The organism is Phyllobacterium phragmitis, assembly GCF_002980495.1.
Taxonomy (GTDB): domain Bacteria; phylum Pseudomonadota; class Alphaproteobacteria; order Rhizobiales; family Rhizobiaceae; genus Paramesorhizobium; species Paramesorhizobium phragmitis.
In genome coordinates this window covers 55,754-102,690 of record NZ_PVBR01000019.1, presented here as the reverse complement: position 1 = coordinate 102,690, position 46,937 = coordinate 55,754, and the positions used below count along the sequence as shown (strand labels likewise).

Annotated in this window: 42 protein-coding genes, 1 tRNA gene and 1 pseudogene (1 of these 44 cut by a window edge); 33 read left to right on the top strand and 11 right to left on the bottom strand. The window is 62.9% G+C overall.

Features of this window, described 5'->3' with window-relative positions; all coding sequences use genetic code 11:
* From C5748_RS21185 to C5748_RS29535, 3 genes and pseudogenes are all read left to right on the top strand, one after another.
* Positions 1-536, top strand: a 536-nt coding sequence (locus C5748_RS21185) for a lytic transglycosylase domain-containing protein (RefSeq protein WP_245581900.1), incomplete at its 5' end; no start/stop codon positions are given.
* Between the two features lie 301 nt (positions 537-837).
* Positions 838-1,491: pseudogene (locus tag C5748_RS29540) on the top strand (relaxase/mobilization nuclease domain-containing protein); the annotation flags it as partial.
* Between the two features lie 168 nt (positions 1,492-1,659).
* On the top strand, positions 1,660-2,892 hold the full coding sequence (locus C5748_RS29535) for a DUF3363 domain-containing protein (protein ID WP_280953498.1): 1,233 nt from the start codon (positions 1,660-1,662) through the stop codon (positions 2,890-2,892).
* Between the two features lie 11 nt (positions 2,893-2,903).
* Here C5748_RS29535 and C5748_RS21175 read toward each other — a convergent pair whose 3' ends face one another.
* Positions 2,904-3,503, bottom strand: a complete 600-nt coding sequence (locus C5748_RS21175; RefSeq protein ID WP_105744045.1) for a TetR/AcrR family transcriptional regulator — start codon at positions 3,501-3,503, stop codon at positions 2,904-2,906.
* A 148-nt stretch (positions 3,504-3,651) separates the two neighbouring features.
* On the opposite strand from C5748_RS21175, the gene C5748_RS21170 reads away from it, so the two are divergent.
* The 20 genes from C5748_RS21170 to C5748_RS21075 all read left to right on the top strand — a co-directional run bounded on the left by C5748_RS21170 (position 3,652) and on the right by C5748_RS21075 (position 21,583).
* A complete protein-coding gene (locus C5748_RS21170; protein ID WP_105744043.1) occupies positions 3,652-4,014 on the top strand; it encodes a DoxX family protein in 363 nt (120 codons plus the stop codon).
* 26 nt (positions 4,015-4,040) lie between these two features.
* Positions 4,041-5,462, top strand: coding sequence for an MFS transporter (locus C5748_RS21165; protein WP_105744041.1), 1,422 nt, complete (start codon positions 4,041-4,043; stop codon positions 5,460-5,462).
* 9 nt (positions 5,463-5,471) lie between these two features.
* Positions 5,472-6,464 (top strand): LysR family transcriptional regulator, encoded by a 993-nt coding sequence (locus C5748_RS21160; protein ID WP_105744039.1) that lies wholly within the window; start codon positions 5,472-5,474, stop codon positions 6,462-6,464.
* A 130-nt stretch (positions 6,465-6,594) separates the two neighbouring features.
* Positions 6,595-8,583: a conjugal transfer protein TraG gene (locus tag C5748_RS21155; RefSeq protein WP_105744037.1), complete on the top strand. Its 1,989-nt coding sequence runs from the start codon at positions 6,595-6,597 to the stop codon at positions 8,581-8,583.
* 10 nt (positions 8,584-8,593) lie between these two features.
* On the top strand, positions 8,594-9,073 hold the full coding sequence (locus C5748_RS21150; RefSeq protein ID WP_171009991.1) for a CopG family transcriptional regulator: 480 nt from the start codon (positions 8,594-8,596) through the stop codon (positions 9,071-9,073).
* A gap of 145 nt (positions 9,074-9,218) precedes the next feature.
* Complete coding sequence (gene trbB / locus C5748_RS21145) at positions 9,219-10,199, top strand: P-type conjugative transfer ATPase TrbB (RefSeq protein ID WP_105744033.1); 981 nt, start codon at positions 9,219-9,221, stop codon at positions 10,197-10,199.
* Positions 10,196-10,528, top strand: a complete 333-nt coding sequence (locus tag C5748_RS21140; RefSeq protein ID WP_105744031.1) for a TrbC/VirB2 family type IV secretion system protein — start codon at positions 10,196-10,198, stop codon at positions 10,526-10,528. Before trbB ends, C5748_RS21140 begins: the two co-directional genes overlap by 4 nt.
* Positions 10,528-10,809, top strand: coding sequence for a VirB3 family type IV secretion system protein (locus C5748_RS21135; RefSeq protein ID WP_105744029.1), 282 nt, complete (start codon positions 10,528-10,530; stop codon positions 10,807-10,809). The genes C5748_RS21140 and C5748_RS21135 overlap by 1 nt, the downstream gene beginning before the upstream one ends.
* Before the next feature lie 10 nt (positions 10,810-10,819).
* Positions 10,820-13,270, top strand: coding sequence for a conjugal transfer protein TrbE (trbE, locus tag C5748_RS21130; protein WP_105744027.1), 2,451 nt, complete (start codon positions 10,820-10,822; stop codon positions 13,268-13,270).
* A 2-nt stretch (positions 13,271-13,272) separates the two neighbouring features.
* Positions 13,273-14,052, top strand: a complete 780-nt coding sequence (gene trbJ / locus C5748_RS21125; protein ID WP_105744025.1) for a P-type conjugative transfer protein TrbJ — start codon at positions 13,273-13,275, stop codon at positions 14,050-14,052.
* Between the two features lie 13 nt (positions 14,053-14,065).
* Complete coding sequence (trbK-alt, locus tag C5748_RS21120; RefSeq protein ID WP_105744023.1) at positions 14,066-14,338, top strand: putative entry exclusion protein TrbK-alt; 273 nt, start codon at positions 14,066-14,068, stop codon at positions 14,336-14,338.
* Positions 14,339-14,340: 2 nt separating this feature from the next.
* Entirely contained in the window at positions 14,341-15,699 is a 1,359-nt protein-coding gene (trbL, locus tag C5748_RS21115) for a P-type conjugative transfer protein TrbL (protein WP_105744021.1), read from the top strand.
* The gene (trbF, locus tag C5748_RS21110; RefSeq protein ID WP_105744019.1) at positions 15,696-16,385 is read left to right on the top strand and encodes a conjugal transfer protein TrbF; all 690 of its coding nucleotides are present in this window, start codon (positions 15,696-15,698) and stop codon (positions 16,383-16,385) included. Before trbL ends, trbF begins: the two co-directional genes overlap by 4 nt.
* Positions 16,382-17,383 (top strand): P-type conjugative transfer protein TrbG, encoded by a 1,002-nt coding sequence (gene trbG, locus C5748_RS21105; RefSeq protein ID WP_105744017.1) that lies wholly within the window; start codon positions 16,382-16,384, stop codon positions 17,381-17,383. Before trbF ends, trbG begins: the two co-directional genes overlap by 4 nt.
* Complete coding sequence (locus C5748_RS21100) at positions 17,380-18,507, top strand: TraB/TrbI/VirB10 family type IV secretion system protein (RefSeq protein WP_105744015.1); 1,128 nt, start codon at positions 17,380-17,382, stop codon at positions 18,505-18,507. Before trbG ends, C5748_RS21100 begins: the two co-directional genes overlap by 4 nt.
* A gap of 2 nt (positions 18,508-18,509) precedes the next feature.
* Complete coding sequence (locus C5748_RS21095; RefSeq protein WP_105744013.1) at positions 18,510-18,731, top strand: DUF2274 domain-containing protein; 222 nt, start codon at positions 18,510-18,512, stop codon at positions 18,729-18,731.
* Between the two features lie 134 nt (positions 18,732-18,865).
* Positions 18,866-19,183 (top strand): hypothetical protein, encoded by a 318-nt coding sequence (locus C5748_RS21090; protein WP_105744011.1) that lies wholly within the window; start codon positions 18,866-18,868, stop codon positions 19,181-19,183.
* A complete protein-coding gene (locus tag C5748_RS21085; RefSeq protein WP_105744009.1) occupies positions 19,180-19,533 on the top strand; it encodes a toxin-antitoxin system TumE family protein in 354 nt (117 codons plus the stop codon). The genes C5748_RS21090 and C5748_RS21085 overlap by 4 nt, the downstream gene beginning before the upstream one ends.
* Complete coding sequence (locus C5748_RS21080) at positions 19,530-19,928, top strand: HVO_A0114 family putative DNA-binding protein (protein ID WP_105744007.1); 399 nt, start codon at positions 19,530-19,532, stop codon at positions 19,926-19,928. Before C5748_RS21085 ends, C5748_RS21080 begins: the two co-directional genes overlap by 4 nt.
* Positions 19,925-21,583 (top strand): recombinase family protein, encoded by a 1,659-nt coding sequence (locus C5748_RS21075; protein ID WP_105744004.1) that lies wholly within the window; start codon positions 19,925-19,927, stop codon positions 21,581-21,583. Before C5748_RS21080 ends, C5748_RS21075 begins: the two co-directional genes overlap by 4 nt.
* On the opposite strand, the gene C5748_RS21070 is transcribed toward C5748_RS21075, so the two are convergent.
* Both C5748_RS21070 and C5748_RS21065 read right to left on the bottom strand, forming a co-directional pair.
* Positions 21,554-21,630, bottom strand: a tRNA-Arg gene (locus tag C5748_RS21070). The genes C5748_RS21075 and C5748_RS21070 overlap by 30 nt on opposite strands.
* Positions 21,631-21,781: 151 nt before the next feature.
* Positions 21,782-24,172: a bifunctional diguanylate cyclase/phosphodiesterase gene (locus C5748_RS21065; protein WP_105744002.1), complete on the bottom strand. Its 2,391-nt coding sequence runs from the start codon at positions 24,170-24,172 to the stop codon at positions 21,782-21,784.
* A 351-nt stretch (positions 24,173-24,523) separates the two neighbouring features.
* Here C5748_RS21065 and C5748_RS21060 point away from each other — a divergent pair, with 351 nt between their 5' ends.
* From C5748_RS21060 to groL, 3 genes are all read left to right on the top strand, one after another.
* Entirely contained in the window at positions 24,524-24,748 is a 225-nt protein-coding gene (locus C5748_RS21060; RefSeq protein WP_342588375.1) for a hypothetical protein, read from the top strand.
* A 221-nt stretch (positions 24,749-24,969) separates the two neighbouring features.
* Positions 24,970-25,284 carry a co-chaperone GroES gene (locus C5748_RS21055; protein WP_105744000.1) on the top strand — a complete coding sequence of 105 codons (315 nt, stop codon included), beginning with the start codon at positions 24,970-24,972 and terminating at the stop codon, positions 25,282-25,284.
* Positions 25,285-25,328: 44 nt separating this feature from the next.
* A complete protein-coding gene (gene groL / locus C5748_RS21050) occupies positions 25,329-26,957 on the top strand; it encodes a chaperonin GroEL (RefSeq protein WP_105743998.1) in 1,629 nt (542 codons plus the stop codon).
* 361 nt (positions 26,958-27,318) lie between these two features.
* Here the strand turns inward: groL and C5748_RS21040 are convergent, their stop codons facing one another.
* Both C5748_RS21040 and cckA read right to left on the bottom strand, forming a co-directional pair.
* A complete protein-coding gene (locus tag C5748_RS21040; RefSeq protein ID WP_105743996.1) occupies positions 27,319-28,425 on the bottom strand; it encodes a branched-chain amino acid ABC transporter substrate-binding protein in 1,107 nt (368 codons plus the stop codon).
* Between the two features lie 139 nt (positions 28,426-28,564).
* A complete protein-coding gene (gene cckA / locus C5748_RS21035; RefSeq protein ID WP_105743994.1) occupies positions 28,565-31,174 on the bottom strand; it encodes a cell cycle histidine kinase CckA in 2,610 nt (869 codons plus the stop codon).
* 430 nt (positions 31,175-31,604) lie between these two features.
* On the opposite strand from cckA, the gene C5748_RS21030 reads away from it, so the two are divergent.
* The gene (locus C5748_RS21030; RefSeq protein WP_105743992.1) at positions 31,605-32,882 is read left to right on the top strand and encodes a flagellar biosynthetic protein FliO; all 1,278 of its coding nucleotides are present in this window, start codon (positions 31,605-31,607) and stop codon (positions 32,880-32,882) included.
* A 251-nt stretch (positions 32,883-33,133) separates the two neighbouring features.
* Here the strand turns inward: C5748_RS21030 and dksA are convergent, their stop codons facing one another.
* Positions 33,134-33,550: an RNA polymerase-binding protein DksA gene (gene dksA / locus C5748_RS21025; protein WP_105743990.1), complete on the bottom strand. Its 417-nt coding sequence runs from the start codon at positions 33,548-33,550 to the stop codon at positions 33,134-33,136.
* Between the two features lie 433 nt (positions 33,551-33,983).
* Between dksA and C5748_RS21020 the strand changes: the two genes are divergently transcribed.
* The 4 genes from C5748_RS21020 (at position 33,984) to C5748_RS21005 (ending at position 37,822) form a co-directional block, all read left to right on the top strand.
* Positions 33,984-34,490, top strand: coding sequence for a SixA phosphatase family protein (locus tag C5748_RS21020; RefSeq protein WP_105743988.1), 507 nt, complete (start codon positions 33,984-33,986; stop codon positions 34,488-34,490).
* A gap of 112 nt (positions 34,491-34,602) precedes the next feature.
* Positions 34,603-36,072, top strand: a complete 1,470-nt coding sequence (locus C5748_RS21015) for a YcjX family GTP-binding protein (protein ID WP_105743986.1) — start codon at positions 34,603-34,605, stop codon at positions 36,070-36,072.
* Positions 36,069-37,202 carry a YcjF family protein gene (locus C5748_RS21010; RefSeq protein WP_105743984.1) on the top strand — a complete coding sequence of 378 codons (1,134 nt, stop codon included), beginning with the start codon at positions 36,069-36,071 and terminating at the stop codon, positions 37,200-37,202. The genes C5748_RS21015 and C5748_RS21010 overlap by 4 nt, the downstream gene beginning before the upstream one ends.
* Before the next feature lie 86 nt (positions 37,203-37,288).
* The gene (locus tag C5748_RS21005; protein ID WP_105743982.1) at positions 37,289-37,822 is read left to right on the top strand and encodes a hypothetical protein; all 534 of its coding nucleotides are present in this window, start codon (positions 37,289-37,291) and stop codon (positions 37,820-37,822) included.
* A gap of 61 nt (positions 37,823-37,883) precedes the next feature.
* Here C5748_RS21005 and folK read toward each other — a convergent pair whose 3' ends face one another.
* Together folK and folP are read right to left on the bottom strand one after the other, a co-directional pair.
* Positions 37,884-38,399, bottom strand: coding sequence for a 2-amino-4-hydroxy-6-hydroxymethyldihydropteridine diphosphokinase (gene folK / locus C5748_RS21000; RefSeq protein ID WP_245581899.1), 516 nt, complete (start codon positions 38,397-38,399; stop codon positions 37,884-37,886).
* The gene (gene folP / locus C5748_RS20995) at positions 38,396-39,253 is read right to left on the bottom strand and encodes a dihydropteroate synthase (protein WP_105743981.1); all 858 of its coding nucleotides are present in this window, start codon (positions 39,251-39,253) and stop codon (positions 38,396-38,398) included. Before folP ends, folK begins: the two co-directional genes overlap by 4 nt.
* Positions 39,254-39,477: 224 nt before the next feature.
* Between folP and C5748_RS20990 the strand changes: the two genes are divergently transcribed.
* A complete protein-coding gene (locus C5748_RS20990; protein ID WP_245581904.1) occupies positions 39,478-40,083 on the top strand; it encodes a DUF922 domain-containing Zn-dependent protease in 606 nt (201 codons plus the stop codon).
* A gap of 28 nt (positions 40,084-40,111) precedes the next feature.
* On the opposite strand, the gene C5748_RS20985 is transcribed toward C5748_RS20990, so the two are convergent.
* From C5748_RS20985 to C5748_RS20975, 3 genes are all read right to left on the bottom strand, one after another.
* Positions 40,112-41,137: an NAD(P)/FAD-dependent oxidoreductase gene (locus tag C5748_RS20985; protein ID WP_105743977.1), complete on the bottom strand. Its 1,026-nt coding sequence runs from the start codon at positions 41,135-41,137 to the stop codon at positions 40,112-40,114.
* A 271-nt stretch (positions 41,138-41,408) separates the two neighbouring features.
* Positions 41,409-41,732, bottom strand: coding sequence for a 2Fe-2S iron-sulfur cluster-binding protein (locus C5748_RS20980; RefSeq protein WP_105743975.1), 324 nt, complete (start codon positions 41,730-41,732; stop codon positions 41,409-41,411).
* 188 nt (positions 41,733-41,920) lie between these two features.
* Complete coding sequence (locus C5748_RS20975) at positions 41,921-42,325, bottom strand: Hpt domain-containing protein (RefSeq protein WP_105743973.1); 405 nt, start codon at positions 42,323-42,325, stop codon at positions 41,921-41,923.
* 311 nt (positions 42,326-42,636) lie between these two features.
* Here C5748_RS20975 and C5748_RS20970 point away from each other — a divergent pair, with 311 nt between their 5' ends.
* Positions 42,637-46,937, top strand: partial view of an apolipoprotein A-IV repeat region-like domain-containing protein gene (locus tag C5748_RS20970; protein ID WP_105743971.1) — the 5' portion only. Its footprint extends 244 nt past the window's final position; the window shows 4,301 of its 4,545 coding nt (coding positions 1-4,301); the start codon lies at positions 42,637-42,639; its stop codon lies off the right edge, out of view.

The following is a 46,937-nucleotide window of genomic DNA, read 5'->3' as shown; positions in this document are numbered from 1 at the left end:
TGGGTTTCCTCATCCCTCTGCTTGTCCCATCGCACTGTGCTACGACGGGCGTGGGGCCTTTCACCCCACAGGATCGTCACCAGCTTATGCGGGTTCCCACCCCGCCTCCTGGCGCACACCCGCGCGATAACATCCTCGCAGGCACGGCCTATCTGCGCGAGATGTTCGACCGCTACGGCAATGTCGGCGCGATGCTTGCGGCCTATAACGCCGGCCCCGGCCGCTACGACGAGCACCGCGCGACGGGCCGCCCGCTTCCCGCCGAGACACGCGCCTATGTCGCCGCGCTCGCCCCGATCCTTGGCGGCGCGGCTCCATCGGATGCGCCGTTGCAACCACCGGCACCGCCGCCCGACTGGCGCGAGACACCGCTGTTCGTCATGCTCCCGGCCGACACGCGGGCTGCCGCCGCGCCGCCGTCCGAGGTGCAATCAGGCGACGGCCGCGCTGCCGTTCCGGCGCGCGACCCCGCCCGAGCGGAGCCGCAGGACGGCAGCATTTTCGTGGCGAGCGCCAGCGACGCGGGAACGCCATGAGGGCGGCGTTCCCGCGCTCGGCGGCGCTGGTTTCGGCATCCGGTCGGGCAGGTTTGCGCCCGGCAGGAGGGGCAGAAAAGACAGAAAGGGCGGAGGGCAAGATTAAAGAAGACGGCACCATGTCGGGCCGCTTCTGGAAAATGTTGTTGTCTGCACACTGGTTAGGTGGCCGATTCCGGCACCATGGTTTTGAGGGGCCGCGTGCTACGGTTTCGCGCAAAGCCTTGGCTTTGCTGGGTTTTGAGCGGCACCAGAGGCCCATATCGGCCTGTTTTCGGCGGTTTTGGCCGAAGTCGCGCCCATGAGTGCCGATGACGAAAACCGCTTCCGTCCGAAGCCCGGCCGCATCCGATCCGACACGCCGAAGGCTGGCAAGACCAAGAGCTTTTTCACGCAGGTCAAGAAGATCACCCGGCAGCATCAGGCGGCAGCCTCCCGCGATCCTTCCATGCCGTCAGCCGCCCGCCCGTCATCGCCGGGCCGTTCCCGCGCCGTGGTCGCCAGCGGCAAGGGCGTGAAGCGCGGCCGGGGTGCGAGCTTCGTGCGCGCCCGCAACATCTCCGGCCAATGGCATCATCGCCAGCCCGGCAGCCACCGCGTCATCGTCAAGCAGCGCAGCGTCCGGGCCGCGTGGAAGGGTGGCCGCGCCCGCGCGCATCTGCGCTATGTCCAGCGCGACGGCACGTCACGCGACGGCGAGCGGGGCCGGCTCTATTCGGCGACCGAGGACCGCGCCGATGGCGACGCCTTCCTAGAGCGCGGCAAGGACGACCGCCACCAATTCAGGTTCATCGTCTCGCCCGAGGACGGCGCGGAGCTGTCGGACCTCACGGCCTACACCCGCGATTTCATGAAACAGGTGGAAGCCGACCTCGGCACGAAACTCGATTGGGTTGCCGTCAATCACTACAACACCGGCCATCCCCATGTGCATGTTATCGTCAACGGCCGCGACGATACCGGCCGGGATCTAGTCATCAACGGCGACTACCTTTCGGCCGGCCTGCGCGAGCGCGCCAGCGAGCTTGCCAGTCTCGAACTCGGCCCCATCACCGAGATCGAACAAACCCGCAAACTGTCGGCCGAAATCGACCAGGACCGTTTCACCCGCATCGACCGTGCCATGGCCGAAGAAGCCGACGCCCGTTTCCTCGACCTGCGCCATGAACCGGCAGCGCCGAGGCGGCAGTTCGAGCGGACGCTGCGCCTTCGCCGTCTCGGCAAGCTGGAGAAGATGGGGCTGGCGGCCGAGCACGCGCCCGGCGTTTGGGAATTGAGCAAGGACATGGAGCCGGCCCTGCGCGAGTTGGGCGAACGGGGCGACATTATCCGCACCATGCAGAAGGCGCTCGGCCCGCAGGGTGGCGAACGCGATCCCATGAGTTTCCAAATCCATGAAGGAGCGCTAGAGACGCCTATCGTCGGCCGCGTCGTGGACAAGCACCTGTCCGACGAGTTGGGTGAAGACCTGACAATCGTGGTGGACGGGATCGACGGGCGGACGCACCACATCGCGGGCATCGCGCCCGAAAGGCTGGAGGATGCCCGCATGGGCAGCGTCATCCAGATCGGCCCAGCTGAGGCGACGGCCCGGCCGTCCGACCGCACCATCACGGCCATTGCCGAGGACGGCATCTATCGGCCGAGCCGCCATCTAGAGCAGGCGAAATTCGAGGGCCGCGTTCCCGGCGGCGACTATGAGGGCTATGTCGATGCCTATGTCCGCCGACTGGAGGCGCTGCGCCGGGCCGGGATCGTCGAGCGCATCGACGCAGACCAATGGCGCATCCCCGATGATCTGGTGAGCCGCGCCGCCGCCTATGACGCCGGCCATGACCGGCAGGCCAGCGTTCGCGTGCTTTCTCCCATCAATCTGGACAGGCAGATCGGATCGGACGGCGCGACCTGGCTGGACCGGCGGCTGATCCACAGCGAAACGGCCGATCTTGCCCCGGCCGGCTTTGGCCAGCAGGTCCGCGAGGCCATGGATCAGCGCCGCGAGCACCATATCGAACAGGGCGACGCCACCCGAGCGCGGAATGGCCGCATCTTCTATCGGCGCAGCCTTCTCGGCACCCTGCGCGAGCGAGAGGTTGCCCGTGTCGGCGCGGAGATGGCCGAGAGCAAGGGCCTGCCGTTCCGCACCGCCACGGACGGAGAGAACGTGAGCGGCAAGTTCACCGGCACCGTGCAGCTATCGAGCGGCAAGTTCGCCGTTGTCGAAAAGAGCCACGAGTTTACGCTTGTCCCGTGGCGGCCGGTGATCGACCGCCAGCTCGGCCGCGAGGTCATGGGCATCGTGCAGGGCGGATCGGTGTCTTGGCAATTGGGGCGGCAAAGAGGGATCAGCCTATAGCGCACGACACCTCATTTTGACGGCTGTAAGAACCGCCGGATCATCGCTGCAATGAGATTACGGCTTTCATCAAAGTCAACATCGGTCGCAATCAGCGGCAGCATGGGGGCGGCGTAGAGAATGGATACGAGCACCGCGCTGGTCTGATCAGGATCGAAACCCGCATCAACGTCGCCGCGCGCCTGTCCGGCTTTCAGGGTCTCCGACAGGAGTTGCCGCACGCTGTCAGTGTTATCGATCATGATCTTGCGGATGTTCTCGTTTCTGCCTGCCTCTGCAAGCAGCTCGAACGTGATGCGGCAGTGAGCCAGATCGTCCCACCCATTCATGCTCCACAGTTCGGAGAGTAATACCGTCGCCGTCGGCTCGTCTTCGGCATGGGCGTTGAAGTGCGCATGTAGCGTCGTCAGGTACTCATCGGCGATCTGTTCGACGATGGCATCCTTGCTCGGAAAGTAGTGATAGAGATGCCCCGGACTCATCCCCGCTTCCTTGCAGATCATGGAGATCGACGCGCCTTGCAGCCCTTGGCGTAGGAAGCAGCGATGCGCTGCCGCCAAAATCTCTTGTCGCTTACCTTCGTGTTGCTCGGGAACGACCTTGCGAACCATTGGCGCCTCCATTTCGTAGAATGATCGCTCTAATATAGCTTGACCTTGCTGCGATCATAACTAGAGTGATCGCTCAATCTATGATGAATCTTCCGGCTCGTCCACTGTCCGGGCAGGGCAATGGCCGCCGTCGATCCTGCGAGGCAACATGAACAAATCCCTTCCTACCATATCGACCAGCCTAGCTTGGCTTCTGGCAGCCTTCTTCCTGTTCGGCGCTTACGGCAATACCTTCATCTCCGAGGAAAACGCTGCGGCCTATGTGGCTTGGGGCTACCCCGGCTGGTTCCATTACATCACCGCCATTCTCGAGCTCGCGGCCGGGCTGTTGCTCATCCGCGCTGCCACGCGCCCCTATGGAGCCGGCCTTGGCGCGCTGGTGATGGCCGCCGCTTCCCTGACGACACTGGTAAACGCCGACTACGACCACGCGGTCGCGCCTAGCATCGTGCTGTTGGTTTCGCTTGTCGTGTTGAGCCTGTCCTTGGCTGTGCGGCGCACAGCTAACTGAACTTCACCCGTTTCGGAGTACCGTCGATGAATAGCTCACCAACTCCGGCCAGCCCGGCCGATCCCGCAAACGCGCCTGCGGCGCATCTGGACGGGTGGTCCGATCTCCTGTCCGGCCGTCATCTCGCCATCGTTGTGGTCATGGCGAGCGGCGTCCTGCTCTATGCGATGAACCTCTATTTCACCGCCGCGCTGATGCCCTCCATCGTCGCGGATATTGGCGGGCAGCAATATTATGCGTGGGTGACGACTGCCTTCGTCATCTCGGCAATCGTGGCCTCGCTATTCGTCAGCCGTATCCTCGACTGGAAGGGGCCGGCTCTTGCCTATGTTGCGGCGTTCGTCGTCTTCGCGCTGGGCGCAGCGGCCAATGCTGCAAGTCCGACGATGGAACTGCTGATCGTCGGCCGGGTGGTGCAAGGGCTCGGCGGCGGTCTGCTTGCCGGCCTCGGCTATGCGGTTATCCGCGCCGCACTCCCCGAACGCCATTGGGCACGGGCAACCGGCGTCGTGTCGGCCATGTGGGGTTTGGGGACGCTGTTCGGGCCGGCGCTAGGTGGCGTGTTCGCAGAACTCGGCCTCTGGCGCTGGTCCTACGGTGCGCTAGCGGTGGTGTCGCTGCTGTTCGGAATCATCGCGCAGCGCGCGTTCGGCCGCATGGCCGGCTCGGGACATCGTTCGCCCGTTCCCGTTGCCTCTCTCATTCCGCTTGTCCTTGCCACCATCGCTATCAGCCTCAGCGCCATCGTGCCCATAGGCTGGCCAACGCTGGCAATGGTCGGAATCGGCCTCGTGCTGCTCTGGTTGTTCGTCGTCGTGGAGCGGCGGTCCAAGGAAACCATCCTTCCCCACATCACCTATCGGCGTGGCAACTCCCTGAAATGGGTTTATCTCACGGTTGCAGCCCTGAGCGCGGGCGTGATGGTGGAGAACTTCATTCCGCTGTTCGGCCAGCAACTGGCGGGCCTCTCCCCGCTGATCGCAGGATTTCTCGGCGCGGTCTTATCGTTGGCGTGGGTCATTGCTCAGCTTTTCGTGGTGTCGGTCAAGAGTGAGAGCGGCCGCCGCCGGGCCATCCGCGTCGGCCCACTGCTACTGACGGCTGGGCTGATCGCTTATGGGCTTCTACAAGTCTCCGGTGCCGATATTGCGATGGTGCTGATTTGGGCGGCCGTCCTCGCGCTTGCCGGCGTCGGCATCGGACTGGCGTGGCCGCTGTTAGGTGTTGCAGCGATGAGCAGCACACATGATCCCGCCGAAGGAGGCAAGGCTGCTGCTGCGATCACCATCACACAGCTTATAGCTTTCTCGATCACGTCCGCACTCGCCGGCACGCTGATGGCGGCAGGCGGAGAATCTGCGGTGGATTCCGCACGCTATGTTACGCTCGGCATCGCGCTTCTGACCCTATTGGGCATCTTCGCTGCTGGCGTGGCAACGAGAGAGTAGCGAACCGCTATGCGACGGCGGCGTCTGAAAAATGCGCAACCGGATAGATCGTCTCAAATCCTCGGCGGTCGCATTCCCCTGGCGTCACTGATTCAGACGCTCGCCGTCGCCGAGTATCTGAACTTCCGCCACGCCGCCAGCGCGCTCGGCGTGGCGCAATCCAGCGTCAGCGCCCGCGTGAAGGCGCTGGAGGAAGACCTTGGCGTCCTCCTGTTCGAGCGTCATGCTCGGGGCGTGCGACTGACCGAGGCCGGACGCCACTTCGTCGAGCGGATAGCTGCCGGCGTCGATCAGCTTGACCATGCGGTGAAGACCGCAAGCATGACGGCGGCCGGGAAATGGGGACGCCTGCGCATCGGCATCCATGCCCTGATCCCCGGCAGCTTCCTTGCCGATCTGATCGCGCAATACCGGGAAGACCATCCCGGCATCGAGGTCGAGATGACCGAAGGAACGGCCCGCGATGCGGTCATGCAGCTTCGCGCCGACCGGCTGGACGTGGCGTTTGTCGCCGGCACGCCCGATCTGCCCGACTGCCATACTCGCCCGATCTGGACCGAACCGCTGGTGGCGGTGCTGCCGGAACAACATCGCCTTGCCGGGCAGTCGGCAATCACATGGACCGATCTGGCCGGCGAGACCTTCCTTGTCCGCTATGGCGGCACTGGCCCGCAGGTTCATGACCATATCGTGCTGCGCCATGCCGGACGCTGGCCCGCGCCGTCGATCCTGCGCTTCGACGTGGAGCGTGGAACAATGCTGTCCATGGTAGGACAGGGCTTCGGCATAACCATCGTCGGCGCGGCCACGGCGCTGCTGCCGACGACCGGAATCGTCTTCCTACCTTTTGCGGATGAACCAGAGCCGGTTGCCTTTACCGCTGTCTGGTCGCCGTTCAATCGCAGCGCCGCGCTCCGCAACCTGCTCAACCTTGCAGGCCGGATGAACCGTTGGGGCGATTCGTCCGGCCAGTTGCGCGACGGCGACCACTCGGCCGGATAGCGTGAAGGGAATCCGTCCTATTTGCCGCCGATAGTATCCGGCAGCCCTCCAGCAACCGCTTTCCTGTTGCCTATCCCGATTTTGCCTACTCTCTGATCGGCTCCGTCTCTTTTGCCGACTGGAGCCTGCATTGCGCGGAGGCCGAATCCTTTGGGGTCAGATCGCTGTCGTCTTCACCATCGTTCTGGTGATGACGTGGGCGGCGACGCAATGGGTTGCTTTTCGTCTCGGCTTCCAGCCGCAGCTTGGAGCACCATGGTTCGAGCTGGCGGGCCTGCCGGTCTATTATCCGCCGGCCTTCTTCTGGTGGTGGTTCTCGTTCGACGCCTACGCGCCCGCGATCTTCGTCGAGGGCGGCATCATCGCAGTATCGGGCGGCTTTATCGCCATCGCCGCCGCCATCCTCATGTCGATCATCCGGGCGCGGGAGGCGCGCAACGTCGCCACATACGGCTCCGCGCGATGGGCCGAAGACAAGGAAATCCGCGCTGCCGGATTGCTCGGCCCCGATGGCGTCCTGCTCGGGCGATACGACCGGGACTATCTGCGCCATGGTGGCCCCGAGCATGTCCTATGCTTCGCCCCGACGCGCAGCGGCAAGGGCGTCGGGCTGGTGGTCCCGACGCTGCTGACATGGCCGGCTTCCGCCATCGTCCACGACATCAAAGGCGAGAATTGGACGCTGACAGCGGGCTTTCGCGCGAAGCATGGCCGTGTGCTGCTGTTCGATCCCACGAACGCCAGATCGTCCGCCTACAATCCGCTGCTCGAAGTCCGGCAAGGCGAATGGGAAGTCCGCGACGTGCAGAACATCGCGGATATTCTGGTGGACCCGGAAGGCAGCCTCGACAAACGCAATCATTGGGAAAAGACCAGCCATAGCTTGCTGGTCGGCGCGATCCTGCATGTTCTCTATGCGGAGAAGGACAAGACCTTGGCGGGCGTCGCCAACTTCCTGTCCGATCCGCGCCGCCCGGTCGAGGCAACCTTGCGCGCCATGATGGACACGCCGCATCTCGGCGAGGCTGGCGTTCATCCCGTCATCGCGTCGTCGGCCCGCGAGCTGTTGAACAAATCCGAGAACGAACGGTCGGGCGTGTTGAGCACCGCCATGTCGTTTCTCGGCCTCTACCGCGATCCCGTGGTAGCGCGCGTCACGGCGCGCTGCGACTGGCGCATTGCCGATCTGGTCGGCAGCCGCCAGCCCGTCACGCTCTATCTGGTCGTGCCGCCGTCCGACATAAACCGCACCAAGCCGCTTATCCGCCTGATCCTCAACCAGATCGGCAGGCGGTTGACCGAGGAATTGACCACCTCCGGCACGCGCCATCGGCTGCTGTTGATGCTGGACGAGTTTCCGGCGCTCGGCAGATTAGATTTTTTCGAGTCCGCCTTGGCTTTCATGGCGGGCTACGGCCTCAAAGGCTTTTTGATTGCGCAGAGCCTCAACCAGATCGAGCGCGCCTATGGCCCGAACAACGCGATCCTCGACAACTGTCATGTCCGCGTCAGCTTCGCCACGAACGACGAAAGGACGGCGAAGCGTGTTTCAGACGCATTAGGCACCGCGACCGAGCTACGCGACTCCACCAACTACGCAGGGCACCGCCTCGCGCCGTGGCTCGGGCATTTGATGGTATCGCGGCAGGAGACGGCCCGGCCGCTGCTGACGCCGGGCGAAATCATGCAGCTTCCGCCCACCGATGAAATCGTGATGGTTGCGGGCACGCCGCCGATCCGCGCGACCAAGGCCCGCTATTTCGAGGATGCGCGGTTTCAGGAACGCATCCTGACCCCGCCCGATCTGGTCGCCGCTCCGCTGGCACCCAGCCCATCCGCCGATGATTGGTCCGGCCGCGTGGTCGCGGCGGAAAGCCGTTCCGCGACCGACGCGGCAGACGGGACCGAGGGCGATCCGGCCAATGCCGGCATCCGCCGCGAGCCGGAATTGCCCGAGCATGAGGCAATCGCCGCCCCGCCGCCAGCGCCCGAACAGGAGTTCGAGTTTCTGGACGACGAGCCGGACGTTGACGCGGCCAAGGCCCGCGCCATGCGCCAGCGCATGAGGATGGTCGCGCGGCAGGTCGCCATGAACCCCGATGATGGAATCGAGCTTTGAGGACACGCCCATGACCACACGCACCCGCCTGAATATCTATTTCGACCCCGCGCTCATTCCGCAGATCGAGGCGATGGCGCTGCGCCGTTCGGTGGCTCTGCGCCGCAATGTCTCGAAATCCGCCATCGTGGAGGCGGCGGTCATGTCCTACCTGTCCGGCGATGCCGACGATCAGCTTGAAGCCGCCATGTCGCGCCGCTTGGACAAGCTCGGCCGCCAGATCGACACGCTCGACCTAGATCTCGCCGTCCTCGGCGAGACGGTCGCGCAGTTCATCCATTTCTGGATGACCATCACGCCGCCGCTTACGGGAGCCGCACAATCCGCAGCCCGTGCCAAAGGCGCGGAGCGGTTCGAGGGCTTCATGCAAAATCTCGGCCGGCGTCTGGCGACCGGCGACAGGTTCCTCAAGGAGCTGTCGCGTGACCTCGACTCACTTCCCGACGATCCGTTGCCGGACGAGTCCGAGAGCAACGGCGATCAAGAATGAGTATTCGGACCCATCCTATTTACCGCCGTTCGCCGCCGATCACCGCACAGAGCTAGATACTTGTTGAACCAGCCCAATTCCGGGCTTTCTTAATCGACCCGATCCGGGGATCGCCTGTCGCGCCCCATGAAGAAACGGGGCCGACATGACCACCAACCACCAAAGACCGGAAGCCATTGCGCGCGGCGCGCGCATGTTGCGCACCGCGCTCGGCCCCGCAATCGCCCGGCTGCTCGAAGACCCGGCTGTGGTCGAGGTGATGCTGAACCCGGACGGTCGGTTGTGGATCGACCGCCTGTCCGAAGGGCTGTCCGACACGGGCGAACGCCTGTCCGCCGCCGATGGCGAACGCATCGTGCGGCTGGTCGCGCATCATGTCGGCGCGGAGGTTCATGCCCGCAGCCCGCGCGTCTCGGCCGAGCTGCCCGAGAGCGGGGAGCGGTTTGAAGGTCTATTGCCGCCCGTGGTCGCCGCCCCGACCTTTGCCATCCGTAAGCCCGCCGTCGCGGTGTTCACGCTCGACGACTATGTAGCGGCGGGCATCATGTCCGCCGATCAGGCCGCGACTTTACGCGCGGCAGTTTCCTCCCGCGCAAACATCCTCGTCGCGGGCGGTACCAGCACAGGCAAGACCACGCTGACCAATGCGCTGCTCGCCGAGGTGGCGAAGACGGCGGATCGCGTCGTCATCATCGAGGACACGCGCGAGCTGCAATGCGCCGCGCCCAACCTTGTCGCCATGCGGACGAAAGACGGCGTGGCGACGCTCTCCGATCTGGTGCGATCTTCGCTGCGCCTTCGCCCCGACCGCATCCCTGTCGGCGAAGTGCGTGGATCGGAAGCCCTTGACCTTCTGAAAGCATGGGGCACGGGGCATCCGGGCGGGATCGGAACCATCCATGCCGGCACCGGCATCGGTGCCCTGCGCCGCCTTGAACAGCTCATTCAAGAGGCTGTCGTCACCGTCCCGCGCGCGCTGATCGCCGAGACCATCGACCTTGTTGCCGTCCTTTCCGGGCGCGGTTCCGCGCGCCGGCTGGCCGAACTCGCCCGCGTCGAAGGTCTCGGCCCGGACGGTGACTACCGCATCACCCCCGCAACCATCAGAACAGGAGACCCTTCATGATCCACACCCTTTCGCGCGGCTATCGCTCTGCCGCGACCGCCGCATCCACCCTTGCCATCAGCTTCATGCTCGCCCCGGCCGCCCATGCGTCCGGTTCGTCGATGCCGTGGGAAGCACCGCTCCAAAGCATCCTCCAGTCCATTGAGGGGCCGGTCGCCAAGATCATCGCCGTCATCATCATCATCGTGACGGGCCTGACCCTCGCGTTCGGCGATACCAGCGGCGGCTTCCGTCGCCTGATCCAGATCGTGTTCGGCCTGTCCATCGCCTTTGCCGCGTCCAGCTTCTTCCTGTCGTTCTTCTCGTTCGGCGGCGGGGCGCTCATCTGATGGCGGGCGTCCTTGAACAACTCGACGCGGTGCCGGGATTTTCAATCCCGGTCCACCGGGCGTTGACCGAGCATATCCTGCTCGGCGGCGCACCGCGCTCCATCGCCATCATGAACGGCACGCTCGCCGGGGCCGTGGGCCTCGGCCTGCGCCTCTGGCTGGTCGGCATCGCCGTCTGGGCCATCGGCCATTTCGCGGCCGTATGGGCAGCGAAACGCGATCCTCAGTTCGTCGAAGTCGGGCGGCGGCATCTGCGCATCCCGGCTTTCCTGTCAGTGTGAGGGCGCGGCCATGATGAACCTTGCCGAATATCGCCGCACCGCCACCCGGCTCGCCGACTATCTGCCATGGGCCGCGCTTGTCGGCTCCGGCGTCGTTTTGAACAAGGACGGGAGTTTTCAGAGGACGGCGAAGTTTCGCGGTCCCGATCTGGATTCCGCCGTCGCGGCCGAGCTGGTCGCCGTCGCCGGCCGCATCAACAACGCCGTGCGCCGTCTCGGCTCCGGCTGGAGTATTTTCGTCGAGGCACAGCGCAGCGAGGCGGCGACCTATCCCGACAGCATGTTTCCCGATCCCGCGTCGGCGCTGGTCGATGCCGAGCGCAAGGCCGGTTTCGAGGAAGCGGACGCGCATTTCGTGTCGAGCTGTTTCCTGACCTTCCTCTGGCTGCCCCCGGCCGAGGAAGCCGCGCGCGCCGAAACATGGCTCTACGAGGGCCGCGAGAAAACCGGCGTGGACCCGTGGGAGCTGCTGCGCGCCTTCATCGACCGCACCGACCGCGTGCTGGCCTTGCTCGACGGCTTCATGCCCGAGTGCCGTTGGATGGATGATGGCGCGACGCTGACCTATCTCCATTCCACCATCTCGACCAACCGGCATCGCGTGCGCGTGCCCGAGGTGCCCATGCACCTCGACGCGCTGCTCGCCGACCAGCCGTTGACCGGCGGGCTGGAGCCGCGCCTTGGTGACGCGCATCTGCGCGTGCTGACCATCGTGGGATTCCCGACCGCGACGACGCCGGGCCTGCTCGACGAAATGAACCGGCTGCCGTTTCCATATCGCTGGAGCACGCGGGCGATCCTGCTCGACAAGACCGACGCCACGCGGCTGCTGACCCGCATCCGCCGTCAGTGGTTCGCCAAGCGCAAGAGCATCGCGGCGATTCTGAAAGAGGTCATGACGAACGAGGCGTCCGCGCTTGTGGACACCGACGCCGCCAACAAGGCGCTCGACGCCGACATGGCGTTGCAGGAGCTTGGGGCGGACGTGGCGGGCATGGCCTACGTCACGGCGACCGTCACCGTTTGGGATGCCGACCCGCGCCTTGCCGACGAGAAGCTGCGCCTGGTCGAGAAAATCGTTCAGGGCCGCGACTTCACCGCGATGGCCGAGACCGTCAACGCCGTCGATGCCTGGCTCGGCAGCCTGCCCGGACACGCCTACGCGAATGTCCGTCAGCCGCCCATCAGCACTTTGAATCTCGCCCACATGATCCCGCTATCGGCGGTGTGGGCGGGGCCGGAACGGGACGAGCATTTCGGCGACGCTCCATTGCTATACGCTAGGACCGAAGGCTCTACCCCGTTCCGGCTAAGTCTCCATGTCGGCGACGTTGGCCATACCCTTGTCGTCGGCCCCACGGGCGCGGGCAAGAGCGTGCTGCTCGCCCTCATGGCCTTGCAGTTCCGGCGCTATGCGGGATCGCAGGTTTTCGCCTTCGACTTCGGCGGTTCGATCCGCGCTGCGTCGCTCGCCATGGGCGGTGACTGGCACGACCTTGGCGGCGGGCTGACAGAAGGGGCAGATAGCGCCGTCTCGCTCCAGCCGCTTGCCCGCATCCACGATACCTATGAACGCGCATGGGCGGCGGACTGGATTGCGGCCATCCTCATGCGCGAGGGGCTGGCGATCACGCCCGAGGTCAAGGAACACCTTTGGACGGCGCTGACTTCGCTCGCTTCCGCGCCGGTCGAAGAACGCACCATCACCGGCCTTGCGGTCCTGCTGCAATCCAACGATCTGAAACAGGCGCTTCGTCCGTTCTGCGTCGGCGGTGCCTATGGCCGGTTGCTCGACGCCGAGACAGAGCACTTGGGATCGGCGGACGTGCAGGCGTTCGAGATCGAGGGCCTTGTCGGGACCGGCGCGGCCCCGGCCGTGCTCGCCTACCTCTTTCACCGCGTCGCCGACAGATTGGACGGGGGGCCCACGCTGCTCATCATTGACGAGGGCTGGCTTGCGCTGGACGACGAGGGGTTCGCCGGCCAACTCCGCGAATGGCTGAAAACGCTCAGGAAGAAAAACGCTTCCGTCATCTTCGCCACGCAAAGCCTGTCTGACATTGACGGCAGCAACATCGCGCCCGCGATTATCGAGAGCTGCCCGACGCGGCTCTTGCTGCCCAACGAGCGGGCCATCGAGCCGCAGATCACGGCCATCTATCGCCGCTTCGGCCTCAATGACAGGCAGATCGAAATCCTCGCACGGGCCACGCCCAAGCGGGATTATTACTGCCAAAGCCGGAGGGGCAATCGCCTGTTCGAGCTTGGCCTGTCCGAAGTCGGCCTCGCGCTCTGCGCCGCATCTTCCAAATCCGACCAGACCGAAATCGCGCGCATCCATGCCGGACACGGCCGCGACGGCTTCCTTGCCGGCTGGCTGCGTCATCGCGGCGTCGATTGGGCGGCCGACCTGATCCCCAACCTTACCAATCTCATCCCCCAGCCCGAAAAGGAGTCCTAACCATGACCATTCGTCGTTCCCCCTCGCGCGCCATTTTCATGGCTGCGACGATGCTTGCCGCGCCGCTCGCGCTGTCTCCCATGCTGAGCAGCCCGGCCCATGCGCAATTCGGTCTCGGCCGCATCGTCTATGACCCGACCAACTACGCGCAAAACCTGCTCACCGCCGCGCGCACGCTGGAGCAGATCAACAACCAGATCACCTCGCTCCAGAACGAAGCGCAGATGCTCATCAATCAGGCCCGCAATCTGGCGAGCCTGCCGCATAGCTCGCTCCAACAGATTCAGCAGAGCGTCCAGCGCACGCAGCAGCTTCTCGGGCAGGCGCAGAACATCGCATTTGAGGTCGGCCAGATCGACCAAGCGTTCCAGCAGCAATATGGCAATGTCTCGCTTTCGGCGACCGACGCACAGCTTGTCGCCGATGCGCGCAGCCGCTGGGAGAACACGGTCGGCGGCTTGCAGGACGCCATGCGCGTGCAGGCGGGCGCGGTCGGCAATATCGACAGCAACCGCGCCGAGATGGCCGCGCTGGTCGGCCAGAGTCAGGGCGCGACCGGGGCATTGCAGGCGACGCAGGCCGGCAACCAGCTTCTCGCCCTCCAGTCGCACCAGCTTTCCGACCTGATCGCGGTCATCTCGGCAAACGGCCGCGCCGATGCGCTGACAGAAGCGGAGCGCGCGACCGCCGCCGAACAGGGCCGCATCCAGCGCGAACGGTTCCTGACGCCGGGCAGCGGATACCAGCCCGGCAACGCGCAGATGTTCAACGGCAACAACTGACGGGAGGCTCGCCATGGACGGCAAGATGCTGGCCCGGTTCGGGGCCGTGGTGTTCATCGCCATCGCCATCGCCGTCACGGCGACCGCAATCGACATGGCGCGGAAGGACGAACCTTCCGTGCCGCCCGCCGCGCCGGCTCTCCAGCCGCCGGCCGACCCGCTACGCGAAACCCTGCGCCGTTGCCAGCAGCTCGGCGAGGCGGCGGCGAGTGACGCCGACTGCCTCGCCGCATGGGCAGAATCCCGCGACCGTTTCCTCGGCCGTGACCGCAGCGAGGCGCGCTGACCATGGGCAACACGGGCGTCATCGACAATTTCCTCGGGGTTTTCACCTCCTACATCGACAGCGGGTTCGGCCTGCTCGGCGGCGAGGTGGCCTTCATCGCCACGACGCTCATTGTCATCGACGTGACGCTCGCCGCGCTCTTTTGGGCATGGGGCGCGAATGACGACATTATCGCCCGTCTGGTCAAGAAGACCCTGTTCGTGGGCGTCTTCGCCTACATCATTTCCAACTGGAACAACCTCGCCCGGATCGTCTTCGAGAGCTTTGCCGGCCTCGGCCTCATGGCGTCGGGGACCAGCTTCTCCGTCACCGATCTGATGCGGCCGGGCCGTGTCGCGCAGACCGGCCTCGACGCCGGCCGCCCGCTGCTCGACTCCATTTCCGACCTGATGGGCTGGATCGCCTTCTTCGAGAACTTCATCCAGATCGCGTGCCTGCTGTTCGCATGGGCGCTGGTCGTGCTGGCGTTCTTCATCCTCGCCATCCAGCTTTTCGTGACCCTGATCGAGTTCAAACTGACCACGCTCGCCGGCTTTGTGCTGATCCCCTTCGGCCTATTCGGCAAGACTGCCTTCATGGCCGAGAAGGTCTTGGGCAACGTGGTGTCCTCCGGCATCAAGGTGCTGGTGCTCGCCGTCATCATCGGCATCGGCAGCACCTTGTTTTCGCAGTTCACGGCAGGTTTCGGCGGGGCGACCCCGACCATCGACGACGCCATGGCGATTGTGCTCGCCGCACTGTCGCTGCTCGGTCTCGGCATCTTCGGCCCCGGCATCGCCAACGGCATCGTCTCGGGCGGCCCGCAGCTCGGCGCGGGCGCAGCCGTGGGAACCGGGCTTGCGGTTGCAGGTGCAGGCGTCGCCGCTGGCGGCGGGGCCATGCTCGCCGCGAAGGGCGGCGCTGCCGCCCTGTCCGGTGGGGCCGCGGCCGTCCGCGGCGGCGCGACGGCCGCGGGCGCGGCAACCGCAGCCTATAGCGTCGGCGCGCTCGGCCAGTCCGGCGCGGCCGGTGTCGCTTCCGGCCTTGGCGGTGTCGCGCGCGCCGCAGGATCGGCCCCCGTCTCGCCACTGAAACGTGCCGCCGCGCGTGCCAGCGAATCCGTAAAGTCCAGCTTCACCGATGGCGCGCGCGCAGGCTTTGCCGCCGGTGGCGGCACATCGTCGATGGGCACGGTCGGCGGCGCAAGCGCCGCCCCGGCCGCATCATCCGCCCCGGCCGGCAGCCCTCCCGCTTGGGCGCAGCAGATGCGGCGCTCGCAGGCCATGAACCAAGGCACGACCATGGCCGCCCATGCGGTGCGCTCCGGCGACAGCCACGGCTCCGGTTCCTCCGTCAACCTTTCCGAAAGTGACCCCTCATGAGCATCTTCAAACGACCAGCAACCCATTACGGCAAATCGCCGGAACCCGAGACGCCCTATCAGAAAGCCGCGCAGGCATGGGACGAGCGCATTGGCTCGGCCCGCGTGCAGGCGAAAAACTGGCGCTATATGGCGTTCGGTTCGCTGATCCTGTCGGCCGGATTCGCCTCGGCGCTGGTCTGGCAGTCTGCGCGCGGGACGGTGGTGCCGTGGGTGGTGCAGGTGGACAATCTAGGTCAGGCGCAAACCGTTGCGCCGGCCGCCGCCGACTATCGCCCAACCGATCCGCAGATCGCTTTCCATCTCGGCCGCTTCATCGAGCAGGTGCGCGCGATCCCGGCCGACGCGATCATTGTCCGCCAGAACTGGCTTCGCGCCTATGAATGGACCACGGATCGCGGCGCGGCAGCATTGAACGACTACGCGAGGGCAAACGATCCCTTCGCCAAGGTCGGCCGCCAGCAGGTCGCTGTCGAGGTGTCGAGCGTCATCCGGGCGTCCCCCAACAGCTTCCGTGTGGCGTGGACGGAACGTCATTTCGAGAATGGTCAGCTTTCCACCACGGAGCGGTGGACGGCCATCCTCACCATCGTCATCCAGCCGCCGCGTGACGCCGAGGGCCTGCGCGCCAATCCGCTCGGCATCTACGTCAACGCAATTTCGTGGTCGCGGGAGATGAGCCAATGAGGACGATCACCCGCACCCCGGCAATCGCGGCCGTGCTGCTTTCGGCCACCATGCTTGCAGGCTGCGCCACCAACCGGACGCCGCAATTCAGCTACGACGCCAGCGTGCCGCCGTTGCCGACCGTGCAGGAGGCGGCGACCGACAACACGCCCCGGCAGTTGCATGTGCCCCCGGCATGGACCGTGGCGCGGGGCGGCACCGCCGCAGGCACGCCGACCGGCCGCGTCGAGAACGCCAATGCAGCCGCTCGCGTAGAGCCGCGCCGGGAAGGCTACTACAACGCCATCCAGATTTATCCGTGGTCGGAAGGCGCGCTCTATCAGGTCTATGCCGCAGTCGGGCAGATCACGACGATCGCGCTGGAGCCGGGCGAGAGCCTGACAGGCGCGGGGCCGATTGCGGCGGGCGACACCGCCCGCTGGATCATCGGCGACACCGAGAGCGGCAGCGGTGCAAACCGCCGTGTCCATATCCTCGTGAAGCCGACGCGGCCGGACATTTCGACGAACCTTGTCGTCACCACCGACCGGCGCACTTACATGCTCGAGCTGCGCGCGCGAGAATCGCTCTACATGCCGGCCGTGGCATGGGCCTATCCCGCACCGCCTGCCGGCCAGCGCCAGACCATCCCGACCGCCCCGGTTATCCCGGCCGAGGCGGCGCGGAACTATCGCTATGGTTTGCAAGTGCAGGGCGACAGCCCGCCATGGCGGCCGGTTTCCGTCTTCGATGATGGCCGGCGCGTCTATGTCGTCTTCCCGGCCGGGATCGTGCAGGGCGAGATGCCGCCGATCTTCGTGCTCGGCTCCAACGGCGAACCGCAGATCGTCAACAGCCGAATCCATCAGAACATCCTGATCGTAGACAGGCTGTTCGGTGCGGCCGAGTTGCGCCTTGGCAGCGGCAACCGCCAGCAGGTCGTCAGGATCGTCCGCATCAACCCGACGCAGGCAGCAGCAGAGCGAGCCAGCACGACCACGGGAGGATCGTCCTCATGAGCGATACCGATACCGCCACCCCCATGCGCCTGCGCGCCGAAACGCCCCGCGTCACGCGCCTGTCGCGCAAGATGCTGGCAGGCGTCGGCGCTGTCGCCTTGCTCGGCATCGGCGGGGCGCTGATCTACGCACTCCAGACCCACGATGCGGGACCGGGAGGCGAAGAACTCTATTCGACCGAGAACCGGCCCACGGCGGACGGACTGTCCGGTCTGCCGCGCGACTATACGGGGCCAGTGCTCGGCCCCGCGCTGCCCGGAGATTTGGGCCGTCCGATCCTCGACGCGCAGAACAGGGGCCAGCCGGTCGCGCCGTCCGTCATGACGACGCCCGCCGTCGATCCCGCAGAAGAACGCCGCCGCGCCGAGGAAGAAGCCGCGCGCTTGAGCAACGTGTTCTTCCAGTCCGGCTCGCGCACGGGAACGCCGGCAGGGACGGCCGTGCCCGGCCTTGCCGGTCTTGGCCTCGGCGGACAGCCCGCGACGCAGGACCGGCACGCGGCTTTCCTCAATGGACCCGTCGACCGTCAGACCGTCGCGCCGGATCGCGTCGCGCCGCCGGCCTCGCCCTACATCCTTCAAGCCGGCGCCGTGATCCCCGCCGCGCTCATCACCGGCATCCGTTCCGATCTTCCGGGGCAGATCACCGCGCAAGTCACCGAGAACGTCTATGACAGCCCCACCGGCTCGCTGCTCCTGATCCCGCAGGGAACGCGCATCATCGGCCAATATGATGACGGCGTGACCTTCGGTCAGCGCCGCGTGTTGCTGGTGTGGAATCGTCTGATCCTGCCGGGCGGCCGTTCCATCGTTCTGGAGCGCCTGCCGGGCGCAGACGCCAGCGGCTACGCCGGCCTTGAGGATGGCGTCGATTATCACTGGTGGGATCTGATGAAGGCCGCAGGGCTGTCCACGCTGCTCGCTGTCGGCACGGAACTGGCGACGAGCGACGAGGACCGGCTGATCCGGGCCATCCGTGACGGGGCGCAGGATACCGTCAATCAGGCGGGCCAGCAGATCGTCCAGCGCCAGTTGCAGGTCGCGCCGACGCTGACCATCCGGCCCGGCTTCCCGGTCAGGATCATCGTGACCCGCGACCTTGTGTTCGAGCCGACAGGAGGTTGACCATGACCAAGCTGAAACTTGGCCCGCTGCCCAACGACAAGCCCGTGAAGGTCATGCTGGAGCTGCCCGCAACGCTCAACCTCGATCTGATCGCCTATGCCGAGGTGCTGGCCCGCCAGAGCGGCCAGCCCGTCGCCGATCCCGCCAAACTCATCGTGCCGATGCTTCAACACTTCATCGCCACGGATCGCGGTTTCGCCAAGGCACGGCGAGCCGCCAGCTAACCCCATTCCGGCAGGGGTGCCGCGAGCGCATAGGCGCAAATGCGGCACGCTACAGGCCGCCGACTGCCCTCCATGGTTCGCTTAATTCCGGGGTTTTGAACGCCCCGGAGTCCACCAGCACCAAGGAGGATTCCATGTGCGCAGAGCGCCGCCGCGCCCGCAAAGGGCGACCGCGACAGTCGATCCCCGAACCACTTCCCGACGATCTTTTCGATTACGCCGACGATCCCACGCCGGACGGCCGAACGCGAGCCAGCGACACGCCACTTCTCGGCCCGGATGGACAGAGGATGCGTGTCACGGACGATTGGCCGGAGGACATTCCCGTCACCGAGGCCGAGATTGACGTGTTCGAGCGTTGGTTCGGCGATGTGTTCGACGAACTCTTGAGCCCGAGAAAGCCGGATGACAGCTTGCAATTCCTATCACAAACTGATAGGAAAAAGGCGTGAGCGGGCATCGTGATCCGGGCCTCGACACACTTCTGGACCTTGATGGACAGATGCTCTTTGTCGATCCCGAGGGCGGCTATTGGGTGAAGTTCGTCGTCACCCGCGTTCCGGTCTCGCCGGAAAAGCCGCACGGTCTCGATTATTCGCTCACGCTTCACGGGCCTTCGGGCGAACGGCTGGTTGGCTTCGACAACGCCCATCCGGTCGGACGAGGCAGGAGGGGTGAGCCGATGGACCATCGGCATCGTCTCCAGACCGTGAAGCCCTACGCCTACGAGGATGCGGCCACGCTGTTGGCCGACTTCTGGCAGGCGGTGGACGCGGTGTTGAAGGAGCGAGGTGCCCTATGACCACATTGAAAGTCGGGATTGCCGACTATGAAGAAATGAAGGCCCGCACCATGCGGATTGCCAAGGGCGAGGAAAAGCCCGCGCCCGGCGATCCGAAGGTGTGGTTCACCTCGACCGAATCCTTCGCCAAGGTGCTGTCGGCAGGGAACCGCGAGTTGCTTCGCGTCATCGCCGAGAAAGCCCCGGCATCGCTGGAAGAACTGGCGGAAATCACCGGCCGAGCCGGCTCCAATCTGTCACGCACCCTGAAAACCATGGAGAGCTATGGCCTTGTGCGGTTTGAGCCGGGCCACGGCCGCAAGCTCGCGCCCAAGGTGGTGCATGACCGCGTGGAACTGGCGTTGCCCCTGATAGACCGCGCAAAGCCGAGGAAGGCTATAGGAGATCGGTCATGAACATGCACAGCCCAACCGTTACCGCCCGTGCCGCGCTTTACCTGCGCGTCTCAACTGCCCGGCAGGCCGAGCATGACATTTCCATTCCTGACCAGAAGCGGCAGGGTGAAGCCTATTGCGAGCAACGCGGCTACCAGCTCGTTGAGACCTATGTTGAACCGGGCGCAACCGCCACCAACGACAGGCGCCCGGAGTTCCAGCACATGATCGAGGCGGGCACATCCAAGCCCGCGCCGTTCGATATTGTCGTGGTCCATTCGTTCAGTCGGTTCTTCCGCGATCACTTCGAGATGGAGTTCTACGTCAGGAAACTGGCGAAGAATGGCGTCAAGCTGGTCTCGATCACGCAGGAAATGGGCGATGATCCCATGCACCAGATGATGCGGCAGATCATGGCGCTGTTCGATGAATACCAGTCCAAGGAGAACGCCAAGCACGTCCTGCGCGCCATGAACGAGAATGCCCGGCAAGGCTTCTGGAACGGCGCACGGCCGCCCATCGGCTATCGCATCGTCGCGGCCGAGCAGCGGGGATCGAAGATCAAGAAGAAGCTGGAGATCGACCCGCTGCACGCCGACACCGTGCGCATGATCTACCGCCTGTTCCTTGAAGGCGACGGCACGTCCGGCGCGATGGGCGTCAAGGCCATCGCCACCTATCTCAATGAGCGTCGTTTCTTCACCCGCGACGGCGGGCGTTGGGGGCTGGCGCAAATCCACGCGATCCTGACCCGCACGACCTATATCGGCGAGCACAGGTTCAACACGCGCTCCCACAAGGACCGGGAGAAGAAGCCGGAGAGCGAGGTCGCTATCATGGCGGTGCCGCCTCTGATCGAGCGCGAGATTTTCGATGCGGTACAAGCCCGTCTCAAATCCCGCAATCCCATGGTGACGCCGGCGCGCGTCTCCAGCGGCCCCACGCTGCTGACCGGCATTTGCTTCTGCGCCAAATGCGGGGGCGCGATGACGCTCCGCACCGGCAGAGGCAGCACGGGCGCGACATATCGCTACTACACCTGCTCAACCAAGGCCCGGCAGGGCAAGACCGGCTGCAAAGGCCGCACGATCCCGATGGACAAACTGGACCATCTTGTCGCCGATCATATCGGGGATCGCCTTCTCCAGCCCAAACGGCTGGAAACCGTCCTCGCCAGCGTCATTGACCGCCGGCAGGAGCGCACCGAACGCCGCCGAGAGCATCTTGCCGAGCTTTACAGGCGAATCACGGAAACCGACCAACGGCTCGGCCGTCTCTTTGACGCCATCGAAGCCGGCATGGTGGACAAGGATGACGCGATGGCGAAGGAGCGTATGACCAGCCTTAAGGCATTGCGGGATCAAGCCGCCGCCGACGCGGAGCGCACGCAGCTCGCGCTCGACAGTTCAGGCAATCAGGGCGTCACCCCCGATATGCTCAAGGGCTTCGCCCGCAAAGCCCGCGAACGCATACGACTCGATGATGGCGGCTACCGCCGCGACCATCTGCGTGCGCTGGCGCAGCGCGTCGAAGTCGCCGACGACGAGGTTCGCATCATGGGATCGAAGTCGGAACTGCTGCGAACGCTGGTCGCCGCTTCAAGCGTAAAAACGGCGGCGTTCGGCGTTCATAGTTCTGTTCTGAAATGGCGCACCCGACAGGATTCGAACCTGTGACCTCTGCCTTCGGAGGGCAGCACTCTATCCAGCTGAGCTACGGGTGCAGACATCGGGCGAACCCGATGCGCGTTGCGTTTCTAGCCGAAGGCATCCGCCGCTTCAATGGCGAATTTCGCTTGCAGGCGATGAAGCTGTGCAGATCGCCTGCGACGCCGGGCAAATTTGCATCGATGCCGCCGGCTGGGCGAGCCCACGTCACGACGCCGCGGCCTTCTTTTCCCCGACATGACTGTTGGCGTGGACGATATGGTCGAAATGCTCGATCGAAGCCGGCTCGCCGAGATGGAAGCCCTGCCCTGCGGTGCAGAATTCATCGATCAGGAACTTCAATTCATCCGAGGTTTCGATCCCCTCCGCCAGAACGGGCAGGCCCAACCCGCGGCCAAGCCCGAGAACGGCCCTGACGATGGCGGCGGCCTGTGCATTCTTGTCGACCGATTTGATGAACGAGCGATCGATCTTGATGACATCGAACGGAAACGCCCGAATATTCGACAGTGAGGAATAGCCCGTGCCGAAATCATCCATGGCGACGCGGACGCCGAGCGATTTCACCTGCCGCAATGTGCCCAATGCACGGTTCATGTCCTTGATCAGCGCCGTCTCGGTGATCTCCAGTTCCAGCCTGTGCGGTGGCAAGCCCGTCTTGAGCAGCACATCATGAATCTTTTGCGCGAACCCCTGGCTGTGGAGCTGGACGCCTGAGATATTCACAGCCACCGTCAATGGTTCTTCCCACGAGGCGGCCTCGCGGCAGGCCTCCAGCAAGGCCCAATCGCCAAGCTGTATGATAAGGCCGCTTTCCTCGGCGATGGGTATGAAAATGCTCGGAGGCACATCGCCGCGCAACCGGTTGTGCCAGCGCATCAAGGCCTCGAAGCCGATGATTTCACCGCTGTCGATCTGCACCTGCGGCTGATACACCAGCTTGAGCTCACCGCGAGACATGGCTTGGCGCAATTCATGCTCGATCAGCCGACGTTCTCTCGTCTCCTCGCCCATTTTCGCTTCAAAGAAACGATAAGTGTTCCGTCCCTCGGCCTTGGAGCGGTAAAGCGCCGTATCCGCATGCGAAAGCAATGTCTCGCGATCGGTGCCGTCGATCGGATAGATGGCAATGCCGATGCTGCTCGATACGATCGATCGCATCGGGGATTTCTCGTTTTCGGACTGGAGGGCGTCGAGAATATTTTCCGCCAGCCGGCTGACCGCCGCAGTGCTGGTGACGCCGGGCATGATGATGGCGAATTCGTCGCCGCCCAGACGGGCCAGCATATCCTCGCTGTCCAGCAGACGGCTGATGGTTTCCGCCACCTTCTGCAGTATAGTGTCGCCCGCGGCATGGCCGAAGAGATCGTTGATCTCCTTGAAGCGGTCGAGATCGAGGCAAAGCAGGGCAACGCGTTTTTCACCCCTGATATCCATAGTGGCGATCAGCTGATCGAGCCTCGCTGAAAAGCTGCGGCGGTTCGGCAGTCCGGTCAGCATGTCGTGATGAGCGAGATAGCTGATATGCGCCTCCGCCGCTTTGCGGGCCCGCAGATCGCGAATGGCAATGGCGCGGTGCCGCCTTCCGCCGAATTCGATGTTCTGGGCGATCAGTTCCACCGGTATCAGCGCATCGCCGGCTGCGATCAGATCCGCCTCCAGCACCTCGTTGTGATCGCTTCCAAGCCTGGTGCGGACATGGGGGTCGGGCAGAATCGATCGGATCGAAGTCCCGATGAGCGATGGGCTATCGATGCCGGAGAGGGCGGAAAAACTCTCATTGGCGGTGATGATGATGTCTCCATCGCAGATGACGAGACCTTCGACGGCGGCGTTGACCAGTTTGCGCATCCGGTCCATTTCCACGGCGGTCCGGCGGCTCCGCATGTCGACGGCGAGGCCCGCCAGCGCCGACATGAGAATGATGATGCTGGCCAGCGCGATTGCGACCGCAAGCCAACTGGAGGCGATTGCAGTGGCCGGAACATCAATTGAGCTGTCAGGTAGAATGGAAATGGCGCTCATCGCAACGAAATGATGGCTGCATATGGCGAGGGTAAGGAGCGCCGCGCCGGCGATCCTGCTCTTCATCCCACCGCCGGCGAGCAGTGCGGTGCGCATGGCAGCAGCGCCGAGAACCAGCCCCAGCACGATGGCGACCACGACGAATGCAGGATTCCAGACGATTTGTCCCGTGGTCTTGAAAGCCGCCATCCCGGTGAAATGCATCGCCGCGATGCCGCCGCCGACGATACCACCGCCCAGCAGATCGCCATAAGACACCCGGCTCGTCACCGCGACCAGACCGCCGAGGCCGGTCATAGCAACTGCGATGACCAGCGATAGGGCCGCAAGCGTGATGTCGTAACCCTGCGGAAGGTCGGGGGAAAACGCCAGCATCGCGATAAAATGCGTGGCCCATATGCCGAAACCGCATGAAACAGCCGCAACCGACAGCCACAACGTCCTGGCGCTCGACCTGCGGGCATGGCGCAGAAGATTGACTGCAGCAAACGAGGCCAGCGCACAAACGGCCGCGGCCAGGAAAACCAGCCTCAGATCATGCTCGTTTACAATGCAATTATATACGGTCAGCACGCCCGCCCCTTCCAAACCCCCATCTTGAAAAAACAGATACTATTTGCTGACGCGACAAATGGGAACCGGCAAAAAGACCTTTGAACAGACAGAACGCAGGAAAATAAATACTTAAAAATGCATAGAAATTTTGATCTATTCAGTCAAAAGGATGAATAGCGGCGGGAACATGCGCTCGTCCTGTCCCTCGTCTGCCGCCACGCCGCACAAGCCCCACGGCAGAACAAACCCGCCGCGCAACCGTTGATCATTCCCGGCTTTTGCCTATCTGGTCGAAAGAAGGAGCATTCGGTTCGCAGTGGCCGGGCCGATCCGCCTGGCCGATCTGGCGGGAATTGAGGAGAGCTTGAGATGGTGAGCATCACGCGAGAAGAGGTCATTTCCGTACTTGGACCGGTCGACGACACGCTGGTCGCCGATATCGTGACCACAGGCGCCACGCTCGACGAACTCATGCAGGCATGGGGGTGGATCAACAATGACGAAGCGCTGGTGAAGGAGGGAATTCCACCCCCTTCCGGACGGGCGGCGGAGCTTGTCGATCTCTTATCGCAAGATGACGAGGAGGATATATGAGGCGGGTTGAGCGCGGCAGGCAAGAAAACCACCGCCGCAAGACCTCGGGCCGCCGCCTCCGGTAAGCTGAAATTTTCTGCTATACTCCTCTTGAAACGGATTTTCGCCGCAACCAGATTTTCCGCGCGCGCGATGCCGTTTGACGGGCTGCGCGTCCCGTGCCGGGTGCTTTCAGCTCGGCGCGAGGAGCTTTCCACCCTTGTTTGTCCAGGAGGAGAACAATGAAGTTCCGCCCATTGCATGATCGCATACTGGTTCGCCGCGTCGTGGCCGAGGAAAAGACCGCCGGCGGCATCATCATCCCCGATACCGCCAGGGAAAAGCCGCAGGAAGGCGAAGTCATCGCCATCGGCCCCGGCGCCCGCGACGACAGCGGGCAGTTGCAGCCGCTCGATGTCCGGGTCGGCGACCACATCCTGTTCGGCAAATGGTCCGGCACCGAGATCAAGCTCGATGGCGAGGATCTGCTGATCATGAAGGAAGCCGATGTGATGGGCATCGTGGAAACCGATGCCGCACAGATGAAAGCCGCCTGAGAATTGACCTGTCAATGAACGCTGCCTCATGAAGGAGTAGAACAATGGCTGCCAAGGACGTGAAATTTCATTCGGATGCACGCGATCGGATGCTGCGCGGCGTCGATATTCTGGCCAATGCCGTCAAGGTGACGCTCGGCCCCAAGGGCCGCAACGTCGTCATCGACAAATCGTTCGGCGCACCCCGCGTCACCAAGGACGGGGTATCGGTCGCCAAGGAAATCGAACTGGAGGACAAGTTCGAGAACATGGGCGCCCAGATGCTGCGCGAAGTGGCGTCGAAGACCAGCGACGTGGCCGGCGACGGCACGACGACAGCCACGGTGCTGGCCCAGGCGATCGTGCGCGAAGGTGCAAAAGCGGTCGCTTCAGGCATGAACCCGATGGATCTGAAGCGCGGCATCGATTTCGCCGTCGATGCGGTAGTGGACGAGCTGAAAAGGAACGCCCGCGATATTTCCAACAATTCGGAAATCGCCCAGGTCGGAACCATATCCGCCAATGGCGATACCGATATCGGACAGTTCCTCGCCGAAGCGATGGAACGGGTCGGCAATGAAGGCGTGATCACCGTCGAGGAAGCCAAGACCGCCCTGACCGAGCTCGAAGTGGTCGAAGGCATGCAGTTCGACCGCGGCTATCTCTCGCCCTATTTCATCACCAACCAGGAAAAGATGCGTGTCGAGTTCGAGGATCCCTACATCCTCATCCACGAGAAGAAGCTTTCCAATCTCCAGGCCCTGCTTCCGGTGCTGGAGGCGGTCGTGCAATCGGGCAAGCCGCTGCTGATCATCGCCGAGGATGTCGAAGGCGAGGCACTTGCCACGCTCGTCGTCAACAAGCTGCGCGGCGGGCTGAAGGTCGCAGCCGTCAAGGCGCCGGGCTTCGGCGATCGCCGCAAGGCCATGCTCGAGGACATCGCCATTTTGACCGGCGGCACGGCAGTCTCCGAAGATCTCGGCATCAAGCTCGAAAATGTCACGCTCAATATGTTGGGCAGCGCCAAGCGGGTGCTCGTCGAGAAGGAGAATACCACCATCGTCGACGGTGCCGGTTCGAAGGACGAGATCCAGGGCCGTGTCACCCAGATCAAGGCGCAGATCGAGGAAACCACCTCCGACTATGATCGCGAGAAGCTGCAGGAGCGTCTGGCCAAGCTCGCCGGCGGCGTCGCCGTCATTCGCGTCGGCGGATCGACCGAGGTCGAGGTGAAGGAGCGCAAGGACCGCGTCGACGATGCCTTGCACGCGACGCGCGCAGCCGTCGAGGAAGGCATCCTGCCCGGCGGCGGTGTAGCGCTTCTGCGCGCGGTAAAGGCCCTCGACAATCTTCCTGTCGCCAATGAAGACCAGCGCGTCGGCGTCGAGATCGTACGCCGCGCCATCGAGGCGCCGGCCCGCCAGATCGCCGAGAATGCCGGCGCGGAAGGATCGATCATCGTCGGCAAGCTGCGTGAGAACCCGGACTTCTCCTATGGTTGGAACGCCCAGACCGGAGAATATGGCGATCTCTACAAGGCCGGCGTGATCGATCCGGCAAAGGTCGTGCGTACCGCGCTCCAGGATGCGGCCTCGATCGCAGGCCTCCTCGTCACGACGGAAGCGATGATCGCCGAGAAGCCCAGAAAGGAAGCCCCTGCTCCGGCTATGCCGGGCGGCGGAATGGACTTCTAGAGCGGTTCATTTTTTAAATAGAAACGCCGGCGGGACAGCGCGCCCCTCTGCCCTGCCGGGCATCTCCCCCGCAAGTGGGGAGATTGGCTTTCACGGCTGTCCGTGCCAATCGCCAACGTTGCAGAATAAAGAACCGTCATTGATGACAGCCGATCTCCCCCCTTGCGGGGGAGATGTCCGGCAGGACAGAGGGGCGCGCCTCACGATTCTATTAAACAGGAACCACTCTAAGTTTCCCACCGGTCAGCCGATCAAAAAAAGCCGCCGCTTCGGTCCGAAGTGGCGGCTTTCATTTTTCAGCAAAAACAAAGTCTTGGAGCGGTTCCCGGATTCCAATTGGCAGGAACTGCTCCAGCAATGCTCAGTCGACGGCGACCGACTTGCCGTCTTCCCATTTGTAAAGAACGAAGCTCGGCGAGCTGAGATCGCCGTTCTCGCCATAGGTCAGTTTGCCGATCACCGTATCGATCGCATCGCCTGACTTCAGCGCGGTCGCGACAGCCTGGGCATCGTCGGCGGAACCCGCCTTTTCGATGCCGGCCTTCAGCACCTGAACCGCGGCATAGGCATTGAGCGTGAATGCTTCTGCTGGAATATTGTTCGCCTGCAGTGCCTTGATGACATCAGCGGCGGCCGGGTTCTTGGTGGCGTCCGAAGCATTGGTGAAGATTGTTCCGGCCGCTGCATCGCCGCCAATGGCCCAATATTCGGTGTTCGACAGGCCTTCACCGCCAATGATCGTGGCCTTGACGCCCTGGTCCTTCAGCTGACGGGCGAGAAGCCCGCCTTCGGCGTGGTAGCCGCCGAAATAGATCACGTCGACATTCGCCGATTTGAGCTTGGTGACGAGCGCGCCGAAATCCTTTTCGCCGACATTGAGCGTATCATAGGCCACCTCCTCGACACCGCCCTTGTTCAGCGCTGCCTTGAAGGCATCGGCAAGGCCCTTGCCGTAGGGGCCTTTGTCATGGACGATGGCGATACGCTTGTCTCCAAGGTTCTTCAGGGCGTAGTCAGCAGCGACTTCCGCCTGCTGGTCGTCGCGGCCGCAGGTGCGCAATACGTTCCAGAGATCACGGCTGGTCAGAGCCGGCGTCGTCGCGGTCGGCGTCACCATCAGGGCGCCGTTCTCCGCAAGGATGTCCGATACGGGCATCGCAGTGCCGGACAGCACCGGACCGACCACGTAGTGAATCTGATCGCCGACAAGCTGGTTGGCAACCGAAACAGCCTGCTTCGGCTCACCCGCGGAATCGAAGAGCTTGAGGACGATCTTCTCGCCGCCGATGCCGCCGGCCTTGTTGATGGCTTCCACCGCGCTTTCGCTACCGTTCTTGACCTGAATGCCGTATGCCGCCACGGGACCTGTCACCGGCGCAATGAGGCCGATCGTGATGTCGGCATGGGCAAGCGGCACGAACATGATGCTCGCTGCGAGCGTAGCCCCAGAAAACAACGAAAAACGCATGATTTCCTCCTTCATGAGAATGCCCCCCGGGGCGTTTAATTAAAATACGATATGCAGGCATGGCTTGTGTAGAGAACTTAATGCAGTTCTTCGGGTTTGTTGCAAGAGCAGAACCGGCGGAACCGCATGCGAAAAGCGTTCAGTCCTCCGCTTCGAGCATTTCCTTTACCGCCGTGGCGAGCTGCTTGAGCGAAAAAGGCTTGGGCAGGAAACCGAACTTGGCGTCGTCTGGCAAGTTCTTGGCAAAGGCGTCTTCTGCATAGCCGGAAACGAAGATGAATTTGATATCGGGATGATCCTTGCGCAATTCGCGCAGCAGCGTCGGGCCGTCCATCTCGGGCATGACGACGTCGGACACCACGATATCGACCATGCCGCCGAGGCTGGCAAGCACTTCCAGCGCCTCCACGCCGGACGAGGCCTCATGCACCGTATAGCCACGCGATTGCAGCGCCCTCACCCCGCCCATACGCACCGCATCCTCATCCTCGACGAGAAGCACGGTCGCCGAACCGGAGAGATCCCGGGGCGTCTCGATCTTCTTTTCCTTAGCCGCCTCTTTCCTTGCGGTTTCCCCGGACGTGCCGTCTGCAGCGGAGACTTCAATGTGCCGCGGCAGGAATATCCTGAACGTGGTCCCCTTGCCCAGTTCCGAATCGCAATAGATGAAACCGCCCGTCTGCTTGATGATGCCATAGACCATCGACAGCCCGAGACCCGTGCCCTTGCCCACTTCCTTGGTGGTGAAGAAGGGCTCGAAAATCTTTTCGAGCACATCGGGTGCAATGCCGGTGCCGCTGTCTTCGATCTCGACAAGAACGTAATCGGCGCTGATGAGTTCGCGATAGCTGAAGGTGGCCGCTTCCGCCTGCGGCAGATTGCGGGTGCGAATGGTGATCGTTCCGTCACCCGGCATGGCGTCGCGCGCATTGACGGCGAGATTGACCGCCACCTGTTCGAATTGCCCGAGATCGGCGCGTACCGGCCACAGATCGCGGCCATGATCGATCTTCAGCTGGATGTCGTTGCCGACGAGGCGGGCGAGCAGCATCCTGAGATCGGCCAGGACATCGGTCAGATCGAGCACCTCCGGCCGCAGCGTCTGCCGGCGCGAGAATGCCAGGAGCTGACGCACCAGCGAGGCGGCGCGATTGGCATTCTGCTTGATGTTCATGATATCCAGGAAGGACGGATCGGATGCGCGATGGTTGCTGAGCAAGAGATCGGACGACATGATGATCGCCGTCAGCACATTGTTGAAATCATGCGCGATGCCGCCGGCAAGCTGCCCCACGGCCTGCATCTTCTGACTTTGCGCCATCTGGCCTTCCAGAGCCTTCTGCTCCGTCGTCTCTACGGCCGAGACGATGGCCGCTTCCTCGGCTGCCTCGCTCCCGACATCGGAAACCGGACTGACATAAAAGCGGATATGCCGCTGTTCGTCATCGGGAAGCACCGTATCCACCGGCGATATTTCCGCCTGACCGGCAAAGGCCGCCGCCAGCGCCCTGGAAAACGCCTCGCGGTCGCGCTCATGCACCACACTCTCGAGCCTTATGCGGCGATCGACGGCATCGCTGTCGACGGCGGAGGAGAACATGTCGAGGAAGCGTGCATTGGTCCTGAGCGTCTGGCCCTTGGCGTCGACGGCTGCAATCGCCATCGGCGCCGAATTGAAGAACCGCGTGAAACGAACTTCCGCAGCGCGCAATGCCGCCGAAGCATCCTGCCCCTCGGCGCGGTTGAGCACGATGGTCCGGCTCGTACCGCGCTTGCCGTCGCGCTGCGCCTGCACCCGATGATAGAAACGCACCGCAAGGCTTTGGCCGTTCAGCTTTGCCAGATCGAGATCGATGACCGTGTTGCGGCTCGAGCCCGGATCGGCCTTGACCGAATTGATCAGCGCCATACCGTTTCCGGCAACCATGTCGCTCAGCATCAGCGAGCCGGGAACGAATTTGGTGAGATCGACCCCGAGCCATTCCGCGAGCGTCGCGTTGAGATAGATGATGCGTCCCGCCGGATCGGTGGAGAAGAACCCCGCCGGCGCATGATCGAGATGGTCGATGGCTTCCTGGAGATCCTGGAAGAATCGCTCCTGCTCGGCCCGTTCCTCCGAAATATCCGCGATCTGCCAGGCGAAGAGCGGACCGTTATGGTCAGGCGTCGAAGCAATCGGCCGCGCCTTGATGCGATACCAGGTCGGCCCTGTCACCACCCCGTCGGGGACGGAGGGCATGGCGTGCGCCAAGGGGTGGGAAAGCCGAACCTCTTCCTGTGCCGGCAAGCCGTCGCGCACCGCATTGGACAGACGATAGATCGCATCCGAAGCCCCGGCCTCACCCGACAAGATGCTGTCGAGCGTGCGGACATCGGTGGCCTCTGTGGCTCCGGTCATCGCGGCATAGGCCTGGTTGGCATAGACGATGCGGCCCCTGGCATCCAGAATGACCGTGCCTTCGGGAAGCGAATCGATGAACCCATGGGCAAGGTCGTCGCCCAGGACGCGCGGTGTGAACTGGATGATGCCGATCGCCCCGCCGAACAGGTAGAAGACGCCGACCATCGCCAGAACACCGAGAAGACCGAGCAGAAACGCGTCGCCAAGCTGCTCACGGAACACGAAATAGAGGAAGGCCGCGCCTGTCAGCACGATGCCAAGGACCAAAAGCCGGATCGCCGCTCCGGGCCCTCTTTTGCCCGAGACGATCGGCTTTGGATAAAGATCGGTCCTTGCCTCTTGAGACATATGCCTCAACCCCTCTTTCTATCAGCCGCGCCCACTGTGCGGCACGGTCGGTGCGGATGTCGACCGGTTCATCGTCGTTCCCGCCATACCACCCGATAATTCGCGGAAACCGGCATCAAACGCATCGCGAAACGCTGGAATATCCGATTCGCCGATTGCTTGGATCATACAATTCCGCGCGCGAAAACCCCACATGAGCGATATGCAAACAAATTCCGGCCGTCGAGCCGCATTCGTGCATGATCGGCGGATTTTCTGTTGGCTGCGGAAGCATTTCAATTAAAGCAGGAATATTTCAACCGATAATTGTTTCCTTTAGCCGCCTTCGTCGGTTATGCCTAATATTGCAGAATTGTGGACGGAAACATCCACGCGAGGCCCCGGGATCAAGGGGTTGATGCAGGCGTAGCTGCATAAGGAGAAAAGCGGCATGAATGAGTGGTTGACTGGAATTGTCGGCGAGAATGCCGCGCGCATCGCGGGTTTCATTCTTCTGTTTCTGCTGATTCTGGTGGCGATCGTCATCGTGTTCGCGATCATTCGCCGCCTGACCGGAGGCACCTTCGTGGCGGGAGGACGTGGACGCGCTCCGCGCCTGTCGGTCATGGACGCCGCCGCCGTGGACAACCGCCGACGGCTCGTTCTGGTGCGCCGCGATGATATCGAGCACCTCATCCTGATCGGCGGTCCGACGGATGTCGTCGTTGAACAGAACATCGTCCATGCCGCTCGCACACAGAGCCGTGGACAGGCGTCGAAAGCGGAGCCGGAGCCTTTTGTCAGCGCGCCCGCATCTTCTCCAGCCTTTGCCGCCAATCATGCCAGGGAGCCGCAGGCCACCGAAACGCGCGAATCCGAGCCGCCTGTCGCCTCCGAACCGGCTCTGCCCATCGCGCCGCCCGTAAGCGCCTCCAGCGCAAGGCAGCAACGCCCACAGGCTTCGCCTTCTCCAAACCGGATTCCGGAGAGACCCCAAGAGCGGATTCAAGAGCGCCCCCGTCCTCCCGCCGCTCCGTCCAGACCCGCAGCCCCACCGGTCCAGATGCCGTCCGCGCCGAAGCCCGCTCCACAATTCACGCAAGCGCCACGTCCTGCCTCTGCCTATCCCCCGCAGCCGCGCACCGTTCTGCCGCCGCAGCCTTCGGCCCAGCCCGCGCCCCATGCCCGCCACCCGGCACATCCGGCCTACCCGCTCAGCCAGGTCGCCAAGGGGGTGATCACCACCACCGCGGGTGCCGCTGCGGCAGGCATGGCCCAAGCGCACGAGCCCGAAAAGACAGGCCCAAAACCGTCCTCTTCCGATATGGATATGCCGGAAGGCGGCTCGAAAACCGGGTTTGAGGAAAGCCCGGCGGAACCGTTCTCACCGGCACCGTCCATAAGAGAAGACACCGCAACGGGAAACATCCCAAAAGAAGACATTTCCGGCAAGCTCGATACGTTCGGCTCGGAGCTTCACGACGCCATCCTCGATGACTTTGCCATGGAAGAGGCCAAGCCGGCAGAAAACTCGGCTGAAAAAAATGACAATCCTCCCACCGGCGAAAACATTCCCGACGCCGAACTCGTCAATATTGTCGAGGACGAACCCTCGAGCGAACTCAACATCTCACCCACCGAAGATGCATCGGAAAAGCCGGAGACCGGAAATCTCGAGGACGAGATGGAAAAGCTGCTCGGCGAACTGTCGAAATCCAACAGGCATTGATGGATCCCCGCCATCGACGGCATTCCGATGGCGGGCTATTCTGCACCATTGAGCCAATGGCGATGGCGAGGCCGCGGCTTCCACGATGAAAACTATAGTTGCCATGCTGACGCAACGCGAATCGTCGCTTCCGTCTGAAAGCTCACGTCCAGGCAACAAAAAGGCCACAGAGAAACCACTCCGCAGCCTAATCAAATAAACCCGTCAAACATATTCCCGCCGACATCGCCACCGGGTTACCCCGTCAGCCCTCAGTCGTCGCGATAAACCTTTTCACGCCGCTCATGCCGCTCCTGTGCCTCGATGGACAGGGTCGCGATCGGACGGGCATCCAGCCGCTTGAGACTGATCGGCTCACCGGTTTCCTCGCAGAACCCGTAAGTACCCTCATCGATACGCTGCAAGGCGGCGTCGATCTTGGAAATCAGCTTACGCTGCCGGTCACGAGCACGCAGCTCGATGGCACGGTCGGTTTCCGATGAAGCTCTATCGGCAATATCGGGATGGTTTGCATTTTCCTGCTGCAAGGCTTCGAGCGTTTCGCGGGCCTCGCGCAAGATATCATTTCTCCAGGCAACCAGCTTTGCGCGGAAGTAAGACTTCTGCCGTTCGTTCATGAACGGCTCGTCTTCAGTGGGCCTGTAGTCAAGGTCAATCAATTCACTCATATCTGAATCACCCCACATCTAGGAGACGCGAGGGCCTATATATGTCCAGACGAAACATCGCACAATAAGAAATGACCACTCAACACCACTTTTTAGTGCATTGATTTTGCTCAAAAATTCAGCAACTGTGAGTTTTAATTCCTATTCTGTTCGGATATTAAGGATGAGATCGACGATTTGTTTGTCGCCATACGCCCACTACTATGGTTTTTTGGGGAAAATTACCTGCAAAAAATTACCCGCAACAATGAAACGGCCATCTGCTTAAATTTTAGTCAATGCATGTTTTTGCCCCGTCGGCTCCACCCGCGTGCGAGCCGTACAAAAAAATGTGTTCCCTCATCCGTCGCTCATTCTACATGGCACAGACGTGCAAAATACCGCCTTTCGTGACAGAAACAGGGCATCGCGCTACAGGCAAGGAACTGGAAATATGAGTCGTCTATATCTTCTGCGTCATGCGAAAGCGGTTGGCTCCGCCCCCGGAATGAAGGATTTCGACCGGCCACTTTCCAATAAAGGCGCGGAAGCGGCTCGGAAAATCGGCTCCGCCATGATGGCCACAGGCTTCATCCCCGATCTGGCTCTATGCTCGACGGCGAAACGCACGCGCGAAACATTGGATAATCTCCGGCTCACCCTCACGACTCCTTTCTCTGTCGTTGAAAGCAGCGCACTCTATACGGCTGATGCAAATGGCTATCTCGATGCCATCCATAGCGCCAGTAACGCTTCATCACTGCTTCTGATCGGGCATAATCCGTCCATGGGCGATCTGGCGCTGGCGCTCGCAGCAAACGGCCAGCCCGCCCTTCTCGATCGTCTCACGCATGGTTTCCCGACAGCCGGCCTCGCCGTCATCGATTTCGATGGCCCGCTTACCCTGGCAGAAGCCGGAGCGGGAACCTTGCGCGCATTCATCACGCCGGCCGATATCTGAATGCCCGCCGGTGCCTGAATGCTTGCCGATATTTAACTGTTTTACCGGCTTTATTGTCATTTGAGCCGTTGGACCCTTATATCCGAACCCCGCAAGCAATTTCGGCGAGGCCATCTTGGGAACACTGACCACCCTGACAGACGAGGCGAAGATTGCCTTCGACACGCTGGCCGACCGGACGACCGGCCTCGTGTCGCCGTCGCTGCGTCTCGGCGTCACCGGCCTTTCGCGCGCCGGCAAGACGGTCTTCATCACCGCGCTGGTCCACAATCTCATCCAGGGCGGCCGTCTCCCGCTGTTCGAGGCGCAGAAACAGGGCCGCATATCCCGCGCCTTTCTCGAGCCGCAGCCGGACGATGCCGTCCCGCGCTTCCAGTATGAGGAACATCTCAAGGCACTGATAGACGAGCGCGAGTGGCCGGAATCCACCCGCGCCGTCTCGGAGCTTCGCCTGACCATCGAATATGAATCCGCATCCTCGTGGAACCGCATATTCTCGGCCGGCCGGCTTTCCGTCGATATTGTCGATTATCCCGGCGAATGGCTGCTCGACCTGCCGCTTCTCGCCAAGACCTACGCCGAGTTTTCAAGGGATTCCTTCGAACTTGCGCGTCTTCCCGCCCATGCCGAGCCGGCCGGCGCATGGCTGGCCGAAGCCAAGACCGTGCAGCCGGAGGCGGAAGCCGACGAACTGACGGCGCAAAGGCTGGCAAAGAGCTTCACCGCCTATCTGCGCGCCGGAAAGGCCGACGAAAAGGCGCTCTCCACCCTGCCGCCCGGTCGTTTCCTGATGCCGGGCGATCTCGAAGGCTCCCCCGCGCTGACCTTCGCCCCCCTGCCCGACCTGAAATCCGGAAGCCCCAAGGCGGGCTCGCTCGCCGCCATGATGGAGCGGCGCTACGAGGCCTACAAGACCCATGTGGTCAAGCCGTTCTTCCGCGAGCATATCGCCCGGCTCGACCGCCAGATCGTGCTCATCGACGCCATGCAGGCGATGAATGCCGGCGCTCCCGCCGTTGCCGATCTCGAACGCGCGCTCACCGAAATCCTCTCCTGTTTTCGCCCGGGCCGAACCAATTTCCTCACCGGCCTCGTGCAGCGGCGCATCGGCCGCATCCTCGTCGCCGCCACCAAGGCGGACCATCTGCATCATGAAAGCCATGACCGGCTGGAGGCGATCGTCCGCCGCCTCGTCGACCGGGCGATCAAGCGCGCGGGGTTTTCCGGCGCCAGCATCGACGTGCTGGCCATGGCGGCGGTCCGCGCCACGCGCGAGGCAACCGTCCGCCAAGGCCGCGAAACCCTGCCCGTCATCATCGGCACGCCGCTCAAGGGCGAGATGATCGACGGCGAAATCTTCGATGGGAAGACGGAAACCGCCATATTTCCCGGTGACTTGCCGGAGAAACCGGAATCGATCTTTGAAGTATCCGCCACCCTGGCGGCTCAAGATGCCGCGATCCGCTTCGTGCGCTTCCGCCCGCCGAAACTGGAAAGAACCGCCGAGGGCATTACATTGTCGCTGCCGCATATCCGGCTCGATCGCGCGCTTCAATTCCTGATCGGAGACCGCCTCGCATGACCGAGACACCGCCGCGCAAGCCTTCCGCCTTTCGTCTCGACAGCCCCACGGTTTCCGTTGAGGGCGAGGGAAACCGCAAAAAATCCGCCTCCGAACAGGGTGGGAAAAAGCCCGCAGCCCCGCGCAAGCCGACGGCGATCCGCGATATCGCCGTCGTCACGCCGGCGCCCGTCGATGTCTTCGACGTGGAGGGTATGGATCCTTCCGAGCTCGATGCGCTGACATCGCCGCCCGCCCTGCCGCCGCGCCGTCGCTTTTCCCTTGCTGGCCTTCTAGCCGGCGCTTTGGGCATTCTCGTTTCGCTGGCGATCGGCATATGGACCGACGATCTGATCCGCGCGCTTTTCGATCGCGCGACCTGGCTCGGCTGGGCAGCGCTCGGCGTCGCGGCCGTGGCGCTTCTAGCACTTGTCGTCATCGTCATCCGCGAAGCCCTGGCGTTGCGAAGGCTCGCCTCCGTGCAGTCGCTGCGCCAAGAGGCCGCCGATGCGGCAACGCGCGACGACAGCCGCGCCGCGCGTGACGCCGTCTCCAGGCTGACATCCATCGCCGCCGGCCTGCCCTCCACCGCACGCGGACGCGAAACATTGAACGCGCTCGAGGGCGACATCATCGATGGGCGCGATCTCATCCGCTTTGCCGAAACCGAGATCCTGCGCCCGCTCGACCGTGAGGCGCGCGGCATGATCCTTGCCGCCGCCAAACGGGTTTCCATCGTCACCGCGGTCAGCCCGCGTGCGCTGGTCGATATCGGCTATGTCATATTCGAAGCAGCACGGCTGATCCGCCGCCTGTCGGAGCTTTACGGTGGCCGTCCCGGCACCTTCGGCTTCCTGAAGCTGACGCGGCGCGTCATCGCCCACCTCGCCGTCACCGGCACCATTGCCGTGGGAGACAGCTTCGTTCAGCAGATCATCGGCCACGGCCTGGCTTCACGGCTTTCGGCCAAGCTCGGCGAAGGCGTCATCAACGGTCTCATGACGGCGCGTATAGGCATTTCCGCCATGGATATCGTCCGCCCCTTTCCCTTCAATGCGGAGAAACGGCCGGGCATCGGCGATTTCATCGGCGATCTCGCAAGGCTTACCGGCCAGAGGGATGGACAGAAGAACGGCCAGAAGGAGGATTGACAATCGGCGCGATGCAAACCAAGCATTAACCAATCGCGCCGATGATCGGCGGTCAATCGCCCTGTGCAAACCTCGAGTCCGCCCCTATGAAAAATTGCGTTGCCGCATGTCTCTTCCTGCTGCCTTTGGCGGGCGTAACCTTCCAGGCTGAGGCCGCCGACACGGATGAGCGTTTTTTCCGCAATGTCGAGGGCCAATGGACGGGTCCCGGCGAAATCGTCGCCGGGAAATATAAGGGAACGAAATTCACCTGCACGCTCGCCGGCACCACGCCCGAGAACGCTGTCGGCATGACGCTCGACGGCAGTTGCCGGGTCGGCGTGTTTTCCCAGCCCATGAAAGCAACGGTGGTGCGTGCGGGAAAATCCTATACCGGCGCGTTCAACGACGGCGCGGCGGGCAAGGGTCTTGACGTCACCTCGGGCACCGTCAGCGGCGACCGCGTCGTCTTCGGGCTCAACCGCAAGCAGTTGAACGGCGCGATGCTCGCCCGCATCGCCGACGAGAACACCATGAGCGTCACGGTCTCGGTGCGTGTGGAAAAGGAACTTGTTCCGGTAATCGGCATAAGCCTTAAACGGGTGGACGCCACCGCCTTCGGCAGCATCGCCAAGAACTGACCGGCGACATCGAATAAACAGCAACGCTGTCCCGCCAGCGTTTCCATCTAAAAGCTCACATTCAGCCGCGTTGCCACCAGCCCGCATCGTCGCGGGCTTTTTCTATGCCCGTCAGGTCGCAATCCCTGCGCCATTCCTCGACAGTGCGTCCATCGACCTTGAGGCCGGGCGCGATCTCGGCCAGCGGCACCAGGACGAAGGCGCGCTCGGTCATGCGCGGATGCGGCAATGTGAGCGCCGGGTCCTGCAATGTCTCCACGCCTTCGAACACCAGAACATCGATATCGATCGTGCGCGGCCCCCAGCGTTCCGCCCGCAGCCTTTTCATCTCTTTTTCGACGCTGAGGCAGGCATCGAGCAGCGCCACGGGTTCAAGCCCGGTTTCGACCTCCGCGCAGGCATTGTGGAACCAGGCCTGGTCGGTCTTGCCCCATGGCGGCGTGCGATAGACGGACGAGACCGCCACAACACGCGTATCGGCACGCTGGTCGAGTGCCCGCAGCGCCCGCCCCATCGAGGCGATGGGATCGCCGATATTGCCGCCAAGGCCGAGCCAGGCTTTGCGCATGCCGGTCATGCCTTCGCGCCGCATTTCAAAATAGCGTCCGAGACCGCAAGCGCGTCCCTGTTCATCCCGACATTATGCACTCGGAAGATATCGGCGCCCGCCAGCCGCAGGATGGCGGAGGTCGCCGCCGTGCCGACATCGCGATCCGCCGCCTCCCGCCCCGTCATCGCGCCGACCAGGCGCTTGCGCGACGTGCCGACGAGAAGCGGAAAGCCGAACCGCTGCAATTCGGCAAACCGCGCCATCAGCGTGACGTTCTCGTGGCCATCTTTGGCAAAGCCGAAGCCTGGATCGAGCACGATGCGGTTTTCCTCTACCCCGGCGGCCCGCGCGATCTCCAGCGAACGGTTCAGGAAGGCGAATTGGTCGGCGATCACATCCCGGTCGCGCTCGCGTTCGCGCCCGGTATGCATGATGACGAGCCCCGCCCCCGTCATGGCCGCGAGATCGGCGATCCCCGACTCGCCGTTTGCGATGTCCGGTTCGCGCTGCAATCCCCAGACATCGTTGACGATGTGTGCGCCGGCGGCCACTGCAAGCCGCGCGGTCTCCTCGCGATAGGTATCGACGGAAATCAGGCAATCCGTATTCTTGGCGAGCGCCTCGATCACCGGCAGGATCCGCGCCTGCTCCGTCGCCGCGTCCACGGCAAGCGCGCCCGGCCGGGTGGACTCGCCGCCGACATCGACGATTGCGGCTCCCTCCTCTAGCATCGTATGCGCTGCAGCGAGCGCCCGTGGCAGGTCGTCATACAATCCGCCATCGGAAAAGGAATCCGGCGTGACATTGAGAATGCCCATAATGACGGCCTCGTCGCCCAGGATCAGGCTGCGCCCATGCGCAAGCCGCCATTCTCTCCGCATCCGGTTCGCTCCCCCTATGGTCGATCGGCAATTCTGGCCCAACGTTGTGACGACGAGAATTCGGCACGTCAACCAATCCTGGCCTGTCAATTTTTATGACAATTATGTTTGTCTTGACGATTGTGCGCCATGTTGAACCTATTCGACATCAAAAAGTTATATTTGCATTGGAAGCTGCGAAGGAACCGAAGTAAATGATTTCCATGCGTAGGGTTCTGGCCGCGATGGCCCCGATTGCCTTGGCGGCTGTGCTTGCCTTTGCTGCCACCGGCGCGGATGCCGCCTCTATCCACCGCAGCTACAGCTATTACAGCGTCTCCGGCAAGACGGCGGCCGATCTCGATAAATCGCTCTCGCGCGGCGGACATTTGCTGAAAAGCACCGGCCAGCGCCATCCGGGCGCAGCCCAGATACGTTTCGATGCCAAGGCGCGATACGGCTCGAACGGCAAGGCCTGCCGCGTCACCGGCGTCTACGTCAATGTCTACGCCAAGGTTTTCCTGCCGCGCTGGAAACAGCGCAAGACCGCATCGCCGGAACTGGCGCTCGTCTGGGACACGCTTTCGCGCGATATCAAGCGCCACGAGGAAAGCCACCTGGTCATCGCACGCAGCCATGCGAGCGAGATAGAGCGCGAAGTGAGGGCTTTGCCTTCACGTCCCGATTGTTCGCTGCTGCGCCAGGATATCGACAAGGTGACCCAGCGGATCATGAAGGACCACGAGACCGCGCAAAAAAGGTTCGACCGGATCGAGACACTCAACTTCGAAAAGCGCTTCGAGCGGCTGCTGACATATCGGCTTGAACGTGAATTCGGCAAGTTGAATTAGTGCAACTTCCAGCTCCGAAAACCCGACGTTACTGAACGCCGAGCTTCTTCTGCAGGCTGGTCGAGGAGGTCGTGTACTGGAACACGATCCGTTCGCCGGGATTGACGATGCGCTTGGCGGCCTGGGTCATCAGAGCCGCCTCATGGAAGCCCGAAAGGATCAGCTTCAGCTTGCCCGGATACGAGTTGATGTCGCCGATGGCGAAAATGCCGGGTTCGGAGGTCTCGAACTTCTCGGTATCAACGGGAACGAGATTTTCGTTGAGGTTCAGGCCCCAATCCGCGACCGGCCCAAGTTTCATCGTCAGACCGAAGAAAGGCAGCATGCGCGTCGCCGGCAATTCCCTTTCGCCGTCGCTGCCCTTGAGGGTCACGCCCGATAGCTCACCGCTCTCGCCCTTCAATCCGGTTACCTGCCCAAGCTCGAAGCGGATGCCGCCGCTGTCGACCAGCTCGAACATCTTCTTGACGCTGTCGGGCGCGGCGCGGAACTCGGCGCGCCGGTGCACCAGCGTCAGGCTTCTGGCGACCGGTTGCAGATTGAGCGCCCAGTCGAGGGCGGAATCGCCGCCGCCGACGATCATCACATCCTGATCGCGGAACGCCTCCATGCGGCGGACGGAATAGAAGACGCTGGTGCCTTCATAGGCTTCTATGCCGGGCACCGGCGGACGCTTCGGCTGGAACGAGCCGCCGCCGGCGGCGATCACCACCACTTTGGCCTCGAAGATCTCGCCCTCGTCTGTCTCCACATGGAAGCTGCCGTCAGCCTGGCGATCGAGCCGCGTCACCATCCGGTTGAGATGGAATTGCGGCGAGAACGGCTTGATCTGCTCCATCAGCCGGTCGACCAGCCCCTGGCCCGAGATTTCGGGCCACGCCGGAATGTCGTAGATAGGCTTTTCCGGATAAAGTTCCGCGCATTGGCCGCCCGGACGGTCGAGAATATCGATCAGATGACATTTGAGATCGTAGAGTCCGAGCTCGAAGACGGCGAAGAGCCCGACCGGGCCGGCCCCGATTATCACGACATCAGTGCGGATAATTTCACTCATTTCATCATCCTGTCAGGAATGGAACGCTGGCTGACGCGCCACATACCAAGGCGCGCGGCTGTTTGCTGAGCCGCGTAGCGCTTGACGGAAGCAAGGTCAAATTTTTTATCGACTTCGGAAAAGGCTACGGTGTGTTGAGATTCAGGTCAGGGCGAGGCGAAAATGGCGGTTCTCGAGAACCGAAGCGCAGTGTACTTCAGTACATGAGCACCGGAAGCGCAGAAAAGCGGCATTTGCAGCCCGCCATCATCTGAATATCAACACATCGGCGTCAGCTCTGCCGCTCGGGAATATGCACGACGAGACCGTCCAGCTCATCCCTCACCTTGATCTGGCATGAGAGGCGCGAGGTCGGGCGCACATCATAGGCGAAATCGAGCATGTCCTCTTCCATCGGCGCCGGTTCGCCGGTTTCCGCAGTCCATTCCTCGTCCACATAGACATGGCAGGTCGCGCAGGCACATGCCCCGCCGCATTCCGCATCGATGCCGGGGATTGCACTGCGAATGGCGTTTTCCATCACGGTGGAGCCGTTCTCTGCGTCGACTTCGGTGCGTGTTGCGCCGTCAAAGGAGACAAAGGTGATTTTGGTCATTCTGCGATCCCAAGCGATATCAAGACCCGCAGATACCGCCTCGCGGCTGCAAGTTCAACCTGGCGGTCGGCGCTCCAGGCCATCTGCGGCATTATGCAGCCGATGGAGCACCGTCCTTCACAGCATTGGCCTTCACAGCATTGGATTGATTGGTGTAATCGCCCTCACGAGCCGATTGAATAGGCGCATCAACGGCTGATGGCGGCGATGAATTCCTGCACGTCGGTCAAGGCATTGCACAAAGCGGTCACTGCCTTGTCGCTGGCTGGATCGGATTCGATCTTTTCTGCTAGTTCCGCCACGCCGAACGCACCGATGGAGCGCGCCGAACCCTTCAGCGAATGCGCGAGAAGCGCCCTTTCCTTGCCGCTCACCTGGCCGATGCGATCGGCCACGCCGCCGGCCTGCCTGGAAAACAGCGCGAGCACCTCCGCCTCGAGCGTACGATCGCCGAGCGTCTGGCGCGCCAGATGGACGAGATCGATGGGACGGCTGCGGGACGGGCTGGAGACTTCGCCACCCGGCTGGACGAAAGCTATCGCAGCACTTTCCGCTGCGGCGACTCGGCTGTTGTTTTGACGCGCTACCGCCATTCTATTCTCCTTGAATGCTTTTTGGTGCATTCCCGTATGTCCTCAAAAATGGCATATTCGAGGCTTGCACCTTGCCTGTCGATGCAGATTTCCACAATTTGGTTAAAACGGGTGTAATGGCGGAAAAAGGCGGTTTTTTCGAAGCGTCAAGCACTCAGCGTTAACCTTGTGTTTAAACTTTTAAGCATTTGCGAATTCGGCAGTTTCTTTCCGGCACACGAGCCGGTACGATATAAGGTGGGCGTAATGAGTTCGGTGCGGCATTCTGAACGGGATACGCATCAGTGATGAGTACGAGGTAAGTAACGGCGATGGCACCCAAAACCAAAGCGGAGAAGATCGACCACGAAGTCGAGGAAGCGTTGGAAAAGGCCCTGGACATCGATTTCGACGATGATCTGGGCATTGATATGAACCTCGGCTCGATCGATGACGATTTTTCGCTTGATGATCTGGAGGAACAGATTTCGCGCGCGGCGGAGGAACTGGCGAATGAGAAGAAAGGTTCGCCCGTAGTATTTCCATCTGCAAAGACGAAAAGCGCCGAAAAGGCTTCCAGTGCGGCAAAGCCGGCTGTCGTGGCGGCACCGCCGCCGCCGCCCTCGCCGCCCAGGGTTGCAGCTGCAACCATGCCCCCCAAAGGCTCAGGCTCGGCAGCCGCCGCGCCCCAGGCCCTCCAATCGCCTCCCCACTCTCAAAGCCAGCAGCCGAAAGCCGCGTCCCTGACACCGGCGAACGACGATCTGCGCAGCGATGCGGCTCTCCTGCGCCGTAACATCGCCCAGCGCCCGTCAAACCGCATCTATTGGACGACCACCGCCATCAGCGCGCTTTGGGCCGCCGGAGGCCTGGCGATCGGTCATTCGCTCAGCCCATCCGGCCTGACGTCACCACAGGCCATCGCCAATTTCTTCACATCGCCGAGCGGCATCGCGGTGGCGACTGGAATTACCGTTCCGATCCTCATGTTCTGGGGCTTCGCCCATATGCTGCGGCGTGCGCAGGAAATGCAGTTTGCAGCGCGCACGATGACGGAAGCGGCCCAGCGCCTCGCAGAGCCCGAGGCCATCGCCGGCGAACGTGTTTCCTCGCTTGGCCAGGCGGTACGCCGCGAAGTCGCCGCAATGAGCGAAGGCATCGAGCGTACGCTGGCCCGCGCTGTCGAACTCGAAACCCTCGTCCAGACGGAAGTCAACGAACTCGAACGCGCCTATACCGATAATGAGATACGCATCCGCACACTGGTCGGCGAACTCGGCAATGAACGCGAAGCCGTCGTCACCCATGCGGAACGCGTCCGCTCCTCGATCTCCGGCGCCCATGAGCACCTGAAGGATGAGCTCAGCTCCGCCAGCAACATCATCCGCGATAGCGTGCTGGGCGCATCGACCGAGCTGACGCAATCGCTCAACCAGTCCGGCGAAAACCTGGTCAACAGGATCAACGAAAGCGGCAATGCGATCACCGGCGCGATCGATACACGCGCCATGGACGTCTCTTCCCGCATCACCACGTCAGGCGAGGCATTCGCCAATTTGCTGGACACGCGGATCACCGCCTTGACCGAGCAGTCGCAATCAGTTGCGACAAATCTCGAGGAGGCGCTCGACAAGCGCACCAGCGGCATCGCCTCGCTGCTCGGCAGCGCCACGCAGACGATGGTCAGCGAGTTCGATGCGCGCCTCGCCAATCTCGACAATACGCTCTCCGAGCGCGGCCGTTCGCTCTTGAGCGAATTCGAGACCCGCGCGCAATCTCTCGACACCAGCACCGAAAAGCTGAATGCAGCGCTGGAAGCACGCGCGCGCCAGATCAACGAGAACCTTATTTCGCGCACCCGCGAAATCGCGGAAACCTTCTCCGAAGGGCGCTCGTCCATCAGCGGCATTATCGACGAAACCAAGACCAGGATCAGCGGCGACCTTTCCGGCATCGCCGATTCGGTTGCTGGCCTGCTCAATGAGAAGGCGGCGTCCTTCGCAGGACAATTGGCGGAAGGCCGCGATGCGCTTGCAGCTTCGCTTGCCGGCGAAACCGACCGTGTCTCCGCGGTCATTCGCGATCACGCCGACACGCTTGCCGTCCATACCGGCAATATCGAAAAGGCCGTCGCCTCCAGCACGACAGCACTCGGCGGCGTTACCGAAAACCATGCCTCACTGCTTGAGGAACGCACCGCCGCCATAAGAGCGGCAATTGCCGAAAACAGTGCCGTTCTCGACAAGACGTTCGAAAAGCACGGCGCCACGCTTGACGAGCGCGTCACCGGTGTCCGCGCAGCGTTGGCCGAAAACAACACGGTCCTGCAGAACGTCTTTGAAAGCCACGTCAATTCGATTGATGAACGCACCCACGGCGTCCGCGAACTCCTCGGCGAAAGCCAGGATGCGCTCGCCCGTGCGCTCGATGAACGCACGCGTGGTATCCGCGATCTTCTGAGCGGAAGCCAGGACACGCTTGCCCGCACCTTCGATGAAAAGGCCGATGACGTTCGCAATGCTCTGACCGATGGCCAGGATACACTCGCCCGTGCACTCGATGAACGTACCACCGCCATCCGCACCACGCTTTCGGAGAGCAGCGATACGCTCGGTGCAAGCTTCGACGATCATGCCCGCGCCATCAAGGAGCGCACATCGGGCCTGAGTTCCGTCCTTTCGCAAAACCATGCCGCCCTCGCCCAGACGCTGGACGGGCATGAGCGCACGATCGAGGATCGTGCCGCCGAAATCCGCACCGCACTGACGGAGACCACCGCCTCGCTCGGTCAAACGCTTCAGGACCACAACACCATTATCGAACAGCGCACGGCGATGCTGCACGAGGCCATAGGCGAAAGCAGCGCCGCACTTGGCCGGGCCTTCGAAGGTCAGACGGGCATCATCGATGAACGCACCTCGACCATGCAGAAGGCGCTCTCGATCGGCGTGGACAATGTGCGCAAATCGCTCGAACAGAGCGCATCGGTCGTCGCCGGCGCATTGCGTGAGAAAATCGGCGAAGCCGCCAGTACCCTGTCGGCCGAGGCTGCGAAAGCCGGTGAGGCGCTTGACGGCTACGGCGAATCTTTCAGCGCCCGTCTCGTCGAAAATCTCAGTGGAACGGAAGCCCGCCTCAACGAGCGTGCGGACGCCATTGCGATGAGCCTCGGCGAAATCGGATCGCGCGTTACCGGCGAGCTCGGCTCCATCGAGGCACGCATCGCCGACGTGACGCAGAATACGTCCGCCACGCTGGAGGAGCGCACGCGCGAGCTCAACAGCGTTCTGGCCGCACGTTCGCAGGAGATCACACGCATTCTCCACGATACCGCCGAGCCGCTCGTCGAGCGTCTCGCCGATAGCGGCCGCGGCCTTGCAAGCCAGCTCGAAGAAGCCACCCATGCCGCAACCGACAGGCTTCGCGCCGAGAATGCAGCGCTGGTCAATGCGCTTGCCAGCCGGACGGCGGAAACCATCTCCGCCATTCAGGAAGCCAAATCAGGCCTTTCGGAAGGCGTCGACGATCTCATCAATAGACTGGCTACATCCAACGCCAAGCTTGGCGAACTCATCGATGTCGCCACGCGCAACCTGGGCGACATCGATACCCGCCTTGTCGACACCACGTCGTCCTTTGCCGAAAACACCAGTCGTGCGGCGGAGACATTCGCCTCCTCGACCCGACTTATCGATGGAAACATCAACACGCTCAGCAGCCTTTCGAACGAGACGCTGAAGCAGATCACCAACATTGCCGAGCGTTTCGAGGAACACAGCAAGGTGCTCGGCTCCGCCAACGAGATGATCGGCTCGGCGCAGGGCAATCTCGCCGCAACCCTTGAGGAACGTCAACAGGCGCTGCAAGATCTCGCCTCCGGCCTGGTCCAGAGGTCGGAAGGTATCGAGCAGGTCATGCGCTCCTTCGAAAATCTCGTTTCGTCCGCATTCGAACGTGCCGAAGGCCGCACCAGAATGTCGGCCGAACAGATGCGTTCCGCCATATCCGACGTCGTCGAGCAGGCGTCGCAGAAGTTTACCACTGCCACGGACGAAATCCGCCGCACAGCCGCGGAAATCCGCTCCGAGCTTGACGAGACGCGCAGCGAATTGAAACGCGGCGTGCTGGACATGCCCGCCGAAGCCAAGGAATCGACCAAAGCCATGCGCAATGCCGTTTCCGAGCAGATCAACGCGCTCAAGGAACTGGCGGAGATCGTCAACAAATCGGGCCGTCTGGTCGATGTCGGCGAAAGCCGGGCCGACCGGACCGTCTCCCGTCCCGCTCCAGCGCCGCGCCCGGCACCTGCTGCATCCATGCCCTCATCCATACCGGCAACTCCGGCGCCGCGTGCTCCCGAACGGATGCTTCCGGAAGAACCTGTTAGAAGCCAGGGCGCTCCCGCACCGGCAGGCACCGCGCCCCGCAATGGCGGCGGTTGGGTTTCCGATCTTCTCGCCCGCGCCTCGCGCGAGGAAGAGCAGCCCGAGCAGATCCGTACGCAGCCCACCGGTACACCGCGCTCTCCCGCCCATGTGGTCGAATCGCTCAATTCGCTATCGGTCGATATTGCCCGTGCCATCGATCACGATGCATCCGTGGAACTGTGGGATCGCTATCGCCGTGGCGAACG

What these genes read in the sequence shown, in the direction of transcription:
- C5748_RS21150 (WP_171009991.1), top strand. Translation starts at nt 8,594, where the DNA reads ATGACCACACGCACCCGCCTGAATATCTATTTCGACCCCGCGCTCATT.
- C5748_RS21080 (WP_105744007.1), top strand. Translation starts at nt 19,530, where the DNA reads ATGACCACATTGAAAGTCGGGATTGCCGACTATGAAGAAATGAAGGCC.
- C5748_RS21100 (WP_105744015.1), top strand. Translation starts at nt 17,380, where the DNA reads ATGAGCGATACCGATACCGCCACCCCCATGCGCCTGCGCGCCGAAACG.
- C5748_RS21055 (WP_105744000.1), top strand. Translation starts at nt 24,970, where the DNA reads ATGAAGTTCCGCCCATTGCATGATCGCATACTGGTTCGCCGCGTCGTG.
- trbJ (WP_105744025.1), top strand. Translation starts at nt 13,273, where the DNA reads ATGACCATTCGTCGTTCCCCCTCGCGCGCCATTTTCATGGCTGCGACG.
- C5748_RS21010 (WP_105743984.1), top strand. Translation starts at nt 36,069, where the DNA reads ATGACCGAGACACCGCCGCGCAAGCCTTCCGCCTTTCGTCTCGACAGC.
- C5748_RS21090 (WP_105744011.1), top strand. Translation starts at nt 18,866, where the DNA reads ATGTGCGCAGAGCGCCGCCGCGCCCGCAAAGGGCGACCGCGACAGTCG.
- C5748_RS21175 (WP_105744045.1), bottom strand. Translation starts at nt 3,503, where the DNA reads ATGGTTCGCAAGGTCGTTCCCGAGCAACACGAAGGTAAGCGACAAGAG.
- C5748_RS20990 (WP_245581904.1), top strand. Translation starts at nt 39,478, where the DNA reads ATGGCCCCGATTGCCTTGGCGGCTGTGCTTGCCTTTGCTGCCACCGGC.
- C5748_RS21075 (WP_105744004.1), top strand. Translation starts at nt 19,925, where the DNA reads ATGAACATGCACAGCCCAACCGTTACCGCCCGTGCCGCGCTTTACCTG.
- C5748_RS21140 (WP_105744031.1), top strand. Translation starts at nt 10,196, where the DNA reads ATGATCCACACCCTTTCGCGCGGCTATCGCTCTGCCGCGACCGCCGCA.
- C5748_RS21165 (WP_105744041.1), top strand. Translation starts at nt 4,041, where the DNA reads ATGAATAGCTCACCAACTCCGGCCAGCCCGGCCGATCCCGCAAACGCG.
- cckA (WP_105743994.1), bottom strand. Translation starts at nt 31,174, where the DNA reads ATGTCTCAAGAGGCAAGGACCGATCTTTATCCAAAGCCGATCGTCTCG.
- C5748_RS21040 (WP_105743996.1), bottom strand. Translation starts at nt 28,425, where the DNA reads ATGCGTTTTTCGTTGTTTTCTGGGGCTACGCTCGCAGCGAGCATCATG.
- trbL (WP_105744021.1), top strand. Translation starts at nt 14,341, where the DNA reads ATGGGCAACACGGGCGTCATCGACAATTTCCTCGGGGTTTTCACCTCC.
- trbE (WP_105744027.1), top strand. Translation starts at nt 10,820, where the DNA reads ATGATGAACCTTGCCGAATATCGCCGCACCGCCACCCGGCTCGCCGAC.
- C5748_RS21020 (WP_105743988.1), top strand. Translation starts at nt 33,984, where the DNA reads ATGAGTCGTCTATATCTTCTGCGTCATGCGAAAGCGGTTGGCTCCGCC.
- trbF (WP_105744019.1), top strand. Translation starts at nt 15,696, where the DNA reads ATGAGCATCTTCAAACGACCAGCAACCCATTACGGCAAATCGCCGGAA.
- folP (WP_105743981.1), bottom strand. Translation starts at nt 39,253, where the DNA reads ATGCGGAGAGAATGGCGGCTTGCGCATGGGCGCAGCCTGATCCTGGGC.
- C5748_RS21160 (WP_105744039.1), top strand. Translation starts at nt 5,472, where the DNA reads ATGCGACGGCGGCGTCTGAAAAATGCGCAACCGGATAGATCGTCTCAA.
- C5748_RS20975 (WP_105743973.1), bottom strand. Translation starts at nt 42,325, where the DNA reads ATGGCGGTAGCGCGTCAAAACAACAGCCGAGTCGCCGCAGCGGAAAGT.
- C5748_RS21005 (WP_105743982.1), top strand. Translation starts at nt 37,289, where the DNA reads ATGAAAAATTGCGTTGCCGCATGTCTCTTCCTGCTGCCTTTGGCGGGC.
- C5748_RS21060 (WP_342588375.1), top strand. Translation starts at nt 24,524, where the DNA reads ATGGTGAGCATCACGCGAGAAGAGGTCATTTCCGTACTTGGACCGGTC.
- C5748_RS21170 (WP_105744043.1), top strand. Translation starts at nt 3,652, where the DNA reads ATGAACAAATCCCTTCCTACCATATCGACCAGCCTAGCTTGGCTTCTG.
- C5748_RS20980 (WP_105743975.1), bottom strand. Translation starts at nt 41,732, where the DNA reads ATGACCAAAATCACCTTTGTCTCCTTTGACGGCGCAACACGCACCGAA.
- C5748_RS29535 (WP_280953498.1), top strand. Translation starts at nt 1,660, where the DNA reads ATGGCCGAAGAAGCCGACGCCCGTTTCCTCGACCTGCGCCATGAACCG.
- C5748_RS20985 (WP_105743977.1), bottom strand. Translation starts at nt 41,137, where the DNA reads ATGAGTGAAATTATCCGCACTGATGTCGTGATAATCGGGGCCGGCCCG.
- C5748_RS21030 (WP_105743992.1), top strand. Translation starts at nt 31,605, where the DNA reads ATGAATGAGTGGTTGACTGGAATTGTCGGCGAGAATGCCGCGCGCATC.
- C5748_RS21095 (WP_105744013.1), top strand. Translation starts at nt 18,510, where the DNA reads ATGACCAAGCTGAAACTTGGCCCGCTGCCCAACGACAAGCCCGTGAAG.
- trbG (WP_105744017.1), top strand. Translation starts at nt 16,382, where the DNA reads ATGAGGACGATCACCCGCACCCCGGCAATCGCGGCCGTGCTGCTTTCG.
- C5748_RS21135 (WP_105744029.1), top strand. Translation starts at nt 10,528, where the DNA reads ATGGCGGGCGTCCTTGAACAACTCGACGCGGTGCCGGGATTTTCAATC.
- folK (WP_245581899.1), bottom strand. Translation starts at nt 38,399, where the DNA reads ATGACCGGCATGCGCAAAGCCTGGCTCGGCCTTGGCGGCAATATCGGC.
- groL (WP_105743998.1), top strand. Translation starts at nt 25,329, where the DNA reads ATGGCTGCCAAGGACGTGAAATTTCATTCGGATGCACGCGATCGGATG.
- dksA (WP_105743990.1), bottom strand. Translation starts at nt 33,550, where the DNA reads ATGAGTGAATTGATTGACCTTGACTACAGGCCCACTGAAGACGAGCCG.
- trbB (WP_105744033.1), top strand. Translation starts at nt 9,219, where the DNA reads ATGACCACCAACCACCAAAGACCGGAAGCCATTGCGCGCGGCGCGCGC.
- trbK-alt (WP_105744023.1), top strand. Translation starts at nt 14,066, where the DNA reads ATGGACGGCAAGATGCTGGCCCGGTTCGGGGCCGTGGTGTTCATCGCC.